At 66.7% G+C, this 54,321-nt stretch carries 59 protein-coding genes and 1 tRNA gene (2 of these 60 running past the window's edge); 29 read left to right on the top strand and 31 right to left on the bottom strand.

All coding sequences use genetic code 11. From position 1 onward, the window contains the following. Positions 1-546 carry the start of a Na+/H+ antiporter NhaA gene (gene nhaA / locus ACRC20_RS13750; protein WP_438686949.1) on the bottom strand. Its footprint begins 708 nt before the window's first position, so only the first 546 of its 1,254 coding nucleotides appear in the window; its start codon is at positions 544-546; its stop codon lies beyond the left edge, outside the window. A 113-nt stretch (positions 547-659) separates the two neighbouring features. Between nhaA and ACRC20_RS13745 the strand changes: the two genes are divergently transcribed. Next, entirely contained in the window at positions 660-794 is a 135-nt protein-coding gene (locus ACRC20_RS13745; protein ID WP_438686948.1) for a hypothetical protein, read from the top strand. 41 nt (positions 795-835) lie between these two features. Next, a complete protein-coding gene (locus ACRC20_RS13740; protein ID WP_438686947.1) occupies positions 836-2,500 on the top strand; it encodes an alpha-keto acid decarboxylase family protein in 1,665 nt (554 codons plus the stop codon). Between the two features lie 12 nt (positions 2,501-2,512). Here ACRC20_RS13740 and ACRC20_RS13735 read toward each other — a convergent pair whose 3' ends face one another. Then, positions 2,513-2,914: a hypothetical protein gene (locus tag ACRC20_RS13735; RefSeq protein WP_438686946.1), complete on the bottom strand. Its 402-nt coding sequence runs from the start codon at positions 2,912-2,914 to the stop codon at positions 2,513-2,515. Between the two features lie 48 nt (positions 2,915-2,962). Continuing rightward, positions 2,963-3,424, bottom strand: coding sequence for a hypothetical protein (locus tag ACRC20_RS13730; RefSeq protein WP_438686945.1), 462 nt, complete (start codon positions 3,422-3,424; stop codon positions 2,963-2,965). 136 nt (positions 3,425-3,560) lie between these two features. Between ACRC20_RS13730 and ACRC20_RS13725 the strand changes: the two genes are divergently transcribed. Then, positions 3,561-4,421 (top strand): SAM-dependent methyltransferase, encoded by an 861-nt coding sequence (locus tag ACRC20_RS13725; protein WP_438686944.1) that lies wholly within the window; start codon positions 3,561-3,563, stop codon positions 4,419-4,421. A 21-nt stretch (positions 4,422-4,442) separates the two neighbouring features. On the opposite strand, the gene ACRC20_RS13720 is transcribed toward ACRC20_RS13725, so the two are convergent. Further along, positions 4,443-5,006, bottom strand: coding sequence for a TetR/AcrR family transcriptional regulator (locus tag ACRC20_RS13720; RefSeq protein WP_438686943.1), 564 nt, complete (start codon positions 5,004-5,006; stop codon positions 4,443-4,445). 88 nt (positions 5,007-5,094) lie between these two features. On the opposite strand from ACRC20_RS13720, the gene ACRC20_RS13715 reads away from it, so the two are divergent. Beyond that, positions 5,095-5,256 (top strand): hypothetical protein, encoded by a 162-nt coding sequence (locus tag ACRC20_RS13715; RefSeq protein WP_438686942.1) that lies wholly within the window; start codon positions 5,095-5,097, stop codon positions 5,254-5,256. Here ACRC20_RS13715 and ACRC20_RS13710 read toward each other — a convergent pair. Further along, positions 5,235-6,221: an acyl-ACP desaturase gene (locus ACRC20_RS13710; RefSeq protein ID WP_438686941.1), complete on the bottom strand. Its 987-nt coding sequence runs from the start codon at positions 6,219-6,221 to the stop codon at positions 5,235-5,237. The two genes, ACRC20_RS13715 and ACRC20_RS13710, sit on opposite strands and share 22 nt — an antisense overlap. A 223-nt stretch (positions 6,222-6,444) precedes the next feature. On the opposite strand from ACRC20_RS13710, the gene ACRC20_RS13705 reads away from it, so the two are divergent. Together ACRC20_RS13705 and ACRC20_RS13700 are read left to right on the top strand one after the other, a co-directional pair. Further along, on the top strand, positions 6,445-6,831 hold the full coding sequence (locus ACRC20_RS13705; protein WP_438686940.1) for a nitroreductase family deazaflavin-dependent oxidoreductase: 387 nt from the start codon (positions 6,445-6,447) through the stop codon (positions 6,829-6,831). A gap of 130 nt (positions 6,832-6,961) precedes the next feature. Beyond that, positions 6,962-7,609: a class I SAM-dependent methyltransferase gene (locus ACRC20_RS13700; RefSeq protein WP_438686939.1), complete on the top strand. Its 648-nt coding sequence runs from the start codon at positions 6,962-6,964 to the stop codon at positions 7,607-7,609. An 8-nt stretch (positions 7,610-7,617) separates the two neighbouring features. Here the strand turns inward: ACRC20_RS13700 and ACRC20_RS13695 are convergent, their stop codons facing one another. Next, complete coding sequence (locus tag ACRC20_RS13695) at positions 7,618-8,445, bottom strand: helix-turn-helix domain-containing protein (RefSeq protein WP_438686938.1); 828 nt, start codon at positions 8,443-8,445, stop codon at positions 7,618-7,620. Between the two features lie 148 nt (positions 8,446-8,593). Between ACRC20_RS13695 and ACRC20_RS13690 the strand changes: the two genes are divergently transcribed. Genes ACRC20_RS13690 through ACRC20_RS13670 form a run of 5 tightly spaced genes read left to right on the top strand, consistent with a single transcriptional unit; the run spans position 8,594 to position 14,329 of the window. Further along, the gene (locus tag ACRC20_RS13690; protein WP_438686937.1) at positions 8,594-9,757 is read left to right on the top strand and encodes an LLM class flavin-dependent oxidoreductase; all 1,164 of its coding nucleotides are present in this window, start codon (positions 8,594-8,596) and stop codon (positions 9,755-9,757) included. Position 9,758: 1 nt separating this feature from the next. After that, positions 9,759-10,421, top strand: a complete 663-nt coding sequence (locus ACRC20_RS13685; RefSeq protein ID WP_438686936.1) for a CE1759 family FMN reductase — start codon at positions 9,759-9,761, stop codon at positions 10,419-10,421. Between the two features lie 5 nt (positions 10,422-10,426). Beyond that, positions 10,427-12,055, top strand: coding sequence for a glutamate synthase-related protein (locus ACRC20_RS13680; protein ID WP_438686935.1), 1,629 nt, complete (start codon positions 10,427-10,429; stop codon positions 12,053-12,055). Then, the gene (locus ACRC20_RS13675; protein WP_438686934.1) at positions 12,052-14,022 is read left to right on the top strand and encodes a thiamine pyrophosphate-dependent enzyme; all 1,971 of its coding nucleotides are present in this window, start codon (positions 12,052-12,054) and stop codon (positions 14,020-14,022) included. Before ACRC20_RS13680 ends, ACRC20_RS13675 begins: the two co-directional genes overlap by 4 nt. Before the next feature lie 37 nt (positions 14,023-14,059). Continuing rightward, positions 14,060-14,329, top strand: a complete 270-nt coding sequence (locus ACRC20_RS13670; RefSeq protein WP_438686933.1) for a hypothetical protein — start codon at positions 14,060-14,062, stop codon at positions 14,327-14,329. An 11-nt stretch (positions 14,330-14,340) separates the two neighbouring features. Here ACRC20_RS13670 and ACRC20_RS13665 read toward each other — a convergent pair whose 3' ends face one another. Both ACRC20_RS13665 and ACRC20_RS13660 read right to left on the bottom strand, forming a co-directional pair. After that, positions 14,341-15,297 carry a threonine ammonia-lyase gene (locus tag ACRC20_RS13665; RefSeq protein ID WP_438686932.1) on the bottom strand — a complete coding sequence of 319 codons (957 nt, stop codon included), beginning with the start codon at positions 15,295-15,297 and terminating at the stop codon, positions 14,341-14,343. 43 nt (positions 15,298-15,340) lie between these two features. Then, the gene (locus ACRC20_RS13660) at positions 15,341-16,003 is read right to left on the bottom strand and encodes a JAB domain-containing protein (protein ID WP_438686931.1); all 663 of its coding nucleotides are present in this window, start codon (positions 16,001-16,003) and stop codon (positions 15,341-15,343) included. 68 nt (positions 16,004-16,071) lie between these two features. On the opposite strand from ACRC20_RS13660, the gene ACRC20_RS13655 reads away from it, so the two are divergent. From ACRC20_RS13655 to ACRC20_RS13645, 3 genes are read left to right on the top strand one after another with little or no spacing between them, the layout of a single operon-like run. After that, positions 16,072-16,329: a type II toxin-antitoxin system Phd/YefM family antitoxin gene (locus ACRC20_RS13655; protein WP_438686930.1), complete on the top strand. Its 258-nt coding sequence runs from the start codon at positions 16,072-16,074 to the stop codon at positions 16,327-16,329. Continuing rightward, entirely contained in the window at positions 16,326-16,766 is a 441-nt protein-coding gene (locus tag ACRC20_RS13650) for a type II toxin-antitoxin system VapC family toxin (protein WP_438686929.1), read from the top strand. The genes ACRC20_RS13655 and ACRC20_RS13650 overlap by 4 nt, the downstream gene beginning before the upstream one ends. A 4-nt stretch (positions 16,767-16,770) precedes the next feature. Beyond that, the gene (locus ACRC20_RS13645; protein WP_438686928.1) at positions 16,771-18,534 is read left to right on the top strand and encodes an ABC-F family ATP-binding cassette domain-containing protein; all 1,764 of its coding nucleotides are present in this window, start codon (positions 16,771-16,773) and stop codon (positions 18,532-18,534) included. A gap of 8 nt (positions 18,535-18,542) precedes the next feature. Here the strand turns inward: ACRC20_RS13645 and ACRC20_RS13640 are convergent, their stop codons facing one another. The 7 genes from ACRC20_RS13640 to leuS all read right to left on the bottom strand — a co-directional run bounded on the left by ACRC20_RS13640 (position 18,543) and on the right by leuS (position 26,506). After that, positions 18,543-18,986, bottom strand: a complete 444-nt coding sequence (locus tag ACRC20_RS13640; protein ID WP_438686927.1) for an META domain-containing protein — start codon at positions 18,984-18,986, stop codon at positions 18,543-18,545. 57 nt (positions 18,987-19,043) lie between these two features. Then, positions 19,044-19,487: a PPOX class F420-dependent oxidoreductase gene (locus tag ACRC20_RS13635; RefSeq protein WP_438686926.1), complete on the bottom strand. Its 444-nt coding sequence runs from the start codon at positions 19,485-19,487 to the stop codon at positions 19,044-19,046. Between the two features lie 169 nt (positions 19,488-19,656). Further along, complete coding sequence (locus ACRC20_RS13630; RefSeq protein ID WP_438686925.1) at positions 19,657-20,823, bottom strand: HNH endonuclease family protein; 1,167 nt, start codon at positions 20,821-20,823, stop codon at positions 19,657-19,659. Continuing rightward, the gene (locus tag ACRC20_RS13625; protein WP_438686924.1) at positions 20,820-22,037 is read right to left on the bottom strand and encodes an adenine-specific methyltransferase EcoRI family protein; all 1,218 of its coding nucleotides are present in this window, start codon (positions 22,035-22,037) and stop codon (positions 20,820-20,822) included. The genes ACRC20_RS13630 and ACRC20_RS13625 overlap by 4 nt, the downstream gene beginning before the upstream one ends. A gap of 625 nt (positions 22,038-22,662) precedes the next feature. Further along, a complete protein-coding gene (locus ACRC20_RS13620; protein ID WP_438686923.1) occupies positions 22,663-23,115 on the bottom strand; it encodes a nitroreductase/quinone reductase family protein in 453 nt (150 codons plus the stop codon). 54 nt (positions 23,116-23,169) lie between these two features. Continuing rightward, complete coding sequence (locus ACRC20_RS13615) at positions 23,170-23,616, bottom strand: DUF6841 family protein (protein WP_438686922.1); 447 nt, start codon at positions 23,614-23,616, stop codon at positions 23,170-23,172. A 28-nt stretch (positions 23,617-23,644) separates the two neighbouring features. Then, a complete protein-coding gene (leuS, locus tag ACRC20_RS13610; RefSeq protein ID WP_438686921.1) occupies positions 23,645-26,506 on the bottom strand; it encodes a leucine--tRNA ligase in 2,862 nt (953 codons plus the stop codon). A 98-nt stretch (positions 26,507-26,604) separates the two neighbouring features. Between leuS and ACRC20_RS13605 the strand changes: the two genes are divergently transcribed. Further along, positions 26,605-27,045, top strand: a complete 441-nt coding sequence (locus ACRC20_RS13605; RefSeq protein WP_438686920.1) for an SdpI family protein — start codon at positions 26,605-26,607, stop codon at positions 27,043-27,045. Here the strand turns inward: ACRC20_RS13605 and ACRC20_RS13600 are convergent. From ACRC20_RS13600 to ACRC20_RS13590, 3 genes are read right to left on the bottom strand one after another with little or no spacing between them, the layout of a single operon-like run. Next, the gene (locus ACRC20_RS13600) at positions 26,982-27,419 is read right to left on the bottom strand and encodes a VOC family protein (protein ID WP_438686919.1); all 438 of its coding nucleotides are present in this window, start codon (positions 27,417-27,419) and stop codon (positions 26,982-26,984) included. The two genes, ACRC20_RS13605 and ACRC20_RS13600, sit on opposite strands and share 64 nt — an antisense overlap. Beyond that, complete coding sequence (locus ACRC20_RS13595) at positions 27,416-28,564, bottom strand: NAD(P)/FAD-dependent oxidoreductase (protein WP_438686918.1); 1,149 nt, start codon at positions 28,562-28,564, stop codon at positions 27,416-27,418. Before ACRC20_RS13595 ends, ACRC20_RS13600 begins: the two co-directional genes overlap by 4 nt. Further along, positions 28,548-29,525, bottom strand: a complete 978-nt coding sequence (locus ACRC20_RS13590) for a cation diffusion facilitator family transporter (protein WP_438686917.1) — start codon at positions 29,523-29,525, stop codon at positions 28,548-28,550. The genes ACRC20_RS13595 and ACRC20_RS13590 overlap by 17 nt, the downstream gene beginning before the upstream one ends. A gap of 126 nt (positions 29,526-29,651) precedes the next feature. On the opposite strand from ACRC20_RS13590, the gene ACRC20_RS13585 reads away from it, so the two are divergent. Further along, a complete protein-coding gene (locus ACRC20_RS13585; protein WP_438686916.1) occupies positions 29,652-30,521 on the top strand; it encodes a phosphoribosylaminoimidazolesuccinocarboxamide synthase in 870 nt (289 codons plus the stop codon). Then, entirely contained in the window at positions 30,518-31,444 is a 927-nt protein-coding gene (locus tag ACRC20_RS13580; RefSeq protein WP_438686915.1) for a hypothetical protein, read from the top strand. Before ACRC20_RS13585 ends, ACRC20_RS13580 begins: the two co-directional genes overlap by 4 nt. On the opposite strand, the gene ACRC20_RS13575 is transcribed toward ACRC20_RS13580, so the two are convergent. Then, entirely contained in the window at positions 31,441-32,229 is a 789-nt protein-coding gene (locus ACRC20_RS13575; protein WP_438686914.1) for a hypothetical protein, read from the bottom strand. The two genes, ACRC20_RS13580 and ACRC20_RS13575, sit on opposite strands and share 4 nt — an antisense overlap. 139 nt (positions 32,230-32,368) lie before the next feature. Here ACRC20_RS13575 and ACRC20_RS13570 point away from each other — a divergent pair, with 139 nt between their 5' ends. The 3 genes from ACRC20_RS13570 (at position 32,369) to ACRC20_RS13560 (ending at position 35,084) form a co-directional block, all read left to right on the top strand. Then, positions 32,369-32,878: a MarR family winged helix-turn-helix transcriptional regulator gene (locus tag ACRC20_RS13570; RefSeq protein WP_438686913.1), complete on the top strand. Its 510-nt coding sequence runs from the start codon at positions 32,369-32,371 to the stop codon at positions 32,876-32,878. 11 nt (positions 32,879-32,889) lie between these two features. After that, positions 32,890-33,993: a threonine aldolase family protein gene (locus ACRC20_RS13565; RefSeq protein ID WP_438686912.1), complete on the top strand. Its 1,104-nt coding sequence runs from the start codon at positions 32,890-32,892 to the stop codon at positions 33,991-33,993. A gap of 662 nt (positions 33,994-34,655) precedes the next feature. Continuing rightward, complete coding sequence (locus ACRC20_RS13560; protein ID WP_438686911.1) at positions 34,656-35,084, top strand: hypothetical protein; 429 nt, start codon at positions 34,656-34,658, stop codon at positions 35,082-35,084. Positions 35,085-35,937: 853 nt separating this feature from the next. Here the strand turns inward: ACRC20_RS13560 and ACRC20_RS13555 are convergent. From ACRC20_RS13555 to ACRC20_RS13525, 7 genes are all read right to left on the bottom strand, one after another. Beyond that, positions 35,938-36,363, bottom strand: coding sequence for a YbaB/EbfC family nucleoid-associated protein (locus ACRC20_RS13555; RefSeq protein WP_438686910.1), 426 nt, complete (start codon positions 36,361-36,363; stop codon positions 35,938-35,940). Then, positions 36,363-37,001 carry a hypothetical protein gene (locus ACRC20_RS13550; RefSeq protein ID WP_438686909.1) on the bottom strand — a complete coding sequence of 213 codons (639 nt, stop codon included), beginning with the start codon at positions 36,999-37,001 and terminating at the stop codon, positions 36,363-36,365. The genes ACRC20_RS13555 and ACRC20_RS13550 overlap by 1 nt, the downstream gene beginning before the upstream one ends. Then, positions 36,998-38,368: a hypothetical protein gene (locus ACRC20_RS13545; RefSeq protein ID WP_438686908.1), complete on the bottom strand. Its 1,371-nt coding sequence runs from the start codon at positions 38,366-38,368 to the stop codon at positions 36,998-37,000. Before ACRC20_RS13545 ends, ACRC20_RS13550 begins: the two co-directional genes overlap by 4 nt. A 3-nt stretch (positions 38,369-38,371) precedes the next feature. Next, complete coding sequence (locus tag ACRC20_RS13540) at positions 38,372-38,665, bottom strand: WXG100 family type VII secretion target (RefSeq protein ID WP_438686907.1); 294 nt, start codon at positions 38,663-38,665, stop codon at positions 38,372-38,374. Between the two features lie 3 nt (positions 38,666-38,668). Further along, on the bottom strand, positions 38,669-39,001 hold the full coding sequence (locus ACRC20_RS13535; RefSeq protein ID WP_438686906.1) for a WXG100 family type VII secretion target: 333 nt from the start codon (positions 38,999-39,001) through the stop codon (positions 38,669-38,671). 387 nt (positions 39,002-39,388) lie between these two features. Further along, positions 39,389-39,715, bottom strand: coding sequence for a DUF732 domain-containing protein (locus ACRC20_RS13530; RefSeq protein WP_438686905.1), 327 nt, complete (start codon positions 39,713-39,715; stop codon positions 39,389-39,391). Between the two features lie 17 nt (positions 39,716-39,732). Next, positions 39,733-40,341, bottom strand: coding sequence for a DUF4352 domain-containing protein (locus tag ACRC20_RS13525; RefSeq protein WP_438686904.1), 609 nt, complete (start codon positions 40,339-40,341; stop codon positions 39,733-39,735). Positions 40,342-40,473: 132 nt separating this feature from the next. Between ACRC20_RS13525 and ACRC20_RS13520 the strand changes: the two genes are divergently transcribed. Next, positions 40,474-40,929 carry a helix-turn-helix domain-containing protein gene (locus ACRC20_RS13520; protein WP_438686903.1) on the top strand — a complete coding sequence of 152 codons (456 nt, stop codon included), beginning with the start codon at positions 40,474-40,476 and terminating at the stop codon, positions 40,927-40,929. A gap of 381 nt (positions 40,930-41,310) precedes the next feature. Here ACRC20_RS13520 and ACRC20_RS13515 read toward each other — a convergent pair whose 3' ends face one another. The 3 genes from ACRC20_RS13515 to ACRC20_RS13505 form a co-directional block, all read right to left on the bottom strand. Beyond that, the gene (locus ACRC20_RS13515) at positions 41,311-42,780 is read right to left on the bottom strand and encodes a DNA primase family protein (RefSeq protein ID WP_438686902.1); all 1,470 of its coding nucleotides are present in this window, start codon (positions 42,778-42,780) and stop codon (positions 41,311-41,313) included. Continuing rightward, entirely contained in the window at positions 42,777-43,919 is a 1,143-nt protein-coding gene (locus tag ACRC20_RS13510) for a bifunctional DNA primase/polymerase (RefSeq protein ID WP_438686901.1), read from the bottom strand. The genes ACRC20_RS13515 and ACRC20_RS13510 overlap by 4 nt, the downstream gene beginning before the upstream one ends. A gap of 110 nt (positions 43,920-44,029) precedes the next feature. Beyond that, a complete protein-coding gene (locus ACRC20_RS13505) occupies positions 44,030-44,263 on the bottom strand; it encodes a helix-turn-helix transcriptional regulator (RefSeq protein ID WP_438686900.1) in 234 nt (77 codons plus the stop codon). Positions 44,264-45,170: 907 nt separating this feature from the next. Between ACRC20_RS13505 and ACRC20_RS13500 the strand changes: the two genes are divergently transcribed. Then, entirely contained in the window at positions 45,171-46,217 is a 1,047-nt protein-coding gene (locus ACRC20_RS13500) for a site-specific integrase (RefSeq protein WP_438686899.1), read from the top strand. Between the two features lie 65 nt (positions 46,218-46,282). Here the strand turns inward: ACRC20_RS13500 and ACRC20_RS13495 are convergent. After that, a tRNA-Thr gene (locus ACRC20_RS13495) sits at positions 46,283-46,358 on the bottom strand. Between the two features lie 258 nt (positions 46,359-46,616). After that, positions 46,617-47,780, bottom strand: a complete 1,164-nt coding sequence (locus ACRC20_RS13490; RefSeq protein WP_438686898.1) for a DNA polymerase III subunit delta' — start codon at positions 47,778-47,780, stop codon at positions 46,617-46,619. Between the two features lie 184 nt (positions 47,781-47,964). Here ACRC20_RS13490 and ACRC20_RS13485 point away from each other — a divergent pair, with 184 nt between their 5' ends. The 7 genes in view from ACRC20_RS13485 to ACRC20_RS13455 are tightly spaced (at most 44 nt apart) and all read left to right on the top strand, a layout consistent with a single transcriptional unit that may run on beyond the window. Beyond that, complete coding sequence (locus ACRC20_RS13485; RefSeq protein ID WP_438686897.1) at positions 47,965-49,026, top strand: tat pathway signal sequence; 1,062 nt, start codon at positions 47,965-47,967, stop codon at positions 49,024-49,026. A gap of 44 nt (positions 49,027-49,070) precedes the next feature. Continuing rightward, complete coding sequence (locus tag ACRC20_RS13480) at positions 49,071-50,036, top strand: AAA family ATPase (protein ID WP_438686992.1); 966 nt, start codon at positions 49,071-49,073, stop codon at positions 50,034-50,036. 19 nt (positions 50,037-50,055) lie between these two features. After that, on the top strand, positions 50,056-50,991 hold the full coding sequence (locus ACRC20_RS13475) for a DUF58 domain-containing protein (protein ID WP_438686896.1): 936 nt from the start codon (positions 50,056-50,058) through the stop codon (positions 50,989-50,991). After that, positions 50,981-51,463 carry a hypothetical protein gene (locus tag ACRC20_RS13470; RefSeq protein ID WP_438686895.1) on the top strand — a complete coding sequence of 161 codons (483 nt, stop codon included), beginning with the start codon at positions 50,981-50,983 and terminating at the stop codon, positions 51,461-51,463. The genes ACRC20_RS13475 and ACRC20_RS13470 overlap by 11 nt, the downstream gene beginning before the upstream one ends. Beyond that, the gene (locus ACRC20_RS13465; RefSeq protein WP_438686894.1) at positions 51,454-52,521 is read left to right on the top strand and encodes a hypothetical protein; all 1,068 of its coding nucleotides are present in this window, start codon (positions 51,454-51,456) and stop codon (positions 52,519-52,521) included. The genes ACRC20_RS13470 and ACRC20_RS13465 overlap by 10 nt, the downstream gene beginning before the upstream one ends. Continuing rightward, positions 52,518-53,549 (top strand): VWA domain-containing protein, encoded by a 1,032-nt coding sequence (locus ACRC20_RS13460; RefSeq protein WP_438686893.1) that lies wholly within the window; start codon positions 52,518-52,520, stop codon positions 53,547-53,549. The genes ACRC20_RS13465 and ACRC20_RS13460 overlap by 4 nt, the downstream gene beginning before the upstream one ends. Beyond that, a protein-coding gene (locus tag ACRC20_RS13455) for a hypothetical protein (RefSeq protein ID WP_438686892.1) crosses the window boundary here: on the top strand, positions 53,546-54,321 show its 5' portion. The gene runs 256 nt beyond the window's last position; 776 of the gene's 1,032 nt are visible here — the first part of the coding sequence; its start codon is at positions 53,546-53,548; the stop codon falls past the right edge of the window. The genes ACRC20_RS13460 and ACRC20_RS13455 overlap by 4 nt, the downstream gene beginning before the upstream one ends.

Genomic DNA, 54,321 nt, shown 5'->3' with positions numbered 1-54,321 from the left:
CGAGACCAGGTCGTCCACCACCGCGAGGGCGAGGAGGAAGGTGCGCAGCGCGGACGGCAAGTGAGTGTTGATCACCGCGAGCACGGCCAGCGCGAACGCGATGTCCGTGGCCGTGGGGATCGCCCAGCCCCGCCCGGCAGAGCCCCAGTTCGCCAGCGTGTACAGCAACGCCGGGGTGGACATCCCGCCGAGGACCGCGCACACCGGCAGGGCCGCGCGGCGCGGGTCGCTGAGGTCCCCGGCGACGAACTCGCGCTTGAGCTCGAGCCCCGCGACGAAGAAGAACACCGCGAGCAGGGCGTCCGCGCACCAGTCCGAGGCCGACAGCCGCAGGCCGAGGGAGGTCGGGCCGAAGGCGAAGTCGTGCAGCCGCTGGTAGCCGTCGCCCCACCGGCTGTTGCTCCAGAGCAGCGCGAGGAACGCGGCGACGAGCAGGAGCGCCCCGGAGGTGGTCTCCTCGCGCAAGAGCCGCGCGATGCGGCGGCTCTCCCAGAAGGAGCCCCGGCGCAGCAAGGCGTCCTGGGAACGGAAGGGGAAGGGGGGCATCGCGGCTCCTTGCGGGGTCGGTTCGGTCAAGCCGACCAGACTTCCCGGCGCACCACGTACTCCCCCAGTCTACCGGGCAGCGTCAAGATCGCGTCAAAATTCCCGCGCGGGCCGTGAAGAGCGCGTTGCCGCGCCGGGAATCGGGGGCGCGGGGGGAGCATCCTCGCCCTGTGACCGATCTCGTCCTCGTCCTCGCCCTCGCGGGCTCCTGGCTCGCCGCCATGCTCGCCCTCCGGCGCATCGGCTAGCTCCCCCGGCGGATCGGCCCGCGATCCGGCAGAATCGAGGCATGGCCAAGTCGTACACCATCGGGCATTACCTCGTCGACCGGCTCGCGGAGCTCGGGGTGCGGCATGTCTTCGGCGTGCCGGGGGACTTCAACCTCGCGTTCCTCGACCGCATCGTGGAGCATCCCGACCTGGCCTGGGTCGGCAACGTCAACGAGCTCAACGCGGGCTACGCGGCCGACGGCTACGCGCGCCTGAACGGGATCGCGGCCCTGGTCACCACCTTCGGGGTCGGCGAGCTCTCAGCGGTGAACGCCACGGCGGGCAGCTACGCGGAGCACGTCCCGGTGCTGCATATCTGCGGCGGCCCCACCGTGGACGCGCAGCGCGCCCGGCGCAGCCTGCACCATTCCCTCGGCGACGGCGACTTCGAGCATTTCCTGCGGATCCAGCGGGAGATCACCTGCGCGCAGGCGAGCCTCACCCCGGCCAACGCCACCCGCGAGATCGACCGGGTGCTGCGCGAGGTCCTCGAACAGCGCCGCCCCGGCTACCTCTTGCTGCCCGCCGACGTGGCGCAGGTGCCGAGCTATCCGCCCGCCGCGCCCATCCCGAGCTCGAACGACGCGTCGAGCCCCGGCGCGCTCGCCGCGTTCCGCGAGGCGGCAGCGGCCCTCCTGGACGGCAAACGCCCGACCGTGCTCGCCGACCTGCTCGTGCACCGGTTCGGGGCCACGGACGCGCTCGCGAAGCTGCTCGACGCGGGCGCGCTGCCGCACGCGACCCTCTTGTGGGGCAAGAGCATCGTGGACGAGCTCGACCCGAACTTCCTCGGCATCTATATCGGGGCCAACAGCGAGCCGCGCGTGCGCGAGGGCGTGGAGGAGGCCGAGGCGCTCATCCTCGCCGGGGTCCAGTTCACCGATCTGATCAGCGGTTTCTTCACGCACCGCGTCGACCCCGCCAAGACGGTGGACATCGCCCCGCACGAGTCGACCGTCGCGGGCGAGCTGTTCGCCCCGCTGGAGATGCGCGACGCGCTCGGCGCGCTCGCCGAGCTCATCGCGGACCGGGAGCGCCCGCCCGCCCCGCAGGCCCGGCCCGCCGCCAAGCCCCCCGAGCCTGCCGACGCGGAGCCGCTGGCCCAGGCCTCGATGTGGGACCTTCTGGCCCACGCGGTCACCCCCGGCAACATCGTCATCGCCGAGGCGGGCACCTCGTTCTTCGGCCTCGCCACCCATCCGCTGCCCGCCGGGGTCACGTTCATCGGCCAGCCGCTGTGGGCCTCCATCGGCTACACCCTGCCCGCCGCGCTCGGCGCGGGGCTCGCCTGCCCGGACCGGCGGGTCGTGCTGCTCATCGGCGACGGCTCCGCGCAGCTCACCGCGCAGGAGCTGTCGGTCGTCCTCCGCCACGGCCTCAACCCGGTCGTCGTGGTGGTGGACAACGACGGGTACACCGTCGAGCGCGCGATCCACGGCGCCGAGCAGCACTACAACGACATCGACCACTGGGACTACGCGAAACTGCTCAGCGCCTTCGAGCCCACGACCGACCCGCTGGCCCTCCGGGTCGACACCGTCGGCGGCCTGCGCGCCGCCATCGAGAAGGCCGGGGCGGCGCAGGACCGGCTCGTGCTCATCGAGGCCGTGGTGGCCAAGATGGACATGCCGCCGCTGCTCAAGAAGGTCGGCGAGCACATCTCCGAGGCCAACGCGAGGAAGTGAGCGCGGGCCCGCTCAGTCCGCGAGCGCGGCGACGGCGGCCTTCCACTCCTCTTCTTCGGGCGTGCCCGGCTCCGGCAGGACGAGGCCTGCCTCGATCGCCCATTTCGCGGGGACTTTGGCGAGGGACACCACGACCTCGCCCCTCGGCACGCCCGCGGCCTCCGCGATGTCGGCGCGCAGGCGCTCCTCCAGCCGCCGCGTCAGCTCGTCCGTGCGCCGCGCGCCGCCCCGGATGGTCCCCGAGACGTCGATGCGCTCCCCGGCCCGGAGGCGGTAGCCGTGCTGGAAGAGCACGTTCACCAGGACGCGCGGGCCCCCGGTCAGCTCCGCGTGGGCCGTCGTGACGGCCCCCGCGACCCTCTCGGCGACTGCGGGGGCCAACGGGCTTCGCGTCGCGACTGCGTAGAGCGGCATGCGGTTCCTTTCCTCGTCTGTCGTCTTCTCGGGCCTGCTGTTCCCAGGTCAGTAGTTCGCCGGAATGGCGAGCGGCAGGCGCCGCAGGGCCGAGGCCGCGAGGGAGGCGGCGATCCTCGCGAAGAACCACGCGCCCCACGGCCCTCGGAAACGGCCTCGCTCCCGCGCCTGCTGCCGGGCGAGCGCCGACGAGTCCACGATGGCGAGGAGGAGGTGGCGCTCCCCTGTGCCGGTGACGGCGGCCCAGTCGCCGCTGATCGCGCGCAGCGCCTCCTCGCGCCGGGCCTGGTCGAACCCGTCGTCCGCCTCGACCACGACGACCGAGCCCGCCGCCGGGCGCCCGTCCGCGAACATCTGGCCCGAAGGGACCGTCCGCCACAGGACGGCCGTCCATCCGTCCGCCCCGAAGAACTCCCGCGAGCGCCTGCGCACAACGGCCTCCAGCTCGCGGCGGACTCCGTCCGACAACCGCCCCTCCGGGACCGTGCACACAATTCTTCGGACCAACACCGCGCTTCGTCCTTCCGCGAGAGCCGCACGAAATTTTATACGTTCTAGTATAGAGATTAGCCGGGGGCTCCGCGACGCGGCCCCACGGCCTTGGTCCGCTCGCGCACAATAGCGCGCTCGTAGTAATCTAGGACACATGGTTATCGACAAAGCTGTCTACAACGCGGCGATCGTCAAATACTTCAATCTCAACGGGTTCGACTACCGGCTGATCTGGTCGGGCGGGCGCAGCCGCGCGCTGCACATGGGCTACTGGGACGCCGACACCAAGTCGCACGACGAGTCACTGGTGAACATGGACCGCGAGCTCGCGGTCCCGCTCGACCTGCGGCCGGGCCGGCGGGTGCTGGACGCGGGCTGCGGGATCGGCGGGTCCTCGCTCTGGCTCGCCGAGACGTTCGGCGTGGAGGTGCTCGGGGTGACCCTCGTCCCCGGCCAGGCCCGCTCCGCGACCCGCGCCGCCCGCAGGCGCGGGCTCTCCCACCTCGTCCGCTTCGAGGTCGCCGACTACTGCGACACCGGCCTCGAAGCCGAGTCCTTCGACGTGGTCTGGGCGCAGGAGAGCGCCTGCTACGCGCTGGACAAGCGGGACTTCTGCCGCGAGGCCGCGCGCGTGCTGCGCCCCGGGGGGAAAATCGCGGTCGCGGACGGGTTCCGCACGGGCCGGGACTTCTCCGCAGATGTGGAGCAGTTCGTCCGCTACGCCGCGAACTGCATGGCCGTCGACGATTTCTGCACCCCCGAGGAGCTGGAGTCCGCCGCGCGGGAATGCGGCCTCACGGACGTGGTCTACCGCGACGTGACCAAGGAGTCGCTGCCCTCGGCGCGACGGCTGCGCCGCATCGCCTCCTGGTTCCGCGTCCCCGACCTCATCGGCCACAAAATCGGGCTGCGCCCGGACGCGGTGCACCAGAACGTCGAGATCGGCCTGAACATGATCACGACCCTGGAGCAGGGGTATTGCGCGATGGGCCTGCTGCACGCGACGAAGCCGTAGCCGCCCCGCCCGGCGGGGCTCCTACACGGTGAGCCTGGCGAGCTCGGCGACGAGCGCGTCGTCCAGCGGCTCGTCGAGGAGCAGCCGGTACCACATCGCCCCGTAGATCGCGAGGACCAGCGCCTCCCTGCGCACCTTCGGCACGCCCGCGCGCTCCAAACAGCGGCGCAGCGCCGCGCGGCGCGGCTCGATGAGCCGGGCCTTGACGGCCTCCCCGAGCGCCTCGTCCGACTGGGCCGCCGCGATGAGCGATTTGAGCGCGAGGCGCACGCCGCAGGCGCCGACGAACACGCGGGCCAGGAAGGCCGCGACCGAGGCCGTCTCCAACGTGTCGATCTCCGTCTTGGCCCGCTCCTCCAGCGCGTCGAGGACCAATTCCGCCTTGCTCGGCCACCAGCGGTAGATCGTCTGCTTGCCCACCGAGGCGCGCGCGGCGATGTCGTCCACGGTCACCTGCGCCATGCCGTGGTCGACCACGAGGTCGTAGGCGGCGGCGAGGATCGCGGCCTTGGCGGTCTCGCTGCGCGGCCTTCCCCGCCGGGCGCGCGGCGACAGCACGGCCGAGTCGGAGTCGGAGGACGGCATGCCAGGAGTATAGTCGGACCATATCGAGACTATTAGTCTCCAATCCTGGAGCAGAGTGTCCCAAAGCGCCCCCGCCGATTGGAGCAGAATGTCCCAAACCACCCCTGACCAGCATCGGGCCTGGCGGCTGCACGGGCATGGCGATCTGCGCCTCGAAGCCGCGCCGAGCCCCGTGCCCGCCGCCGGCGGCGTGGTCGTCGAGGCCGCGCGCCGGGCGGGCGGCCCGGCTCAGACCGTGCTCACCGCCTGAGCCCGGTCGATCCCGCGCGCCCGGTCCCTGGCCAGCGAGCGGTCCCGGTGCTCCTCGAACCTCGGGATCTGGACCAATTCCAGGTCCTCCAAGTACGCGGCCAGTCGGTCGCGGGCTATCTCGCCCCGCGCGGAGAGGTCGTCGCGGTCGAAGACATGCCATTTGCGCACGACCGGCATGAGCACGTCCTCGTAGTGCTGGCGCAAGTCGTAGATCCCGTACTTCGCCATGAGCACGCCATTGCGCCGGAAGTTCGGCATGCCGACGCCCGGCATCTGGAAATTGGTCACCACGTTCGCGATCGCCTCCATCGTCTGGTCCGGGTCGATGTCGAGGGCCGCCCCGCAGATGTTGCGGTAGAAGATCATGTGCAGGTTCTCGTCGAGGGCGAGGCGCTGCATGATCGCCTCGGCGACCGGGTCCCCGCATATCGCGCCGGTGTTGCGGTGGCTGATCCGGGTCGCGAGCTCCTGGAACGAGACGTACGCGATGGTGTGCAAAAACCCCGCACCCGTGTCGGGCGAGAACCGAACGAGCGGCTGGAACCCGTGCGTCATATGGGTCATCCGGTCGCACTCCAAGGCCACCGGGTCAACGCCCCGCGTGACGACCAGGTAGTCGCGCATCACCGTGGAGTGCCGCGCCTCCTCCGCCGTCCACCGCCCGACCCAGGTGCCCCACGCCCCCTCCGGGGACAAGTCGCCCGCGATGCGGTTGTGGTAGGAGGGCAGGTTGTCCTCGGTCAAGAGGTTCGTGACGAGCGCGGCCTTCGCCACGTCGGAGAGCTTGGACTGCGCCGGGTCCCAATCCACGCCGCCCATCGCCGCGAAGTTGCGCCCGTCCTCCCATGGCACGTAGTCGTGCGGATGCCAGTCCTTCGACATCGCCAGATGGCGGTTCACCTCCCGCTCCGCGACCTCCTCCAACTCGAACAACAACGCCGCCTGGTTCAAATACACAGCCAAGACGTTTCTCCTTTCACTCGGCCTTGCTTCCAGCTCAGCAGCGCCGAGCGCGGGTTCCAAGGGTCGAAAGTCATGCGGGTCCAGGACAGAAGGCACCGAACGGGCGGCGCGGGCCGGGGACGGGCAGGGGTCCGGCGGAACAGCAGACCGGGCCGCCCGTCCCGCCCGATGTCGGGCATACTGTGACAGACAGCATGTTCCACGCCGAAAACGAGGAGGCCCCGTGGCCGAAGGCGCTTACATCTTCCCCAAATGGTTCGACCGCCTGCAGGTGAAGTTCATGAACCCGCTCACGGTCAAAGCCGCCCCCTACCTGCCCGGTTTCGCGCAGATCACGCACAAGGGCCGCAAGTCCGGCAAGACCTTCCGCACCCCGGTCAACCCGCTGCAGACCAAGGGCCGTTTCGTCGTGACGCTCGGCCACGGCACCTACACCGACTGGGTCCGCAACATCATCGCCGCAGGCGAGGCCGAGGTCCGCATCCTCGGCAAGGCCCACCGGATCAGCAACATCAAGATCGTCCCGCCCGGCGACCCCGGAATCGGCCTGCCCTTCCTCGCGAGGGAGTCGCTCAAGCGGATAGCTGTCCTCACCGCCGACATCGACTAACCCTCGGATTCAGGCAGCGACCTGCTTCGTTGCTCCTCGCCTCGTGTACCCATACCGCCTCCGTACACCACGGCTCGGTGCGCCTCGCATCTCATCTGCCTGATCTCCGAGACAACCTAAGGAGACCCCCATGACCGACCCCCAACGCCGCGCGCTCAACGACCAAGTGACCCGGTTCTGGGGATCGGTCGCCAAGGCATACGACTGGGGCCCCCTCCAGCGCAATGCCTACCAGCAGCCGCACGACGAGATGCTGGCGCTGCTGCGCGAGCGCGGCGCGCAGAAGATCCTCGACGTCGCCTGCGGCACCGGCATCCTCGCCGACCGGATCCAGCGCGAGCTCGACCCCGACGAGATCGACGGCGTGGACATGTCCGAGGGGATGCTCGCGCGGGCCAAAGCGCTGTCGGACAAGGTCCGTTGGCAGATCGCCCCCGCCGAGCAGCTGCCGTTCGAGGACGGCGGCCTCGACGCGGTGGTCACCACTTCCGCGTTCCACTTCTTCAACCAAGCTGCGGCGCTGCGGGAGTTCCACCGGGTGCTGCGCCCCGGGGGCATCGCGGCGGTCACCACGATCAGCCCCCGCCAGCCGGTCACCCCGCTGCTGAACCGTCTCGTCCCGCAGCAATGGTCCGCCACCCAGTTCCTGCCCCCGGACCAGATCCGCGCGCTGTTCGAGGACGCGGGCTTCACCATCGCCGAGCAGCGCCGGGTGCGCCGCCCGGCCTGGAGCAAAGCGTTCGCCGCCGACCTCTTCACCGTGGGCGTCAAAGGCTGAGCCGCAGTTCAGCCGCCCAGGAGTTTGAGACGGTCCGCCGTGGGGGACCCCGGCTCGGCCACGAGCACGAAGAGCGTGAGCCCCGCGTCCGACGGCAGCTGCAGCCGCTCGTAGACGAGGTCGAGCCTGCCCGCGACCGGGTGCTGCAAGCCCTTGGCCCCGTCGAGCTGGAGCCGCACGTCGTGCGCCTGCCACCGGGCGCGGAAGTCGTCGCTCCCAGCGCGAAGCTCGGCGACGAGCGCGGCGAGCTTCTCGTCGCCCCGGTGCCTGCCCGTCGCGGCGCACAAGCTGGCGGCGGCGTTGTCGGCGTGCTGGCCCCAGTCGAGGAAGAAGTCCCGCGACCTCGGGTCGAGGAACACGAACCGCGCGAGGTTCGGCTCCCGGCCCTGCTCGGCGAACGCGTCTTGATAGAGGGCGGCGCACAGGGCGTTCGCGGCGAGCACGTCGAGCCGCTCGTCGCTGATCCAGGCAGGCGCCCCGGCCAGCGCATCCAGGACATGGCGGAGCGCCGGGCGTAGCGGCGACGCGGCCCTCCGCCTGCCCGCGCCGCCGGAGGCGGAGCCTCGGGCGAGGTCGAACAGATGGGCTCGCTCTGATTCGTCGAGGCGGAGCACGGCGGCCACCGAGTTCAGGACGGTGTCGGACACGCCGCGCAAATTGCCGCGCTCGAGCCGCGTGTAGTAGTCCACGCTGACCCCGGCGAGCAGGGCGACCTCCTCGCGGCGCAGGCCGGGGACGCGGCGCTTGCCCCCGTACACCGGGACCTGCGCCTCCTCCGGGGTGATCTTCGCCCGGCGCGAGGCCAGGAAGTCGCGGATGTCTTTGCGGTGCTCCATCCTCCCACCATAAGGGCCGAGCGCCCCTCCGACAGAGGGTCTGCCAGTCCCTGGGAACAGCCCGCCCTTGTTGCCAGACGGGCTGATGTGTTCAATCGTGCAGGAGGGCCAGGATCCGGCCCTGCGTATACAACAGGGATGAATATCTATGCAGTTCGGCATTTTCAGCGTCGGCGATGTGACGAAGGACCCGACGACCGGCAGGCGGCCCAGCGAGCACGAGCGCCTCGAGGCGATGCTGTCGTACGCGCTCAAGTCGGAGGAGGTCGGGCTCGACGTCTTCGCCACCGGCGAGCACCACAACCCCCCGTTCGTGCCGTCCTCGCCGACCACGATGCTGGGCTGGATCGCGGCGCGGACCAGCACGCTGCTGCTGTCCACCGCGACCACGCTGATCACCACGAACGACCCGGTGAAGATCGCCGAGGACTACGCGATGCTGCAGCACCTCTCCGACGGCCGGGTCGACCTCATCATGGGCCGGGGGAACACCGGTCCGGTGTACCCATGGTTCGGCAAAGACATCCGCCAAGGGATCAACCTCGCGGTCGAGAACTACCACCTGCTGCGCAGGCTGTGGCGCGAGCCCGTCGTGGACTGGAACGGCCAGTTCCGCACCCCGTTGCACGGCTTCACCTCGACCCCGGCGCCGCTGGACGGCGTGCCGCCGTTCGTGTGGCACGGCTCGATCCGCTCCACAGAGATCGCCGAGCAGGCCGCGTTCTACGGCGACGGCTTCTTCCACAACAATATCTTTTGGGACCTTGAGCACACCTCGCAGATGGTGCGGCTGTACCGGCAGCGGTTCGAGCACTACGGGCACGGCTGCGCCGACCAGGCCGTCGTCGGCTTGGGCGGGCAGGCGTTCATCGCCGAGACCGAGGCAGAGGCGAAGCGGTTCTTCCGCCCGTACTTCGACAACGCCCCGGTCTACGGCCACGGGCCCTCGCTCGAAGACTTCACCCGCGACACCCCCCTGACCGTCGGCACGGTCGAGCAGGTCGTGGAGCGCACGCTCGGTTTCGCCGACGCGGTGGGCGACTACCAGCGCCAGCTGTTCCTCGTCGACCACGCGGGGCTGCCGCGCGAGGTCGTGCTCGAGCAGATCGAGATCCTCGGCAAGGAAGTGGTCCCCGTGCTGCGCAAGGAGTTCGAGCTGCGCCGCCCCGCGCATGTGCCGAGCGAGCCGCCGACCCACCAGTCCCTGCTGGCGCAGGGCGAGCAGTCCAAGCACCGCCGGGTCATCACCGCAGACGTCGAGGACGCCGCGCAGCGCGACCCGGCAAAGGGCACGACGAGAAGGGCGCACTGACATGGCGCGACGCATCGCAGTCGTCTCCGGAGGGCTCGGCGAGCCCTCCACGACCAGGCTGCTCGCCGACCGGATCGCGGCGGCGGTCACGACGCAGATCACCGCGCGCGGCGAGGGCGCGGAGGTCGAGTTCGTCGAATTGCGGCCGCTCGCGCAGGACCTGGCCACCACGGTCGCCACCGGCGGGCTGCCGACGCTCGCGATCGCCGAGGCCCGGGAGAAAATCGCGGCGGCGGAGGGGCTCGTCGCGGTGACCCCCGTGTTCAGCGCGAGCTACTCGGGGCTGTTCAAACTGTTCTTCGACGTCCTCGACACGGCCTCCCTGGTCGGGACGCCGGTCCTGATCGCCGCGACGGCGGGCTCCGAGCGGCATTCCCTCGTGCTCGACCACGCGCTGCGCCCCCTGTTCTCCTACCTGCGCGCCGTGGTCGTCCCGACCGGAGTCTTCGCCGCGACCAGCGACTTCGGGGCCGGTTCCGGAGGCGTGGAGCTGTCGGCCCGGATCCGCCGCGCCGCCTCCGAGCTCGCCTGCCAGGTCGTGGCCGAGCGCGTGCCCCTGCCTGGTTTCGCCCAGCGGGAAGAGGACCAGGCCAGGACCTCCGGCAACAACGTCGACACGCGCGTCACGCCGTTCGCGGACCTTCTCAAAGGGCACGAGGGCTGACGCGCATGACCACAGCACAGACCCCCACCCTCCGCGTGGCCTCGCTCGCCGAATTGCCCGAAAGCTCCCCGCACGCCGTGGTCGCGCACGGGGTGGACCTCGTCCTCGTCCGACGCGGCGAGCAGGTCCACGCCCTGCACGGGCGCTGCGCGCATCGCGGGGCGCTGATGGCGGACGGGCGGGTCGAAGGCGGGCTCCTCGTCTGCGGGGTGCACGGGTGGCGCTACGAGCTCGACACCGGCGTCTCCCCGGTCAACCCGGCGGTCTCCCTGGGCTCTTTCCCCGCTTGGGTGTCGGAGGGCTCGGTGTACGTCGACGGCGCGGCGGTCGCCGCACACGCCAAGGCCGACCCGAGGGATTACTCGGACGACGGGTACCAAGGCCGATGGATCAAGCCCTCGGACACCGCCGAGGAGCCCTTCGTCACGCAGATCCACGAATTCGCCGCGCGCGGCCTGCGCGGATCCGGCGCGCACGGCCCGACCGCCGCGATGGGGGTGCCGCGCGGGCAGCTCCCCTCCTGGGACTCGATCCAGATCCTGACCGCGCAGCTCGCGCGCCTGCCCTTGCTCGACGACGAGCCGGTCGGGACGGCGACCGTGATCGGGCCGAACGCCCGAAAGCCGTTGACGCTCGACATCCCCCTGTTCGTGAGCGACATGAGCTTCGGCGCGCTGTCGCAGGAGGCGAAAACGGCGCTCGCGATGGGGGCCGAGCTCTCCGGCACCGGTATTTGCTCCGGCGAGGGCGGCATGCTGCCCGAGGAGCAGCAGGAGAACTCGAAGTACTTCTACGAGCTCGCGTCCGGACGTTTCGGATGGAGCATCGAGCACGTCCGGAAAGTCCAGGCGTTCCATTTCAAAGGCGGGCAAGGCGCGAAGACCGGCACCGGCGGGCACCTGCCGGGGGCGAAGGTGGTCGGGAAGATCGCCGAGGTCCGGGGGCTGCCGCCCGGCACGGCGGCTGTCTCCCCGGCCCGGTTCCCGGACTGGACGTCGCTCAGCCAGTTCGCGGACTTCGCGCAACAGGTGCGGGAGGAGTCCGGCGGCATCCCCGTCGGATACAAGATGAGCGCGCAGCACATCGAGCGGGACATCGACGCGGCGCTGGAGATCGGGGTCGACTACATCATCCTCGACGGCAGGGGCGGCGGGACGGGGTCCGCCCCGTTGGTCTTCCGCGACAACATCTCCGTGCCCACCATCCCGGCGTTGGCGCGGGCGCGGCGGCATCTGGACCGCTCCCGCGCCGACGGCGTGACCCTGGCCGTCACCGGCGGCCTGCGTACTGCGGCGGACATGGCCAAAGCCCTGGCGCTCGGCGCGGACGCCATCGGCCTCTCCAACGCCGCGATCCAGGCCGTCGGCTGCGTCGGCATGCGGGCCTGCGACACGAACGCCTGCCCCGCTGGCATCGCCACCCAAGACCCCCGGCTGCGCGCCCGGCTGCCCGTGCGGTCCGCCGCAGAGCGGTTGGACAGGTTCCTGCGCGCCAGCGTGGACCTGATGGCCGTGCTCGCCAGGGCGTGCGGCCATCGGCGGCTCGCGGACTTCGAGCTGGACGACCTCGTGACTTTCGACCGCGACTTCGCGTATCTCAGCGGAGTCCCCTACGCAGGAGCGACACCCCTATGAGCGGCGGCTTCGACAGCCAACCAGCCCACGAAGACGCCACGGTCTGGCACAAAGTCGCCGCCCGCGACGAGCTCGAAGACGGGCAGGTCGTCTCGTGTCCCGCAGGGCAGAAGACCGTCGCGCTGACCAAGCTGCGCGGCGCGTACGGCGCGGTCGACAACCGCTGCCCGCACCAAGGCGGCCCGTTGGGGCAAGGCACCCTGGAGAACGACAAGATCCGCTGCCCCTGGCACGGATTCGACTTCGACCCGTTCACCGGCGAGGCGGCGGGCGGACCGGACTTCGACGTCCGCGTCTACCCCGTCGAAGAACGCGAGGACGGCGTGTACGTCGGGACGCCCGCGCCCGCCCCCGCGCCGAGGACGGTCAGCGACGTGCTCGTCGAGACGATGACGAACTGGGGGGTCGACACCGTTTTCGGCATGGTCGGCCACTCCAATCTCGGGCTGGCCGAGGCTCTGCACCGGGCCGAGTCCGACGGGAGGCTGCGCTACTTCGGCGTCCGGCACGAGGGGGCGGCGGCTTTCGCGGCCTCCGCGTACGGCAAGCTCGTCGGGCGGCCCGCAGCCTGCTTCGGCATCGCCGGGCCGGGCTCGACGAACCTGCTCACCGGGCTCTACGACGCGAAAGCCGACCGCTCCCCCGTGCTCGCGCTCTCCGGCAACGTGGACTCCTCCGTGGCGGGCAAGGGCGCCTTCCAGGACATCGACCTGCTCGCCGCGTTCGCCGACGTGGCTGTGTACTCGGCGATGGTGCGCTCCGGATCGGACCACGCCGAGCTGATGACGACGGCGCTCAAACGCGCCGTGCTCGAACGAGGCGTCGGCCATCTCGTCCTGCCCGACGAAGTGCAAGTGCTGCCGGCCGCAGGCGCGCGGGCTTCCGGCCCGGCCGGGCGGATGCCGGACCTCCGCGTGGCGCCTCCCCCCTCGGCCCTGCGGGCCGCGCTGGACAGGATCGCGGCCGCCCGCAGGCCGCTGGTCGTCGTCGGAGCCGGGGCCAAATTCGACATGCCCGCTGTCGAGGCGCTCGCCGAGCGCCTCGGCGCCCCCGTGCTGACCACGTTCAAAGCGAAGGGGCAGATCTCTGACCAGCACCCGCTCGCCTGCGGCGTGCTCGGACGCTCGGGCACGCCGGTGGCCTCGTGGATGATGAACAAGGCCGACCTGCTGCTCGTGTTCGGCGCCTCCTTCTCGAACCACACCGGCATCTCCCCGTACAAGACGACCGTCCAAGTCGACACCGACCCGCTCGCCCTTGGCCGGTTCCGCCCGGTCGACGTCCCGGTGCTCGGCGATATCGGCCTCACGGCGGCAGCCCTGTTGGACGAGTGCCGCGCCGGCCAGGACCTCGTCGACCAACGGGCCGAGATCGCCGAGCGCTGGGCGGTCTGGCGGGCCGAGAAAGCCCGGCGAGCCGCAGAGCGCCCCCCGGGCCGGGTGGCCGCCGCGACGGTCTTCCACGAGCTCAACGCGCTGCTCCCGTCCGACGCGGTGCTGGCCGTCGACGTCGGCAACCACGCCTACTCCTTCGGGCGGTACTTCGAGGCGACAGAGCAGTCGGTCCTCATGTCCGGCTACCTCGGCTCCATCGGCTTCGGATTCCCCGCCGCCATGGGGGCCTGGGCGGCGGCTCCAGAGCGCCCCGTCGTCGCCATCACCGGGGACGGCGGCTTCGGCCAGTACCTCGCCGAGCTCACCACTGCCGTGAAGTACGGGATGAACATCACGCACATCCTGCTCAACAACGCCGAACTGGCCAAGATCAGCGACGAGCAGCGCAGCAGCGAGTACGAGGTCTGGCACACCTCGCTGCACAACCCCGACTTCGCCGCCTTCGCCCAGAACTGCGGGGCATACGGCAAGCGCGTCGACGACCCCTCGGCGTTGCGGGGCGCAGTCGCCGAAGCCCTCGCCCATCCCGGACCAGCCCTCGTCGAGATCCTCACCGACCCTCGCTCGCATTGAAACCCGCCGCCAACCCCTCAATTGATTGGAGCACACCATGAAAAAGACACTCTCCGCCATGTTCCTCGCCCTTGCGCTGGGCGGAGCCGCAGGCACGACCGCGCTGCCCGCGGCTCTTGCGTTCGCCGACGACGGCGACGGGCACGGCCACAACGACGACAACGGCGCGGGCGACATCCCCAACCCGGTCCAGGACCAGGGGGAGAACTTCGGGACGGGCGCGCTGATCGGCCCCGAGATGGCCGCCGGGGGCTTAGGCCCGCAGGCTCAGATCCCGCCCGCGAAACCGCCGGTCAAAAAGAGGTAGCCGCGAGGCGCTCAGCTCGCGGCGATCATGCTCGCGTAGAGCGCCGGGTCCACGTTGCCGCCGCTCACGACGGCCGCCGTCAGGCCTTCCGGTGTTTTCCCGGAGAGGAACGCCGCCGTCGTCACCGCGCCGGACGGCTCCGCGACGATGCGCGCCTCGCGCGCGAGCCAGCGGACCGACGCTTCGATCTCCTCCTCGGTGACGGTGACGATGTCGTCCACCAACTCCCTGACGTGCGCCAGCGTGAGCTCGGAAAGCTGCGTGCGCAGACCGTCGGCGATGGTCCGGCTCCGGAGCTCGACCGGCCACGAGACGACCGATCCGGCTTCCCTGCTCTCCTTGGCGTCGGCGGCCAGCTCCGGCTCGACGCCGATCACCCTCGCCCCGGTGGGCAGCAGCGCCTTGATCGCCGCCGCGACGCCGGAGAGCAGCCCGCCGCCGCCCACCGGCACGAGCACGTTCTCGACCTTCGGCAAGTCCTCCGCGATCTCCAAGCCGACGGTGCCCTGGCCCGCGATGATGTCCGGGTGGTCGTAGGGCGGGATCACCACGAGGCCGCGCTCCTGCGCGAGCCGCAGCATCGCGGGCTCGCGCTCGGCGGGCTCGACCAACACCACCTCCGCGCCGTGCGCCTCGCACGCCTCGATCTTGACGGCGGGCGCGTTCTTCGGGATCACCACCACGACTGACACGCCTTCCAGCTTTCCCGCGTACGCCAAGGCCTGGCCGTGGTTGCCGCTGGAATGCGTCACCACGCCAGCCGAGCGCTGCTCGGCGTTCAGCTTGCGCACCGCGTTCAAAGCCCCGCGCAGTTTGAACGCCCCGGTGGGCTGCAGATTCTCCGGTTTGAGCCACAACGAACGCGCCGGGCCCGAGGCGCGCAGCACCGGGACCAGCGGCGTGCGCACCACGTCGGGCGCGATCCGCGAACGGGCGGCCTTGATATCGGCGAGGGACACGAGCTCCATAGGCATCAGCATGGCACAAACTCCCGACACCGCCCCGTCGAGTTCAGAACGCCGTGCTGCGCCAGTCGTTCCCCGCGACGACGATATGGTCGAGAAACCGCAGACCCGTCGCCCAGGCCGCGTTGTGCAGCGTGTCGGTCAACGCCCGGTCGGCGGCGCTCGGCGTCGGGTCCCCGCTCGGATGGTTGTGGGCGACCGCGAACGCGACGCCGTCATGCCGGAGCACGGTGGCGAGGATTTCGCGCACCGGCATCGGGCAGGCTGTCGCCGAGCCCATCGCCACGATCTCCGTGCGGCGCAGCCGCAGCCTGCCGTCTGCGACCAGCACGGCGACTTGCTCCGTCCGAGACGTTCCAAGAACACGGCTCGCGACGCGTGCGATGTCTGCCGATTGCACGAGCTGCACCGAGTCGTCCGATGCGCCGACTCGTCCTGCGATGGCGAACGCGGCGGCCAACCGCGCGGCCTTCGCAGGGCCGACGCCGGGGGTCCGCGCGAGCTCTTCCGGGCGCGCTCGGGCGAGCCCGCGCACCCCGCCCCACGTCGTCAGCAGGGTGCGGGCCACGTCGAGGGCGCTCGCCCGGGCGTGCCCGGAGCCGAGATGGACCGCGACGAGCTCGGCTTCGCTCAATGCCGCGCTCCCGTGCCGCAAGAGCCGCTCTCGCGGGCGGTCGTGCGCCGGGATGTCCCGCATCGGTGTGGTCATGAATCAAGTATGAGCCGGGTCACTGACACCGAACAGCGAGACTGTCTCACGCGTGATACACTTCTGTCGTGGAAACCGTCAGCGTCCGAGACTTGCGCAACCACGGCGGCGAAGTGCTCGACCGCGTGCAGCGGGGCGAGACGCTGCTCGTGACCAAGAATGGCGAACCGGTGGCCGAGCTGCGGCCCACCCGACGGCGCAATCCCACCAGAGACGAGCTCATCTCGGCCTTTCAGAATTTGCCGCCGATGGACTACGAGTCCTTCCGACGTGACGTCGACTCGGCCACCGGCAGCTGGTACACCATCTGGGACCGAGAGGCGTGAGCCACGGCCCGACACCTGCCGTGAGCATTCGCCGAGGCCTCTTGGACACCTCCGCCGTGATCCATCTTGAGCGGATCGCAGATCCGCAGAGCCTCCCCGATGAAGCAACGATCAGCGCGATCACCCTCGCCGAGCTCTCGGTCGGGCCGCTTGTCGCGCTCACCCTCGAAGAACGAGCCGTTCGACAAGCCCGTCTCCAACGAGTGGAAGCACGGTTCGACCCGATTCCGTTCGACACGGCGGCAGCGCAAGCTTTCGGCCGAGTCTCGGCGGAACTGCGGGCCGCGGGGCGCAAGCCTGCTGCTCGCGGGTTCGACATGCTCATCGCCTCTGTCGCCATCGCGAATGGGCTGCCGCTCTACACCTGCAATCCGAAGGACTTCGCCGGGATCAATGGATTAGATCTCGTAGCCGTCCCCCACCCCGACAAGAAATGACCACATGGCGCACCTGCTCGGCGCGGAGTCGATCCGCCGCGAATTCCCAACGAAAGTCGTCCTCGACTCGGTGACGCTCGGCGTCTCCGAAGGCGACCGCATCGGCCTGGTCGGGCGCAACGGCGACGGCAAGTCCACGCTCATGCGCCTGCTCGCGGGCCTCGACAAACCGGACGCCGGGCGGGTGACTACGCGCAGCGGCGTCCATGTCGGGGTGCTCGGCCAATCCGACAACCTCGACCCCGAGGCCACCGTGCGCCACGCCGTCGTCGGCGATGTGCCCGAGCATGCGTGGGCCTCGGACCCCAAGATCCGCGACGTGTTCGCCGGGCTGTTGCCCGACCAGGCGCTGTGGGAGACTCCGGTCCGGGCGCTGTCGGGCGGGCAACGCCGCCGGGTCGGCCTCGCGGCCCTGCTCGCGGGCGACTGGGACGTCCTCATGCTGGACGAGCCGACGAACCACTTGGACCTCGAAGGCGTCACCTGGCTCGCCGAGCATATGAAAAACCGTTGGTCCCGCAATGCGGGCGGCTTGTTGGTCGTCACCCACGACCGCTGGTTCCTCGACGAGGTCTGCACCACCACCTGGGAGGTGCACGACCGGGTCGTCGAGCCGTTCGACGGCGGGTACGCGGCGTATGTGCTCGCCAGGGTCGAGCGGGACCGGATGGCGGCCGCGAGCGAGTCCAAACGCCAGAACCTTATGCGCAAGGAGCTCGCGTGGCTGCGGCGCGGAGCCCCCGCGCGGACCAGCAAGCCGAAGTTCCGCATCGAGGCCGCGAACCAGCTCATCGCGAACGAGCCCCCGCCGCGCAACACCGTCGCGCTCAAGTCCACCGCCATCTCGCGGCTCGGCAAAACCGTGGTCGACCTGGTCGACGTCGGGGTCTCCTACGGCGACAAACAGGTGTTGCAGGGCATCGAATGGCGCATCGCCCCCGGCGAGCGCACCGGGATCCTCGGGGTGAACGGAGCCGGGAAGTCCACGCTCCTCGGCCTGGTCACCGGCGAAGTCGCGGCCACCGAGGGCCGGGTCGTCCGGGGCAAGACCGTCAAGATCGCGACGCTCAGCCAGAACCTCGTCGAGCTCGCCGACCACGAGTCGGCGCGGGTGCGCGAGGTGCTCGCGGACAAGCGCAGCTCCTACGTGATCGACGGCAAGGAGCAAAGCCCCTCGCAGCTCTTGGAGCGGCTCGGGTTCTCCAGCGCCCAGCTGTCCACGCCGATCCGCGACCTCTCCGGCGGGCAGAAACGCAGGCTCCAGCTCTTGCTCATCCTGCTGGACGAGCCCAACGTGCTCATCCTGGACGAGCCGACCAACGACCTCGACACCGACATGTTGGTCGCGCTCGAAGACCTCCTGGACAACTGGCCGGGGACGCTGCTCGTCGTCTCGCACGACCGCTACCTGCTCGAACGCGTCACCGACCAGCAGTACGCGGTCCTCGGCGGGAAGATGCGGCACCTGCCCGGCGGCGTCGAGGAGTACCTGACGCTGCGGCGCACAGTCGAAGCCCCCTCGGGCGGGCAGGCCAAAGCCAGCGCGTCGGGCTCGGAGCTGCGCGCGGCGCAGAAAGAGCTCGCGGCCGTCGAACGCCGCGTCCAAAAGCTCGTCGCGCAGATCGAAGCCGCGCAGCACAAACTCGCAGCGCACGACCAAGACGACTTCAAGGGGCTCGCCGCGCAGGCGGACGCGCTCCGCGCGCTCGAACGCGAGCAAACCGAGCTCGAAGACCGCTGGCTGGACCTGTCCGAACAGCTGGAGTGACGGCGGCCCTAGTCCACTGGACCGTCGCCGGGGCCGGTCGCGCGTTCGAGGACCAGGACACGGCCGCCGTTCACGATCCGCACGACCCCGTCCTCGACTGAATAGTCGGCGGAGCCGTGGAAGACATCGGCGACGAACTGGTCCGAAGCCATCCGGTCCCCCGGGCAGGCCATCCGGGTCGAGGCGAGGCCCGGCCCGAACTCGATCTGCGAATCCCCCGCCTCGGCAGGCCCGAAGAGCGCGTTGCAGGCGCCCGAAACGCGCACCTGCCCCTCGGCGAAGGCGATCTTCTGCGGCTTGGCGGCGTTGAGGGCTTCGGAGCCGGGGCCGGAGGCCGACCGCACCAGCCATCCGCCGCTCAAACCAGCTGGGTCCGCCATCGCGCTCGCGCCTCCAAAAGCCAATCCGGCCAGCGCCGCGAGCGCCGCTCGGGGGAAACATCGTGATCGCATGGCCGGAGCCTAGCCCCCGAAACTGTGGGACAGGACTGGATTCACTGGGAACTCTGCTTATGAAGAACTCGGCGCCGTCACATCGAGCGCGGCCACCACTTTCACCGGCCGCAGCCGGACGGCGAGCTCGCCGGGGACCCCGTTGCGGGCCCCGAACTCCTCGGCCCGCTCGGCCCCCATGTAGCGCCCGCCCGCGAGGGTCGCCACCCGGCGGACCTCGACGAGGTCGTCGCTGAGCTCGACGACGCCACGGACCTGCACGAACGCGTACGGCGGCTCCGAGAGCTGCGCGGTGAGCGCGATGCGCGGGTCGCGCTGGAACGCCTTGCCCTTCGCCGAGGCGGCCACCGTGGTGAACAGCAGGTCGTCCCCCTCCACGACGAACCAGACCGGAGCCGCGAACGGCTGGCCGGTCGGCCCGGTCCAGGCCACGATCCCGGTGCGCGTGCCCTCGGCCAGGAAAGCGCGCACCTCGGGTGCCAACGTCACAGTCTCAGCCATGCCGCAAGTGTAGCCACGGCGGAGCTAGATCGAGTCGAAGCGGAAAGACGGCCAGTCGCCATCTACAACTGGGACACGTCGGCTTTGGTCTGCCGATGTGGGACATATGCACGGCATGGGCCGAACAAGCTCCACCCCACCGATCCTAGACAGAAGATGAAACCGAGTATTACTTGTTGCCTTTGGCGCGATTATGCGTCACACAGAGCATTTCGCAGTTGGTCAGATCAGTCTTACCGCCCTTTGACCAGGCTGCGACATGGTCGGCATCCATCTCATTGTCCTTGTAGATGCGGGTCTTATTGGGATTATTTCCTACGGCGCACAGCGGGCAGTTCGAGATACCGGCAACTTTAGCCTTGCCAGTCTGTTGATCGTAAGCGAGTGCTTTTATTTTCTTGTCGAATAACCGGATCTCTAAAAGCTGCGTATCAGTCTCACCCCCGAGTAGAAACTCGTAGATATTTTTACGGTTGCCGATAAACGGATCCTTGCGCAGTTCTTCGACTCGATTTTCGATCATCGACTCACTGTAGGACTTCGAGTGGTAGACCTCATATAGCCGACCCCATTCAAGGCCGCGCATCTCTTTGTCAGGTGGTCGGGTGAAGACGCTGCTGACCCAGTCGATTACCGATGTAAAATAGGTCCTCAACTGCTTGATATTGCCATCCTGTCGATGCTGCGCCAGGTAGGCATCGATGCTCAATTTCTGCAACGAAGCTACCCATGCCAACGCCTCGGCGAGGATCTGCTGACGCCTGGGGTCGCCAGCAATGTAGGACTGCCATTTCTGCATGTTCGCGTTGTTTGAGTTGCTATATTCGACCTTGGCGGCAGTGACGAATGGTCCCGAGTAGATCGCGTTCAATAGCTCTTGTTTATTCAACGGTACGCCCGCTATATTAATTGTCTCGAACCACTGCTTAATCTCGGCCTCATCGCCTTCGCATTCATAGATATCGAGCTTGGTATCCAAGATCTTTTGCTGTTGATCTTTGGGCAGCGAGGAAAACGTCTGCTCTTTGCCGTCGACCTTGATGGCAAACTTTCCGGTCACGAAGCGACCAAAGCTTGTGATCCGTTGCTGGCCGTCCAGAACTTCGAGCATTTCACCTTCGACGTTGAAGTAAATCAGCCCGAGCGGATACCCCTTGAGCAGCGAATCTATTACCGCGACATCACGCTTGCCGTCGTTATAAATGTAGTTGCGCTGATACTCCGGCTGGATGACGAGCTTGCCGTCAAGACCGAAGAGACCCTTGCCCTCCATCTCGTTGTAGACGAAACCCGTGATGATTTCCCCGACGGTGTAGTGCTTGAGTTCGGTCTTCAAGAGGCGTCCTTCCGCCGGATGAGAATACGTTTGAAAACTGCCTGCTTGGTGCTCGCGATGCCTAGCTTAGTACGCCCCTGATTCCCTACGAAGTCGGGCCCAAGCGGGGTAACTCCCATTGCCGCCGCCAAACGCCCCTCGCCGTTACCAATGATCTCGAACTGATCCGGATTGTATCTGTCAAGGAACGTAATCGGCACACCCATCGCACCGACGAAGTCGGATGGGATCGCATCCGTGTACGGCACTTCGATCGCATCGAAGTTCTCGTAGCGCTGGTAGCTCTCTTCACCGTCGAGCTTCTTGATCAACCGCTTGTTGAACTTGAGGTTGTCAGCCATAGTCATGAGCTGCAACGGTTCGTGGCGTCGGCCGTGGTCGATGTTTGTGAACCAGCAGGAGTTGCCGAGCCGCGTGTAGTCCCGCTCGTCGTCTGACGGGTAACCGAGCTTCTCGGCCTTCAGCCGGTCCGCATCGGATACCTTTGCGCCCTTCGGGACTCCGAACACCATGTCGGTGCTGTTCGCAGTCGCACCCTTCCATAACCGATTTGACTTGATGTGCGGGAAAACCTCAGCGTAAGTGATCGCGTTGTTGCTACCGATCACTGCAAACTGCTTACCGCCCTCGATCAGCCAGGTCACGAACTCCCGGAAGAGGCTGAACGGCGGGTTGGTGATCACGATGTCCGCTTCGTCGCGGAGCTTAGTCACTTCTAAGCTGCGGAAGTCGCCATCGCCGTCAAGATACTCCCACTGCAGGTCATCGATGTTGACCATACCATCACCGTTGATATCCGTCGGCTCCAGCACAAACTTCTTACCGTTGAGTCGCGTCTTGGTCGCATCAAATTTGGGGTCGGCAGCCTCGAAATCCGTCGGGGTATAGAAATGACTGGCAGGCTTGCTGTCCGGGGCATACGATGTTGATATGAGTTTTTTGAGGCCAAGGGCGACGAAGTGCAAGGCGAAGAATTTAGCGAAATTACTCCATTCCGGATCATCGCATGGCAACAACACCACTTTGCCCCGGAACACATCCGGATCGTACTCGAGGTACGCATTGATCTCGCGCTCGATGTCAGCCCACTGCGTGTAAAACTCATCGTTCTTGGCTGCCCTGGCGGCGTTCAAATTAGTGGTCTTATTCTCGACTGGCATCATGCCTGCCCTACCTTGTTCAATGAGTTCCGCCGCGTCCCCTGGGGTGGGCACGCGTATGGAACATACTACCCATGAAGCGGACTATAGACCGGTAGACGCATCGACGAACCCTGGGGTCGGATAAGGCCATCCGGAGGCATCGCCAGCCGCGCAGGGACGATCCGACAGAGAGCCACCATACCTTAAGAGAGCCGAATGATGGCCGGATCGAGCTGCACTAACAGCGGAAAAACGACCAGTCAATTCCCGGCTGGCCGGACATCAAGTCCCGTCGCGTGCCAAAAGACCAAGACTCGATCTCCCATTCCGACTCGCACGCTCCGCCTCTATTTCCCCAAGGGCGCGTTGCAGGCATCCACACGAGCGCGCATCTCTTCCCGAAAATAGTTTCCGACTTCACGGCTTTGTCTGCATATGAGATTGACCCCTTGGCCCTCTACCGCCCAAATCAGCAAACTCTGCCATCACGCTCAAACCTCCAAATTCCTACCCCATCACCATTGCGCTCCGCTCGGCACATGGGAAACAGCACAAAACCAGGGCTGCGCACCCGAAGCTGCGCACTCGGACTGGTTTCGCTGGAGACTCGGCTCCGCCAAGCCAAGCACTGCTGCAACTTTCGTTGGCCGCAACCACACAGCAAACTCTCCGAAGACCCCAGCTATCCGCAGGGAGATCACAAAGAGTCGAAACGGAAGACGACGACAGAGCCCGCCAACGCCTCGAACTCCTCGGGCGTGCCGTTCTCGACCACGCCGCTGCGCTTCATGAACCCCACCCCGGTGGGGACTTGGGTCGGGAATTCGCGCAGCACCGGGCGCGCTTCGTCCGCGTCGACCTCGACAATGCCCACGTCCTGCGATTTCTTGCCCACCGAGAGCGTCCCGGCCTTCGCGGCGCGGGCGTTGCGCACCCAATCGGATTTCGCGTAGCCCGCGACGACGTAGCGGGCGCCGTTCAACGCCACGATCGACATCGGGGTGGACCTCGGCTCGCCGGAAGTCCGGCCGGGGACGGTCAGCACGTGGACCGGGCCCATCGTGACTCCGAGCGCGCGCTGCGCGAAGACCATGCCTTTGTTGACGAGCTTGAGCCACTTCGGCGGGGGTGTGATATCTATCTCAGCCATAGCTCCAGCATAGCACACAATGTCAATATTGTTGACATAGCATGCTCGGCGAGCCTACTGCCCCCACGCCTCCGCGAGCGACTCCGCCGCCGTCGGGGCGGTCTGCACGGAGAAGATCCGCCAGCCCCGCGCGTCCCTGCCCACCTCGTAGTGGGCCGCGAAACGCCCGATCTCCGAGCCGTCGGCACGACGGCGGGAGAAAACCAGCTCGACCCCCGCCGCGTCGGCGTGGTACCCGACGACCGCGCTGTCCAGCACGGCGGTGTCGGCGAACCCCTGGCTCTGCGCCTGGACGCGGTCGAAGTCCCGGTGGAAGCCGACGACCGCCTCGTCCGCGCGGAGCCACGCGGCGAACCCCGGCGCGCTGAGGCGCACCGGCACGTTCCAGTAGTCCAGGAGGAACTCGGGGCCGACGGCGAGCGAGCCGTTCAGCGAGCCGACGTAGGTTTGGAAATACTCCTCGAAGAACCACTGGGACACTTCTTCGGCCACGTTCGCCACAGCGGCGCCTCCTTCTCTCCGGCTCGGCTCAGAGCACGATGCTGACCATCTTCTTCGGCACGACGATGACTCGCTTGGGCTCCTTGCCCGCGAGCTGCTCCACGACCTTCGGGTCGGCGAGCGCGGCGGCGCGGACCACGTCCTCGGCGGCTTCCGCAGGCACGACGATGGTGGCCCGGACCTTGCCCCCGATCTGCACCGGGAGCCTCACCTCGTCGTCCACGAGGAATTTCGGGTCGACCGCCGGGAACGGGTGGCGGACCAGCAGCTCCTCGTGGCCCAGCGCGCGCCACAGCTCCTCGGCGAGGTGCGGGGCGAGCGGGGCGAGCATCACGACGAGCGGCTCCACCGCCGCGCGCGGGGCGCCGTCCGGGCCCTGCTGGTCGGAGAGATAGCGTTTCGTCAGGTGGTTGGTGTACTCGATGAGCTTGGCCACCGCGAGGTTGAACTTGAGCGCCGGGTAGTCCTCGCCGACCTGGGCGATGGTGCGGTGCAGGACGCGCAGCGTCTCGACGTCCGGCTCGGACTCGGCCACCCTCGCCTTGCCCGCGCCGTCCTCGTCGACAACGAGGCGCCACACGCGGGCGAGGAAGCGCTGCGCCCCGACGATGTCCTTGGTAGACCAGTCCTTCGACTGGTCCAAGGGGCCCATCGACATCTCGTAGACCCGCAACGTGTCCGCGCCGTACTCGGCGCAGATCTCGTCGGGGGTGACCGAGTTCTTCAGGCTCTTGCCCATCTTGCCGAACTCGCGCTTGACCGGCTGTGTCGTTCCATCAGAGTCTGTCCAGAAGAACTCGCCGCCCCGCTCCTCGACCTCGGCGGCGGGCACGTACGCGCCGCGGGAGTCGGTGTACGAGGCGGCCTGGATGTACCCCTGGTTGAACAAGCGCCGGAACGGCTCTGCCGAGGACACCTCGCCCAAGTCGTGGAGCACCTTGTGCCAGAACCGCGCGTACAACAGGTGCAGCACCGCGTGCTCGGTGCCGCCGACGTAGAGGTCGACGCCGCCGGGGTCCGCCGCTCCGCGCTTTTCAGGCTTCGGGCCGATCCAGTAGTGCTCGTTCGCCGGGTCGCAGAACGTCTCCTCGTTCTTCGGGTCCAAATAGCGCAGGTAGTACCAGCAGCTCCCCGCCCAGTTCGGCATCACGTCCGTCTCGCGGGTGTAGGGCTTGAGCCCGTCGCCGAAGTCGAACTCGGTCGTGAGCCACGCGCCCGCCTTCTTCAGCGGGGCGGACGGGCGGGAGTCCGCGTCGTCGGCTTCGAACACGATCGGGCGGAAGTCCTCGATCTCGGGCAACAGGACCGGCAGCTGCGCGTCGCCGAGCGGGAAGACCTGGTCCACGGAACTATCTGCCACCAGCGGGAACGGCTCGCCCCAGTAGCGTTGGCGGGCGAAGAGCCAATCGCGCAGCTTGTACTGCAGCTGCGCGCGGCCCACGCCGCGCCGCTCCAGGTCCTGCGCCGCGACCGCCTTGGCCTCGCTCGGCGAAAGCCCGTCCCAGGCCCCCGAGTTCACCAGTTTCCCGTCGCCGGTGTGCGCGCCGGTCTCGACGTCGCCGCCGGAGACGACCTCGGCGACCGGCAGGCCGAAGGTTTTCGCGAACTCCCAGTCCCGCTGGTCGTGCCCCGGCACGGCCATGACCACGCCGGTGCCGTACCCGACGAGGACGTAGTCCGCCACGAAGAGCGGGATGCGCTCCTCGGTGATCGGGTTGACCGCGAACGCGCCGGTGAAGACGCCCGTCTTGGTCTTCTCCTCTTGCCGCTCGCGCTCGCCCCGGTTCGCGACCTTGGCCCGGTAGGCGGCCACTGCCTCCGCCGGGGTCGCCGCCCCGCCGGTCCACTCGGGGCTCGTGCCCTCGGGCCACTGGTCCGGCACGAGGGCGTCGACCAGCTCGGACTCGGGCGCGGCCACCATGAAGGTGACGCCGTACAGCGTGTCCGGCCTGGTCGTGAACACTTCCAACGCGCCAAGGCGGCGATCACCGGCTATCTCGAACGCCACCACCGCGCCGGTCGAGCGGCCGATCCAGTTGCGCTGCATGGACTTGACCTTGTCCGGCCAGTCCAGGCGGTCGAGGTCGTCGACGAGCCGGTCGGCGTACTCGGTGATCCGCATCGTCCACTGGCGCAGGTTCTTGCGGAACACGGGGAAGTTGCCGCGCTCGGAGCGCCCCTCGTCGGTGACCTCCTCGTTCGACAGCACCGTGCCGAGGCCGGGGCACCAGTTCACCACCGACTCGTGCCGCCCGACCAGCCGGTACGAGTCGACCAGCGCGCGCTGCTCGCCCTTCGTGAGATCGCCCCAGGCTCGTCCGTCCGACGTCGCCCGCGCTCCGGAGGCGAACTCGGCCTCCAGCTCGCCCACCGGCCTCGCGCGCTTCTGGCCCTGGTCGTACCAGGCGTTGTAGATCTTGAGGAAGATCCACTGCGTCCAGCGGTAGTAGTCGGGGTCGGAGGTGTTGAACCGGCGGCGCTCGTCGTGGCCCAGGCCGAGGCGGCGGATCTGCTGCAAGAACCGCGCCACGTTCGTGTCCGTCACTTTCGCCGGGTGGATCCCGGTCTGCACCGCGTAGATCTCGGTCGGCAGGCCGAACGAGTCGAAGCCCATGGTGTGCAGGACGTTCTTCCCCGCCATCCGCTGGAAGCGGGCGAGCACGTCCGTGGCGATGAAGCCGAGCGGGTGCCCGACGTGCAGGCCGTCCCCCGACGGATACGGGAACATGTCCATGATGAAGAACGGCTCCAGCCCCGCGCCCGCGCCCGCGAGGCCGCCGACCGGGTTGTCCGCGTGGAACGCCCCGGCGCGCTCCCATTCGGCTTGCCAGAACGCCTCGATCCGCCCGGCGGCCGTGTTGTCGTAGCGGGTCGAAGCAGGTTCGGTCATGGGCGTAGAGCTTACTGCGCTGTGCAAACCAGATCGTCGGCGCGAGCCTGCTGCATTGGTTTTGTGTCCGCGCGGCCTTGGAGGATTACACTCGTCGCATGCCCTCCTTCTCGGTCATCGCCGTCGCGGTCGTCTTCGCCCTCGCAGGCTGCGCGCTGCTCGCGGTCGCGTGGGCCTCGTGGACGCAGAAACTGTCGGCGAACCGGTTCGCGGGCGTGCGCACCCCCGCCACCATGCGCTCGGACGAGGCGTTCAAGCTCGCCAACAAGATCGCCGCCCCGGGCGTCGCCGCAGGCGGAGCCGTCATGGTCCTCACCGCGATCGGCGCGCTCGCCCTGCCCGCGCCATTGGGCTTCGCCGTCGCGGTCCTGCTGGGCGCGCTCGTCTCGCTCCTCCCGATCGGCTACGGGGCCTATGTGGGGAACAAAGCCGCAGACCGGCTGCCCGTCTCGGCAGCAAGCGCTCCGACGTGCCCTTACTCCGCCGAGGCCTGCGCGAGCGGCAGCGGCTGCGGGTCAGCCAAACTCTGCGGGCACTGAGCGGCGAACAACCACAGCACGCCCTCGGGGTCGGCGACCTGGAAGCGGCGCGCCCTGCCCTTCCTTTCCGGGCCTTCCCCGTCGTGCGGCGCGAGGACGCTGCGCGCCCCGGCCGCGACAGCGCGCTCGTACAGCGCGTCGGCCTCCTGCGGCGAATCGACGGCGAGCGACACCGAGCCCGCTCCCTCCCCTGCCGCCTCCGACGCGGCCTCGACCACGGCCACGCCCCGGCCCTGCCACACCAGCTCCGCGCGGAGCACGAGGTCGCCTGAGCCGACCAGCATCCCCGGAGTGAAGCCGAACGCCCTCGCGAAGAACACGACCGCCGCCTTCGCGTCGGCGTAGACGAGCGTCGGCCACTCCGGAGCGCTCATCGCAGCCTCGACGGGCTCAGCGCCTCGGCGGTGACGTGGTGCGCGGCGATATGCGCCGGGATCTGCTCGCCGAGGACCAGCGCGGCGGTCGCCTCGCCCATCGCGGGCGAGGTCTGGATGCCGTAGCCGCCTTGCGCGGCGACCCAGAAGAAGCCCTCCGCATCGGGCGCGTACCCGCCGACCAGCCCCTCGTCCGCGACGAAGGAGCGCAGCCCCGCCCAGGTCCGCGCCGGGCGGCCCACGGTGAGCGTGGTGGCGGCCTCGATCCGGTAGATCGCGAGGGCGATGTCGAGGTCCGGGGGTTTCACGTCCTGGGGCGGGACCGGGTCGGCGTTCGCCGGGGAGCCGAGGAGCATGCCCGCGTCCGGTTTGACGTAGAAGTTCATCCGCAGGTCTTTGACCATTGGCAGGGCATGCACGTCCAGCCCTTCGGGCGGGTGGAAGACGAACGCGGAGCGGCGTTTGGGGACCAGCCCGATCTGCCCGGCCCCGGCGAGCTGGGCGACCACGTCGGCCCAGGCCCCGGCCGCGTTGACCACCACGGGCGCCCGGTAGACCTCGTCGCCCGACTTCGCTTCCCAATGCGATCCGACGCGCTGGAGCGAGGCGACCTTGCGCCCGCAGCGCACTTCGCCGCCGTGCGCCCGGATCCCCTTGAGGAAGCCGAGGTGCAGCTCGCCGACGTCGACGTCTTCGGCGTGCGTGTCGTGCACGCCGCCCAGCACGAGCTCCTCGCGCAGCACCGGGAGGAGCTCGAGCACCTCCTCTTTCCCGAGGAGCTTCGCCCCCGGCACGTCGAGCAGGTCGGCGATCAGAGCCTCGTCGGACTCGGGCGAGTCGGACTCGAACTCCTCTCCCGAGAGCCGCGCGATCACCACGCCCCTCGGGGCGAGCAGCGGATGCTCGGCGAACCCCTTGGGCGGGGCGTCGAAGAAAGCCCTGCTCGCCGCCGTCAGCGTGCGGACCTGCGCATTGCCGTACGCGGGCTCGTACATCGCGGCCGAGCGCCCCGTGGTGTGGTAGCCCGGAGCATCCTCCTGCTCGAGGACGACGACTTTGCCGTGCGGCGCGAGAAAATACCCCGTCGAAGCCCCGGCTATCCCCGCGCCGACGACGAGGAAGTCGGCCTCAGTGGTGGTGCTCATGCCTACTAGTCTGCTCCACCGGCCCGACTTCGTCTCGTTCAGACCGATGGACGCGGCCATGTGCCTGCTCGCAGTGCTCTTCGCCTTCGGCGAAATGGTCCACCTGGATCGTCGTGTGCTCGACGCCGTGCTCGTCGCGCAAGAGCCGCTCCATCGCGACCCGGCGCTCGTGGCAGTCCGCCGCGCCCGTGACCAACACGTGGGCGGAGAGGGCGGCCTGGCCCGACGAGATCTCCCAAATATGCAGGTCGTGCACCTCGACGACGTCGTCGAGCGCGACAAGCTGCGCGCCGATGGCGTCGGGCGAGAATCCGGCGGGAGCGGCTTCGAGGAGGATCCGAGAAGCCGCGCGCACAAGGCCCCAGCCCGATTTGAGCATCAGCGCGGCGACGACGAGCGCGGCGAGCGCGTCCGCCCTGGCGAACCCGGTCAGCCAGATCACCAATCCGGCGACGACCGTGGCGATGAAGGCGTAGAGGTCCGTGAGGATGTGCTGGAAAGCCCCCTCGACGTTGAGGCTGGCGCGGTTCGCCTTGCCGACGCACACCGTCGCGGCGATGTTCACCGCGACGCCGACGAGCGCGACGACGAGCACCAGCCCGCCCTCGACCTGCGGCGGATGCAGCAGCCTTGTGATCCCCTCGTACACGAACCAACCGCCGAGCACGAGGAGGGTGGCCCCGTTGAGCTGGGCGGAAAGGATCTCGGCGCGGCGCAGGCCGTAGGTCATGGAGCCCTCGGCCGGGCGGGCGGCGAGCTTCATCGCCACGAGCGCGAGGACGAGCGAGGCCACGTCGGTGAGCATGTGCGCGGCGTCGGACAAAAGCGCCAGGGAGCCTGCGGCGAGGCCTGCCGCCACCTCGCCCGCCATGAACACGAGCAACAGCGCCAACGCCGCGAACAGCCACCTTCGATCGCTGCTCGTGTCAAGCCCGTGCCCGTGGTCGTGGTCGTGCGCCATTCAGGTCTCCTCTGTCATATGCGCGAATCCTTATATGCGTGAATGCTAATATGAGACGGGCAAAGGCGCAACACCGCAGCACGACGGCCCAGCGGGCCTGTGGGTGGCCAGGTACGCTCATGACCCATGCGCCCATCGCTCGCCGAGTACCCGCACGTGCACTCCGGAAAAGTCCGCGACCTCTACGAGGTGGACGACGAGCACCTGCTGTTCGTCGCCAGCGACCGCCTCTCCGCGTACGACCACGTGCTCGCCACCCCCATCCCGGACAAGGGCCGGGTGCTCACCGCGCTCTCCGTCTTCTTCTTCGAGAGGCTCGCCGTCCGGAACCACCTCGCGGGCCCGCCGGACGACGGGCGCATCCCCGAGGAAGTCCTCGGCAGGGCGCTCGTGGTGCGCAAACTGCGCATGGTCCCGGTGGAGTGCATCGCCCGGGGCTATCTCACCGGCTCCGGCTGGTCCGACTACCAGGCGGACGGGTCCGTCTCCGGCGTGGCGCTGCCGCCGGGCCTGGCCGAGAACGCCCGGCTGGCGCCCGCGATCTTCACCCCCACCACGAAAGCCGACGTCGGCGAGCACGACGAGAGCATCAGCTTCGACGGCGTCGCCGAGCAGGTGGGCGCCGAGCTCGCCGAGCAGCTCCGCGACGCGACCCTGGAGATCTTCGACGCGGCCTCGCGGCTCGTCGCGGACCGGGGCCTGACCCTCGTGGACACGAAATTCGAGTTCGGCCTGGACTCGGACGGGCAGCTCGTGCTCGCCGACGAGGCGCTCACGCCGGACTCGTCGCGCTACTGGCCCGCCGAGAGCCCCGGGACGAGCCTCGACAAGCAATACGTCCGCAACTGGCTGACGAGCCCTGAATCAGGTTGGTCGAAATCGGGGGGCGCAGCCCCGCCCCCGCTGCCCGCCGAGGTCGCCGACGCGACGCGCGAGCGCTACATCCAGCTCTACGAGCAGGTCACCGGGCTGTCGTTCGGAGCCTGGTTGGCATGAGGCGGGCGTACCGGGCGTACATCAAGCCTGAGCCGGAGACTCCGGCAGGCTTACGCCGCCCGGTGGTCGTCTCGCTGATCGCCGTCGCCGCAGTGGCCGCCGTCCTGTCCGTCTCGGGCGCCGTTTGGCTCGCCGCTCGCGGCGCCGCGGGCGGCCCCAGCCCCGGCGCGGCGCCGACGAGAGCCGCGCCCCCGCCCCTCACCGCGACCGGGCCGCCCGCCCGCGTGCTCAAGCTCCGCGACCACCCGTTGCTCAACGACCGGGGGCTCGCACTGCACGGGACGACCTGCAGGCTGCCCGGCTGGAAGCCGACCGCAGCCGACGAGCAAGCCTTCATGAAGGCCGCCGTCGGCTGCATGAACGCCACCTGGCGGCCAGTCCTCGAAGCGGCCAACCTGCCGTTCGCCGACGCGAGCCTCGCCGTCCACTACGGCGCGGGCTACGGCACGGCCTGCGTGCCCGAGCTCTCCTCGGCCTCGCTCTGCGACGACTCGATCCACATCCTGTACGCGCAACCGGGCTCCCCCGCCCTCAACCCCGATCCCGGATCCTCCCTCGGGCTCGTCTCGGGCTGGTACGGCGAGTACGTGCAGGCCCTCTCGGGCATCACGGCCGCGTACCGGAACGCCAGGGCCAACGTGCCGGAGAACTCGCCGCAGCGCGGCGAGTTCGGGCGCAGGCACACGCTGCAATGGCAGTGCTTCAGCGGCTCGTTCATCGCCGCCGAGCTCGGGCTCGGCTCCATCACGACCGACATGTTCGACCAGGCCCTCGCGAGCACCTCGTCCTACGGGGACGACGCGGGAGGGTCCAGTATCAACGCGTCGACGGAGAGCCACCGCCGCTGGTTCCGGCGCGGAGCCGACGCGAAAAGCCTGGTCGACTGCAACACCTGGGCCGCCTCGGCGCCGGAAGTCGCTTAACGCGCGGATCTCGCCTCGTTGAACGCCTTCGCGCCCGCCAGCACCGCGTCGCCGTAGCGGGAGTCGAGAAGGTACTCGACCACGGCCTGGTCCACGTCCAAGGCCCCTGCGCCCGCCACGACCTCGTCCCATGGCAGCAGGAGCCCGGTCTCCGGGTCCGTGAAAGGCCGCAGGTTCGCCTCGGTGAGCCCTGGCAACGAGGCCCCGGACAACTCCTCCAACGCGATGAGCAGCTGATGCTCGACCCTGCGGTCCTCCGGAGTCCACAACGCCCGGTAATCATGCGGCCCCGTGTACGCGGACAGGATCATCGGCGCAGGTCCGAGGATAGAGCTGCGCAACGCTTGCGCCGAACGGACAGTCACCGCCTTGGCCCTGCGCCGCTCGTCGCCGTCCTGTCTCCGCCTCGGCAACGCGGCCCGCAGCGCCGTCGCGGCCTGGCAGCGGAGCCTCCGGCGGACGGGCGCCCGTTGCGGCCGGGGCTCCGAGACGAGCAGGTCGTCCAGGATCAGCCCTTTGCGGCGGTACGCCTCTTGCGCGGCGAGGAAGTCGTCGCCGAACTGGTCGAGCGCGGCGTCGTACAACCCGCCCTCGACCGCCGCCGTGACCGTTCCCGCGCGGCGCATCGCCATGGTCCGCGCTTTCGCGGGGTTCTCGACCATGCTCTTGACGTAGTAGAGCTGGAATCCGAGCGCCGCCCCGTACGCCACCGCGTTCACGACCCGCGCGGCGTCTGGCGAAGCCGCGAGTGTCGAAAAGAAGCGCCGGGCGCGCGTGGGTCCCATCGCTCTAGTGTGGCTGGTCTCCGGACGGTTCGGCAACCGCACGAGAACACGCGCGACGATTTCCGCCATAGTTGATTGCCACATTGCAACAATCTGCGATACACTACCCCCCAATTCAGCCCAGAGCACAGGAAAGAACATGAGCGCAGAGCGCGGAGTCGAATCGCAATCCGGACTTGCCGCCGAGACGAAAGCCGTGTTCGACCAGGCGGGGCTCGGAGCCGCCGCCGACGTGTACTACTTGCTCTTGCGCATCCTGCGCGGCATGCGTCGGGCCGGAGAGATGACCCCGCTCACCGCCAGCGGGCTCTCCGCGTTGTTCGTCATCGCCCAGCACGGGCCGTTGCGCCTCGGCGACCTCGCCAACCGCGAACGAGTCACCGCCCCGACCATGTCCCGGGTCGTCACGATCTTGGAGCAGTCCGAGCTGGTGCAGCGCGAACCCGATCCGGCCGACGGCCGCGCCACCTTGCTGTCGGTGACCCCGGCGGGGCGCGAGTACGTCGTCGGCGCCGCGTCGGCGCGCGTGCAGACCGTCTCGGAAGCGCTCGCGGTGCTCAGCACCGAGGAGCAGGTGCAGATCGTGCGCTGGCTGCGCACGCTGGAGTCCGCGGTGCTGAAGTCCTTCCCCGACGAAGAGCTCTGCTGACCGAGCCTCCTATGCAGAAGCCGGACGGAGTGGCCCGCCGCCACGACCCCTCCCAGAAGAGTTTCGCGAGCGACAACTGGGCGGGCGCGCACCCGCAGGTGTTGGCGGCCCTGGCGACCGCCAACGGCGGACACCAGCCCGCGTACGGCGACGACGTGTACACCGAGCGGCTGCAGGAAGTGTTCCGTGAGCATTTCGGCCCGCGCGCCGCAGCTTTCCCCGTGTTCAACGGCACTGGCGCGAACGTCGTGGCGCTCGAGGCGGTCGTGCCCCGGTGGGGCGCGGTGATCGCGGCGGGCACCGCCCACATCAACGGCGACGAGTGCGGCGCCCCCGAGAAGCTCGCCGGGGCCAAGATCCTCGCCACCCCGACTCCGGACGGCAAACTCACCCCCGAGCTGGTCGACACGCATCTGCACAACTTCGACGGCGTGCACCACGCGCAGCCCTCGGCGGTGTCGATCACCCAGAGCACCGAGCTCGGCACCGTCTACACCCCCGACGAGATCGCCGTGGTCTGCGAGCGCGCCCACCGCCTCGGCATGCTCGTCCACCTCGACGGATCACGCCTCGCCAACGCCGCGGCCTCGCTCGACGTCCCGCTCCGGGCGATCACCACAGACGTTGGGGTCGACGTCGTGTCGTTCGGCGGCACGAAGAACGGGCTCCTTTTCGGCGAGGCAATCGTCGTGCTCAACCCGGAAGCCGTCCACGACCTCGGATATCTTCGCAAGATGACCGCGCAGCTCGCCTCGAAGATGCGGTTCGTCTCGGTGCAGTTCGAAGCGCTCCTCGCAGACGGCCTCTGGCTGCGCGGCGCTCAGCAGGCCAACGCCATGGCGCGCCGCCTGGCCGCACAAGTCGCCGGGATCGACGGGGTGCGCGTCGCGCGTCCCGTGCAGGCGAACGCCGTCTTCGCCGTGCTCCCCCGCCCGGCGGCAGAAGGGCTTCGGCAGCGCCATTCGTTCTACGACTGGGACCACAGCGCCGGGGAGGTCCGGTGGATGTGCTCGTTCGACACGACTCCGGAGGACGTCGACGCCTTCGCCGCCGACGTCGAGCATGAGATGCAGCGGCTGCGCCAGCCGCGCCGACAAGACGCGGGCCCCGCCTGATCAACGTGTTCCGACCTGCGCCGTGTCTCGTGGGGCCGCTGAGCGGAATCGAACCGCCGGCCTCTTCATCACGAGGGTAAAAACCTGGGCGAACACCCGCCCGCCCCCACCCGGGCTTTTGCCCGGATTCCGTGTTCGAGCACTATTTTTCCGCCCTCCGCCAGCAACGGGCGCGTCCTACTCCTGTGTCCGAACGTGTCCACGAAGCCGTCATCAACTAACCCACTCCAGCCGCGCATGCGCGTGCCCGTCCCGCTCGTGAACGCCAGCTCGTCCGGGGCGGGAGCCCGACATCTGCCGGGCTGGAAATTTTCCAGCCGCCCGATCCGCCGGAATCTCCCGACGCCCGGCACAACTCAGGCGCAGGAGTCATCGCCAGCCGTCGGCAGCCGACGCCACCCGCGTGGAGAATCCGCAGCGTAAAGCCAACATCGCAGCATCCTCGATGGCGATACCCCGTCGAGATCCCGTCTCATAACACTCCGAGAAGAAGAATTGCAATAGTCCACAATAATCAAAATCGCAATAATCCATTTGTGGCGAACTGTTGACAATACCCCCACTCCCCACAAAGGTTGTATTTGGTGATTTTCCCATTGGAAAATTACTAAATACAACTCCCAAATAATTTATCTTTATCCTCAAGGAAATATGGAGTTCCTATGTCTCAAGATAACCTGAAAGCTCGTTTCGATACGATCGGCGAGAAGGCTAAGAGCATTTCTGATCAGCTGGAATCTTCCGTCAAGAAGAAGGGCGATGAGCTGCAGGCCGACGTGGCCGAAGCGCACAAGAAGGCTGAGGCAACGGCGGCCGAGCTTGCCAAGAAGGCCGAGTCGGCAGAGAACGCGGCGAACGCGGCCTGGGAAGAAGCCCGCGTGAAGTGGCATGCCCATGTGGCAAAAACCAAAGCCAACATCGAGTCGAAGAAAGAGGCGCACGAGGCGCACGAGGCGGAAAAGAACGCCGAACAGGCAGAGACATACTCGATTGACGCCATCGCGTTCGCGCTTGCGGCCATCGACGAGGCATACTCCGCCGTGCTCGACGCCGTAGCAGCACGAGCGCACGCGGACGCAATAGCCGTCTGACCCAAACGTGGCATGGACCGGCTTCGGCCAGGGAAGGCATCTCCTGGACCGACCCGGCAATTGGCCACGAGCCGGCGGAAAACAAGAATTCCCGCCCCATCATCGGGGCGGGAATTCTTGTTTTCTGCCGGCTCGTTCGGAAATCTTCTGGTTTTCTGCGGTCAAGCCGTCTCGCCGACATCCATGCTCGGCCCAGGGCCGACACAGCCCTCGCTGCACTCTGCGCTGGGCCGACCTCTTCGAACGATCGCAGCGCCGTCCACCCTCCCTTGCGACTCGCGTTCCGGCAGCGCGCTCGTAGCCGCTCACAGACGGGACCTTCTCATCGACCCCGCCCCCGCGGCTAAAATCCCGAAACACACCGAGACGGCGCCCGCTCGTACACAGCGAACTCGGCCCCAGAAACGGGGCAGTCGTGGACGCAAGCCGTGTCCAAAATGTGTCCACGGCTGCCAACCGGGATGTTTTGTGATCTTGAATCATAGCCTTTGACCAGGCTTTTCGTGGAGCCGCTTAGCGGAATCGAACCGCTGACCTATTCATTAAGCGGTTCGGGGCGTTTGATCATGTAGGAACTCGACTGAAAACACCTATCAACTGGGCGTTATGCCGATAGTGAGCGTTGGTTCGGATTGGCCCGAGAGGGTTCCAAAGGGCTGTTTTCGTTGGGTAAGTGTTGGGAGTTCGAGGCTACTTGATAGTGAGCGGCGCAACTCTGGCGCGCTCCGTCCCGTCGAGCTGGAAGACGGGGCAATGCTGACCGCTCATACGACTTGTGCCGTTGCGCGCGTCGTGCCGTGCTACACGGCGTAACGTGCTTGTCGTGTAGGTTCCTACCGGCCCTTAAACGTCATCACAACCGCTGTAGCCACGTTTGCGGCGGCTCGTCGTACCCATCTTCGTGGGGGTCTGGTTGGGATGGCGCGCTGGGCTTCGCCCCCGGCAGTTCGGCATCCGGGTTCATCTTCCTGAGCACGTCCCGAATCTCAGGATCGGCGTACAGCTCGGCGGTGACCACGCTCGCTTGCTTCTGAGCGTCGGCACACGCGGCCTGGTACGCCCGGAGGATCGCGGATTGCAAGTTCTCGTGATGCAGGTCCGTCACTGGCGCATCGGTCGTGATGTTCAACAACTTGCCCGCCACATCGGCCTCAACAACCAAGTAACCGTTCACGGCGGTTCCTTTGCCGCGAATCTGCTTCAACTGTCCCTGAATACGCTCAGCTTTCGTGGCCCAAGTCGTTAAACGGTCTTCAAAGGGCGCATCAGGTCTGGTCATCAGATATTAACGCCTCTGGATCGAGCATCATTGTATAAGTTCTCTGCGATTGAAGCCAAGTATCTCCCATCGCCGGAAATCTGATTGTAAAACCCTGTGATGGCATCTTCTGTAAGATCCATGTTTTCCAAGGTTTCGATGATATCTGAGACTATTTGCCGAGACTGCACCACAATCGGCTCTTGCTCGATGCTCGGCAAGGGATCTTCGCGCCCGCTTGTGGATTGAGCTATGTAGTCGGCGGCTTCGACAAAATGAGAGAGGGGGAATCCGGGCTCTTCGTCTCCGATGATCACGCCGAGTGTGTAGTAAGTGCTGATTCCGGCGTTTTGCCAGATTGGAGTAGTCCACTTCCAGCCAGGGGCATCGTCGTCCGGTATCAACGAGTCAACAGTATCGCGGGCCTGAGCTGCCGTTTCGGATTGATCTTCACCACGAATGGCCTGCTGAATGATGTTCAGCGCCTGCCGATAAGCACCGAGCTTTTGTGAATCTTCATCTTCCGAAAGGGAAGCAAGGAGTGTGTAAAGAACTTCACTCAGCCCGGACTCAAAGAGGAGCTGCTTCTCGGTCGAAAGCGCGTCAACTTTCGCGTACACCTGTGAACCATAGTCCAGCAGGTCGAAACTGCCGCTCATGGCCAGGTCGCTCCCATTCTATCCGGTAGTACGGTTCCGCCGCTCTCTTCAATGGCGGTGCCGCAATTATCGCATATTGGACGTGAAACGGCAATCTGCGAAGGGGTTAATCCTGCGTCACGCGCCCCGTTGATCGCGGTGACTTCGGCGTGCGCGCCTGGTTGCATCGCTACAACGTCATTCGGTCCTGCTGCTGCTCTTTGCGCGGGGTTTAGATCCCTACCGCCACCAGCGAGAACGTCTTTGCCTTCTTTGGTGCTCATCGCCGCTGAGGTCCGACTGTTTTGCGCCCTGACATCCGGCTTGCCGGTCTTGGCGTTCACCAGGCGGCTATGCAGATCCCTCGCCCGAGCTGCCAGACGCGCTTGCTCTGCCTCGGCATCGGCAACTTTGCCGCCGTTTCGCCCTGTGATGCCTAGAAGCTTAGCAAACTTGGTTCCAAGTCTTCCGGCCACTTCTTTAACCGCAGCAAGCGCGGCCTTCACTGCGTTCTTGAACGCTTCGTAGAGTCTCTTTAGCTTGCTGATCAGGCTCGCGAGGCGTGCGACCACTGCGGCGTTCGCGGCAACTTCGGCTATGCCTGCGGTGAAGACGGAGAGGATCGCGCCGCCGACCTCCCACGCCGCCGTCTCGATGGCGAAATCCTCTATCGCATTGATGAGGGCGTTATGGGCGTTCTCAATGTTGGTGGCGTGCTCCCCGGCTGAGCCCCCCAAATCTCTTAGCCCGCTGGTAAGGTCCGAGAAATCGGTGCCGTCCTGGCCAAGCCTGTTGATCACGCTCGGCACTTCTGGCGCTGATTGCGCCGACACCAGGCCCTTCGCGCTGTCGATTCCGCCGCGTGCCCCGTCTATCGCGGACGCGGCTTGCTGGCACGCGGCTTGTACGGATCGGAGTTTGTCAGGATCGCCGTTGGGCCAGATGAAACCCACTTTGTCTTCAATCCATGACCAGATTTTGCCAGCCGTGCCGCCCATCGGCGCTTTGTTCGGCCCGCCGTCCGCTGAGGGGACTGAGGGCGCGGCGAACTCCGTCACGCTCGGCACGGGCGCGTAACTGGCATCGCCCCCGCCAATCGTGGATTCGGCATCAGCCTTCACATGGTTCAGGCCAGTCGCGTGCAAAAGCTCCGAGCGGTTCCCCGCGTTGTTGACCACATTCGCGCTCGCCTGCATCGCTGAACGCATCGCCTCATCGAAATGCTGCGACCACTCCCGACCGGCCTCGTCGGTGCCGCCAGCGCCGCCCAATGAGCCTTGCAGGCTCGACACGAGCGTGCTGATAGCGTTGCGAGCCCCTGTGTTGACATCGAGCAAATGCGTTGAGGACTGCGAGTACGCGGCAAACTCCACATCATTACGCGCCATCGTTCACCCTGCCCACATTGCCGTGTTCGCCGTGTTCGCGCCCTGATAGTTGGTGTGAGCTTGACGCATCACTGTTTTGAGCGATTCAAGCGCGGCCTTCGCGTCCTGCATGTCTTTCGTCCAGCGGTCGTGATCGGCCTTTTGCGCGCTGGCCGCATCACCTGACCAGGTGAGATGCAGTTTCGCTATCTCGTGGTCGATCTCATCGAGCCAGCTTTGGACTTGGTTCTCGAACGCTTCCATGCGCGAGACTGTCGAGTCCATCTGATCGAGGTCGGCCACGTACCGATCAGGCATGTCTCACGCCCTCCCTTGGATTTGGCTTCGTATCTGCTCGATATGCTGTTGGGGCTGTTGCAGCTGCTCTTTGTTCTCGTGTTCTTGGTGGGCGTAGTCGCGGCTGGCCTGCCCTAGTCGCTCGGATGTGGACTGCAACGCCTTCCCGATGTCGAGCATGGCGCTCTTCCACTCATCGAACGGCGGTTTGAAAGCGTCCGACGCTTGGCCCTGCCAACCGGAGCCGCAAAACTCATCGACCTCGTTTGAGAAGCTGTTCACGCCGCTTGCTATCTCCTCGGCCTTGGAGGCCGCGAACTGCGCCGTGGCCGCGATCTGCTCAGACGAGGCTTTCATAGGCCTGTTCATAACCGCCGCCTCAGTGTCGCCATGCTCGCCCTTCCTCTGATGTCAAGACCGCTCGATGCTAGCATCCCCCCGCGTTTCCAGCAATTACGGGACGAGTGGACAAAAACAGTTCTCATCTGCGTATTCTCCGCTCAATTATGGATCAGTAAGGCTTTCCGCCGCGATCCGGCGTGTAGTGGCCGTTTGGTCCCCAAGTGCCGGGGTCGCCGTTCTGTGGGGAGTGGTAAGGGTCGCGGTACTGTCCGTTGGGGCTTGTCGAGCACGCCCCGTACGAAGTCGGATCACGGTACGGGCAAGGGTCGTAGGGGTCCGCGTAAGACGCCGAGGGGAAAGGCAGCGACAGCCATCCCGCCAGGAGCAGTGTTTTCATCGTGCTCATTTGTCGAACACCTTTGGGCAATAGGTTGTTTCGGATATGGCGATGAACAGAGTTGCCTTCTGCGTCTGCCACCCTTTTTCTTGGAGCGTTGCGGCGAGTTGCAAAGGGCTCTTGGCCCGGCTTCGCAGGATGTCGCACACGGCTTTGCCCGCGTTCACGGCCAAGATCGGATCGCTTCCAGGGGCGAACAGGTCGTTGTTCGCGAGCGAATAAATGAATCTCTGGTCTTGCGCTTCCAGATCATCCGTCACGAGCGGGTCCGCTGCCGCTGTGCCCATCGGCGCGAAGCACAAGACCAGCGCGACACTCAAAATCTTTTTCATGGTTCGGATTCCCCTTGTCATGAGAGCGCGGCTTTCACGCCGTGCGAGAAACGGGAGTCGTGCAGCTCGATCAACTGCGGTTCGGTGTTCTGCGGGATGTCGTAGGCGATCTTGACCGTGACCGTGTTGCCGGGGTTGATGTTGTCGCCCATCAGTCCGTTCCAGTCTCCCGGCTCGGTCTTGAACGCGGTGTCGGCCTTGAAGGTCTTGCCGTCGTGGTCGATGAGCTTCTGATCGAGGGGGTTGAACCATTCGGGCTTGTCGCCGGTGTTGCTCACGGTCACGGTGACGACGACGAACTTGCCCTGCGGTTTCTTGCTCGCGCGGGGGTTGCTGCCGATGGTCGCAGAGCCAGGGCTTATCTCGGTGACGGTGAACTCGAACTTCCCGTCGCGCACGGGCGACCCCAACGCCGCCGTTTGTGCGGCCTCATGGCCAGCCGATCCGCCTGTGCCGTCGTGCGAGCCCGAACGGTACAGGATGTAGGAGCAGGGGCCACAGCACAGGACCAGCGCGACACAGGCCGTGATCCACGGCCACTTACGCGGCCTCTTCTCCGGTAGATGCACATGGACCCCGCCAAGGGGGTAGTGACCGGCTGGCGGCTGGTGGGGGTCGTAGGTCATGGGGCTCTCTCTCGTGGCGCGGCAATATTCACTTGATCGTACTTTATTCGCGTTATATGTTCGCGCTGAGTATGACCTAGCGGATTCACGCTCCGAGCATGGCTGTATGAGCGTGAACACCCGGAGAGCCGAGTGAGCCGCCGCGTCATGCGGGGCTTCGACCATCACGAGTTCAAACGGCTGCGGCTCTCTTGGCGTGGCACGGGGATCAGCGTCCAAGACCTATCGCGGCTCTCGAACGTGAGCGCGTCAACCCTCGGGACGTGGGACAATGGCACGCGCACGCCGAACATCGACAAACTTGCCCCGGTTCTCGCAGTGCTCGAAGCCCCAGTAAGCGCCGTTGTGCGCATCCCTCCGGGCGAACGCTTCCTCTCTGACCTGCGAAACCTCGCCAGCCACACACAGCCACAGCTCGCTAAAGCCGCTGGCATGAGCACGCAGAACCTCTCCAAACTCGAACGCGGCGAAATCCCCATGACCGATGCTCGGGCGCAAGCCTTGGCCCCGTTGCTCGGCGTGAGCGAGGCGGAAGCGTGGGCCGCGTGGCAACGTGCGAAAGACCGACCGCCCGGCACACCGGCCTGACTCTGCCCAGTGGCTATTACGGGATTCGTCGCCGTTTCCGCTGTTCACGGTCGGTTAGGGCTGCTCAAGAGGTATCGCTAACCGTTTCTAACCGATGGGGCCTGCTCTAAAAATATCAGTTAGGGCTGGTCGGACATTGTTTCTAACCAGTCTATCTAATAAATCACATAAAATAGCATGTGTGAAAAATAGATAGATTATCAAATAGCATTACACGCAGTATAAAGGTTGGGGATAAATCAGATAGACGGGTTAGGGCAGGTCGGGCGAATCATTAGGCGCGCAAATTGGTTAGATTGACAGATAGAATCGCCCGCCCCTTTCGGATTAATGAAAGAGGCGGGCGATTCGCCATAATTACTAAATCTGAAATTCCAAGGTTCAGGCGATCCGTAAGCCGATGTAGCATCTTTGGTTGCTATCCCCGGATATCCATTTCTGCTCTGACACAAATCCCATCGAGCGCATTTTCTTGCTGAATCCGTTCTTGCTCAAGATGTCTCGATCCTGCTTGCGGTTATCGTAAAACCAGTTGGCGTAATGGTCGTACGCGTCGGCAAAAGTCACATACGCGAGCGGGTCGGTCTCGAAGCTCTCGTGGAAGAACTTGTAGAATTCGGAAATATCACCAATGAACTTGTGTTTGGAGTCCAGGAGTTTTTCGGGAATCACGATGCCGCCGCGCTCGCAATAAAGCCGCCAGCCTTCCACGCACCATGACAGGACGGACTCTTTGAACTCTCGCGAGGTACGCATCATAACGCCGAGTTCTGGATCTTCCTCGATCTTGCTGCCGAAATCGAGTTTGACAATCCGGCGGATCACCGCTTGATCCGCATTAGGGATGCTCGGCACATCCGTAGGGTTGAGCAACACCCACGGCGTGAAGGCGGGAACACGCCTGAAAATCGCGTTCGAGTATTTCAGCTCAGCCGCCAAGGGCTCGTTACCCGTGATGCGCTTGAACACGTCCGCGTGCAAAACTGCCTTTGAGCTGGCCTCGGAGGCGACCACAAGACGTTTCGTCATCGCGTCCACAAGAGCAGGATTGAGCTGGCGGTCACCACGGAAGACGGACAGGTCAATTGGCCCCGCGTAATCGCCCAAAGCCGCCATGATGGCGTTGAGGAATGTAGATTTTCCCGTGCTGGTCTCACCCACGACGAACACACAGATTCTTTCCCGGTTGTCTCCGAGCAGAGAATAGCCGACCAGGCTTTGCGCGAAGGCCCTGATTTCTTCGTCTGGTAGCCATTCCTCTAAAGCGGAAACCCATATAGAGGCTTCTTTGCTGTTCTCGATGCTCCCCCAGGGGAAATAAGAAGTGCCGGTGTTCATTGTGATCATTTTTTCTTTCATCTTGCCTTTAAGCGCGGAAGTACTATTCTCTTTGTCCAGCGACACAAAACCGTTTGCGACACCAAGGAGAAAAGAATTATTGTCAAGCTCGGCGTCATGCTTCTCTTTGTAGAGAGACGCTGTTTTAAGCGCGGACTCACGAGGTCCCACGAGCCCGGAGCGATCCGCCCATTTCTGCGCCTCACGTTGCAGTGCCCACGCTTTCTTCAAAAGTGCTGCGTCGGCGTTCGCGCGCTGCAACTGCTCTGCCTGAGCTTTCAAAGCGTCCGCATGGGCCTGTTGTTTGGCTTTCACATTCTTATAGGACTGATGGGCCGCGTTCGAGTCGAAAACCCATCTCTCTACAAGCCAGACGAGCCACTTCGTGCGCTCGGGCACCCACCACACATGATCGCCGTAGAGGTCGAGCCAGTGCTCCGCGTTGCCGTCGTCGTCGCGACTGTACTCCTCTGGCGGCTTGCCGTCGCCGCTCTGCGGAATGAGGCCCGTCATTTCTCCGACCCGTTCTGCTGCCCCGGCTTGCCGAACTTGGCATTGAACCGATCCAAAGCCGCCGCGTCCTCAGCGCAAGAGCAACCGTGGACGAGAGGGCGTACGCCGTTGTCCATGCTGGCTTTGATTTTCCTCAGAGCGTTGACCCGTGACCTCATAACCTCTCCGCGAACCTCTCTAAGGTTTCTTTTACGGCGTTTCAGCACGGAGCCGATATAGACCCGCTCGACTTCCGCAACCGCCACGGCGTAGGAGTAGTGGCCTTCGCTCGCGAGGCAGGCAAGTTGCCAGTGAGCGGCGGTGATCTTGTCGTGAGAAGACTCCTCTGACCACATGCTTTTGACGACAGCCTCTACGGCTCGAATCATCGTATGGCACACGTCGTCATCGTCCGATTTCGCGCCAGGGAACACAGAGAGCGCCCATTGCTCAATCTCTGAGACGGTGCTCTCAGTGTCCATATCGTCTTCCGACCACAGAGTGTGGCCGTTGGTCAAGTACTCGAACCACAAAGCCGTGGCCGGATCGTCTGGCGAAATGATCGGCAGATCATCGACATAAGGAATCTCGCACGGGTTGCCGTCCGGGTCATACCACTGGTACTGCGAATTTGATTTAGGATTCCATGAAGGCCAGACCACCGCGTAACGGTGGCCTTTTTGGATGACCTCGATAGAGTTTGAGAGCTTGCCTCGGAATGAATATCCCACCGGAACCCGATAGAAGCGGATAGCAGAAGGGAAAGCCCTAGCGGTCGAATAATATGTTTTGTACAGAGGGCCTAACTTCGCCTCTAACGCATCATACTCTTCGGCTCCGGTTTTCGCGTCGTAGTCGTCCACGTCAATGCCGATGATCTGATAGATGATTTTGCCATCCGGCCCCGGGGGGCATTCCGCCAAACGTTGCCCTATGTTGGCGAGCTTGTATCCTATTTCTTTCGTCCAAGCCTCACACTGCTCGTCGCTCGGATGCACAGCGGCCTTTCCAGTCCATCCGGTGGGAGGCGGGTGCTTCTCTCTGGCGGGCAAGGGCACTGTGCCTCGCCATCCGCGCTCTCGATATTTTTTGTGCGCCCTCGCGAAGGGGCCTTCGTCGTTCCCGCTGGCGGGGTTGTGATTTTCGGGGGTTGATGTCATGATGAGGGTGCTAGCGCTTTCTGTTGATTGCTGGTTTGTGCTGGTGGGCCGCTCTCCGCTCGGTGCGTCAACACCGAGAGACCGGGGGGCGGTTCTTAAATCATGTGGCTTCATGAGATGTCGTGCCCGCCTCGCGCGGTCGCCGCCTCTTGGGCCTCCAACCAGGCCACGAGGTCGGAACGGCGGTATTTCACCAACCTTCCGCAAATAAACGATTTCGGGCCTTTGCCCAAATGGCGATAAAAACGTAAAGTGCCCGATGCCAGTCCAAGGAAACGCGCCGCCTCGTCTGTGGACAGCAAGTCTGCCGTGGGGGGATTCGCCTGAGTTGAAAGTGTGTCCATAGCCTCTCCTCGATAGAGATGAATTCCATAGCTCCGCCCGATCCGGGTAGCGCTGTTTACTGTTCTGCTTCGGCGCTCCAACAGCTACCGACATTTCTATTGACGCATAAACCCGATGCAATTGCAAACCTTGTCCGCGCAAGTTCATCGTGTCGGAAGTGGCGGCATTCTTCGACCTGGACACACCCCGCTTCATCTTCGGTCAAAAATCGCTTCTACCAGCGAGTATGCGTAGTTTATGTTTCATTTTTTGGACAGGAATGGCAGTTTTGCATTTTGGTGAAACTTTCCAGAAAATAGCGCCGCATCGCAGATTTTAGCCCTCGCCACAGTTTAGTATTTTACGAGCTTTCGACGCTTCTTTGTGTTGCGCGACAAAAATCTGAACCGTGCGGCTTTTATGATCTTCGAAGAACACCATCAACGTTTGGCGCGTTCTGGATTCGATCAAACCGTGTAGACTCTCAAAAACATTTTTGCTCCCTCTGCGGCCAAAACTTGCCCACGGTGTCATTTCTCGAAAAACTCACAGCGAGCAGGTGCCGGATCGCGCGTTGACGGCACACGCGAGCCAACGTGTTTCAGACTTGATAAACACGAGAATTGCGCTATCATTGCTTTATCGTTCGTTCCGGTCGGAACAAACTCTCAGCTTACGCAGTCTTTAACCTTACAGGAGGCCCCTTTGCCTAGACCCGCAACCCCTCTCGGTTCCTACGGCAAAATCACGCTCATACAAATCGGGCCTAAACATTGGGTCGCCAAGACGAGATTTCGCGACTGGGACGGCGTTAGCCGCCTTGTCGAAGCCAGTGGCACAAGCAAGGCCAATGCCGAGAACAACCTCAAAGAGAAGCTGACCAAGCGCACGCCGCCGTCAAACGGGCCGATCACTAAGGAGACCCGATTGGCCGAGCTTTGGGAAAGCCGTCGCGGCGCGCTGGTTCGGGAAGGCGCTCCGCTGAGCACCATCGATGCCTACGATTGCGCGGCCAAACGGATAAAACAGGCGCTCGGCGGCGTGCGACTGGGCGAATGCAACTCGCTCATGCTCTACAACTTCCTGACGACGCTCAATCCTGGCACGGCGCACCACGCCCGCTCGGTTCTCTCGGGCATGTTCCAACACGCCATCACAAGCGGGGCCATAGAGCGAAACGTCATCAAGGACGTTCCGAGCACCGCGAAAGCGGCTCGGAAGAAACTGCTCAAAAGCAGGCCCGCCAAACGCCCCCGCGCGCTCGGCTCGGACGAGGCGGAAGGACTCATCCGGCAACTGAGAGCATCCGAGCTGCCGTGCCCGCCTGAGAAGAACGGCAAGCAGCAGCCGGTCAAGGGCTACTGCCCAACCGTCCACGCGTACGCGGCGAGCGCCGATCTGGTCGATATCGCGGTCATGCTCAATGGCACCGGGCTCAGGATCGGTGAATTGCTCGGACTGCTCTGGTCAGACATCGACTTCAAAGCGAAGACCCTCACCCTGAGCGGGAAGATCACCCGTGGGACCGGGCGGGGGCTGGTTCGGGAGGACTTCACGAAATCCGGCTCAGCCGGTCTGACCATCGGGCTGTCGCCCAAGATCATCGCCATGCTGGCCGAACGCAAGAAGGCACAGGCCCTCGGCACGCGCCACGGTTTCGTCTCGGCCACCAAGATCGAGAAGGGCGCAGAGCTGCTGCCGCTCGTCTTCCCCGCCAAGAACGGGTCATTGCGCGACCCCAACAACACGCATCGGCAGTGGCGCAGGGTCCGTGTCGCGCTCGGTCTGGATTGGGTCGTGCCGCACACGTTCCGAAAGACCGTCGCCACGTCGCTTGAGAAGCAAGGCTTCACAGCGCGCGAAATCGCGGACCAACTCGGCCACGCCCATGTCAGCACCACGCAGAACCATTACTTCGGGAGGGGCGAGGTCCGCCACGACATCGCTGCCGCGCTGGACAAAAACATTGGGTAAACGTTGGATAGTCCTATTTCCAGCGAAACCGCAGACCGGAAACACTACGCCTGACCTGCGAATATTGGAGCCGCTTAGCGGAATCGAACCGCTGACCTATTCATTACGAGTGAATCGCTCTACCGACTGAGCTAAAGCGGCCTGCTGCTGGAACGTCGTGACGCTCCAGCAGCAGAGGATCTTACCGAAGATCCATGGCTCCGGCAAAATCAGTGCTGGCAAGTCCCGCAAGCGCACGTCGAGCTGGTGCAAGCGCAGCTCGGGCCGCACTGGCAGTTCTCGCACTGGCAATTCGGGTTGTTGGAGTTTCCAGACATGTTCGTCTCCTTATATGTTCGCGTGGACATGTGTCCTCAGCCCAGCGTACCATACCCCCTTGGGGTATGACTACGGCGCCGATCAGGCCAGCGAGGACACCAGGGCGGTGAGCGCCACCTTCGGCTTCACGTTCGCCGCGATCGCCTCGCGCGCGGCGAGGATCGCCTCCATCGCCGAGAGCAGCTCCCGGTCCGCCCGCTGCTCCGCGAGCTCGCGGACCTGCTCTGCGACATCGGGGCACAACGCGGGCTCTTGGACTCCCCACCGCTGCGCGAGCGCGTCGCGGTAATAGGCCAAGAGGTCGACGAGCACCCCGTCCAACGCGTCCCGCTCCATCCGGGTGGCGCGCAGTTTCTGTTTGCGCTCGAGGTCTTTGATCGCGCCCTGCGCGGCCCGGGCGGCTTTGCCGGGGCCGTCCACCCCCAGCTGCTCTTTGAGCTCCACAAGCTCCTGCGCGTCCAGCTCGGCGCAGCGGGCCGAGGCCTCCGCAGAGGCCTGGGCCGCGAGCCGCACCGCCGCGTCGTAGCGCTGACGGACGTCGAGCATGGCCAGCGGCAGCGCCAATGTGGCGGCCCGCCGGTCCCGCGCCCCTTCGTCCCGCGCCAGCCGCCGCGCGCGTCCGACGTGGCCCGCGCTCACCGACGCGGCCCACTGCGCCATCTGCTCCTCCACCCCGTCCCGTTCCACCAGGACCTTCGCGACCTGCTGCGGGCTGGGCGCGCCGAGCGCGACGAGCCTGCACCGCGAGCGCAGTGTCACCGCGATGTCCTGCGGGTCGACCGACGGCGCGCACAGCAAGAACACGGCGCGCGACGCGGGCTCCTCCACGGCCTTGAGCAGGGCATTCGCCGCAGATTCGGTGAGCCGGTCGGAGTCCTCCACCACCAGGATCCGCCAACTGGCCGCAGGCAGCCGCGCCGCCCAGCCGATGGCCTCGCGGATCTCGGCGACCGAGATGGACAGGCCCTGCGGATTGAGCCTGCGCACGTCCGGGTGCGCCCCGGAGAGGACCAAGCGGCATGCTCGGCACGCCCCGCACCCCGGCTCGGGCGCCTCGCACTGCAAGGACGCGGCGAACGCGATCGCGGCCACGGAGCGACCGGATCCGGGAGGGCCGACGAACAGCCACGACTGCGCGAACCCCGAAGCCCCGCCGCCCTCCGTCCGGCCCCTGCTCGCCGAAGCCGCCGAGCCCAACTCTCCCACGACGCGGTCGGAGGCCAGCGCATGCTCGTAGACGTTCATACAGCTAGTCTATGGAAAGCGCCGACAACGAAACGCCGCAAAGCCTGTCGGGGGCTCCCAACGCTGACGCACGCGGGACAAAGCCCAGTTGCGAGCTGCGCGGCTTCGGCGGGATTGGCACAGCCAGCCTTCGTGTACGATCGAAACACACTGGAGCCAGGACGCGTAAGGAGTAAGCGGAGCATTGTTCGACTCCTCATTCCCGCACTCCGAACCATTCGCCCAATTCTCGCCAGAGCCGCCCCCGGAGCGGAGCAGAAGGGCGCTTGTCCTCGCGCTCGCGGCGGCAGGGGCGATCGTCCTGATCATCGCGGCGGTGTGGGCGGTGAGCGTTTTCGCCGTCGGGCCGAGCTCGCAGAAACCCCCCCAGACCGGCGGGAAGACTCCGGAAGAGGCCGTGCGGCTGTATTTCGACGCGCTGGCGCAGGACAACCCGGAGAAGGCCCTCGCGCTCGGCCTCGACCATCCCGTGAGCAAAGAATTCCTCACCGCCGACGTCCTCAAACGCCAACAAGACCTCGCGAAGGTCTCCGGAACCCGGATCACGGGCACGACCCCTGGCAACCAGCCCGACGTCGTGAACGTCTCGGTGTCCGTCGCCTTCGGCGACGCCGTCTCCGAGGACGTCCTCGTCGTCCGCAAGACCCCGGAGGGCTGGAAACTGGCGCACTCCACCGTCACGCTGCAGCCGAGCGCCCCCACCGGCGGCGGGCGCGCCCTCGAGTTCCTGACCCTGTTCGGCAAGCCCGCGGGCAATGTCAAAGCCATCGATGTCTTCCCAGGGACGCTCGAAGTCGGCTCGATCAACAAGAACATCGAGCTCGTGCCGGAGCGGGACAAGGAGCTGCTCGGCCAGCTCTACCAAGGGTCGGACCCGAACTGGCTGATCAACGGCCAGATCTCGCAAATCGGGCACGACGCGGTCGTCCAAGCCATGCAGGCCAAGCTCGAAGCCTGCGAGCAGTCGTCCGACCTCGCGGGCCAAGGCTGCCCGAACAAGCTCAACAACGCGCAGGCCTCGCCGGGCACCGCCCGGTGGACCGAGACCGAGAACTACGCCGACCAAGACCCCGACATCGCCGTAGACTTCGCGACGATGACTGCGAAAGTGACTGTGACGCTGCACTGGACCTTCGCCGTGCAACTCGTCGGCGGCGGGAACGGCAACGGCCAGTTCCCGACCGAGCCCCGTGACTTCACCGGCTCCGCCGACCTTGCCCGAGACCCCTTGGAAGTCGTCTTTTGAGCGCGCCGCCGTACTACCAGCACACCGGTCCCACACCCGGCGAGGTGGAGAGCAGCCTGCACGTCGTCAGCTCGCTGGCCAGCGCGTTCGCCACGAAGGTGGTGGGCCAGGAGAGCCTTCGCGAGACATTGCTCCTCGGCTTGATCACCGGCGGGCACATCTTGTTGGAGAGCGTGCCGGGTTTGGCGAAGACGACGGCGGCGAAGACGCTGGCGCAGTCGGTGAAGGCGCACTTCCAGCGGATCCAGTGCACGCCGGACTTGCTGCCGTCGGACATCATCGGCACGCAGCTCTACGACGGCTCGAAGGGGCAGTTCCACACCGTCCTCGGCCCGGTGCACGCGAACATCGTGCTGCTCGACGAGGTCAACCGGGCTTCCGCCAAGACGCAGTCGGCGATGTTGGAGGCGATGGAGGAGCGGCAGAGCACCATCGCGGGCAAGGTCTACAAGATCCCCGAGCCGTTCCTCGTCCTCGCCACCCAGAACCCGGTCGACCAGGAGGGCACCTACCCCCTGCCCGAGGCGCAGATGGACCGCTTCATGCTCAAAGAGGTCCTGGAGTACCCCACGCCGCAGGAGGAGGCCGAGGTCATCTTCCGGATCGAGGCGGGGGTGTACGAGGAGACCTCCCCGGTGCGCCAAGTCGCGGCCTTGGAGGACATCCTCGGCGTGCAGGCCGTGGTGAAGAAGATCCACATCGACCCGGTGGTCGTCCAATACGTCACACATATTGTCGCCGCGACGCGCAACCCGTGCCAATTCCTCCCGCCGCAGCTCGCCCGCCTGATCGAGGTCGGGGCGAGCCCGAGGGCCACTATCGCCCTCTGCCGCGCGGCGCGGGCGTTCGCGCTGCTCAACCACCGCGACCACGTCCTGCCCGACGACATCAAGGCCCTCGCGCACCGGGTGCTGCGCCACCGGCTCATGCTGGGCTTCGAGGCGGCCGCGGAACAAGTCACCCCCGAACTCGTCATCGACGCCATCCTCGGCGCGGTGCGCACGCCATGAGCGGGCCGGGAGGGCGCTGATGGGGGCACTGCTGCAGCGGGTCCGCGCGCAGGTGCTGGCGGGGCAGAAACTGGTCGGCCCCACGGGGAAGGCCAGGGGCCTCCTCGACGGCGGGCACCTCTCCCTGTTCCACGGCCGCAGCCAGGAGTTCGACGACCTTCGCCCGTACGTGCCGGGCGACGACGTCCGCGACATCGACTGGAAGGCCACCGCCCGAAGCGCTCCCCCGCAAGCGGGAGGCCCCCCCAACCTGCTCGTGAAGCGTTTCATCTCGCTGCGCCAGCACAAAGTCCTCCTCGTCGTGGACGTGAGCCGGTCCATGGCCGCCCTCGCCCCGTCCGGCGAGACCAAACGCGACGTCGCGGTGAACGCCATGGGCATGATGGGCCTGGTCAGCATCGCGAAGGGCGACGAGATCGGCCTCGTCTACGGGGACGCCCGCGGCTCGGCGAGGATGCCGCCGGGGCGGGGCGAGGCGCATGTCGAGCACATCCTCTCCCGCGTGGCCGGGCACGACCTCGACCACGCCGCGAAGGGCAGCCTCGCCGTGCAGCTCGCGTATGTGGAGCGCAACTTCCGCAAACGCTACGTCGTCGTCCTCGTCTCCGGCGAGCCGAGCTTCGGCGGGGACTGCCCCGCGCAGGAGCAGCTCGTCGCGCAGCTGCGCGGGATCGCGGCCCGGCACGACCTGTACTGGGTCGTCATCCGCGACGCCCCGGTCCTCTCCCCCGGCGCGGGCGACGGGTACGACGTGGAGACCGGGCGGGCGCTTTTGCGCCAAGAGGCGCTCGGCCGCAAAGTGCTCGCCGCGTACCGCCGCGCGGAGGAGCGGCGGGAGGCGCAGCTCGCCGATTTCCTCGCCGCCTGCGCCGTGCGGGCCGTCCGCGTGGACAGCACGGCCCACCTGCGCAAAGAGCTCACCGCCTTGCTGCGCCGGAGCGGCCATGGGAGCTGAGGACGTCGAACGGCTGCGGCTGGTGCTGCCGCCGGTGCCGTACTCCGCGCTGTGGCTGGCGCTGGCCGTGGTGCTCGCCGCCCTTGCCGTCGGCTGGGTCGCCGGGCTGTACGTGTGGACGCTGCCGGTCGAGCGGCTGCGCCGCGCGCCAATGCTGCGCGGATTCACGCTGCGGCTGCTCAAGCGCACATTCGCCCGGTCTATCGACGACACCGTCGCGCGCCACCAGCGGGGGCAGCTCTCCAGCCGGGCCGCCCACGGCGAGATCAGCCGCGCCCTGCGCCTGTTCTTGCAGCTCTGGACCGGGGAGCCCGCTTCCCGGATGGTGCTCGCCGAGTTCTCCGAGAGCAACATCGCCGAGGCCGCCGCCGCCGTCAAAACCCTCTACTCCGGACAGTTCGCCCCGGGCGAGCAGCCGGACGTGGCAGGCGCCGCCACCACGGCGAAGGAGGTGCTCGCCCGATGGCAGTGAGATGGGAGCTGGTCCTGCAGATCGGCGGGGCGCTGCTCCTCGCAGTCGTGCTGGCCGCCGCGCTGCTCCCGCCGCGCCGCGCCGCCAGTGCCGCGCTGCGCCCGTTGGCGCACGTGGAGCGGCTCACCGAGCTGCCCGAGTACGTGAGCGCAGTCCGGATCCAGCGGGCGCTGCTCGTCGCGACCGCGCTGGCCGTGCTCGCCCTGCTGGGCTGCGCCCTGCACGCGGCGGCCCGCCCGATCTCGGCGGAGCGGGCGAGCGGCCCCGACCGAGACCACCCGGACGACGTGATGCTGTGCGTCGGGCTCCCCGCCACCAGCCCGGCGGCGGGGGCCTTCCTGTCGTACTACCAGACGCAATCGGCGGGGTTTGTCGACCAGCGCATCGGGCTGACCTCGCTCACGCTGCGGGCCATACCGCTGACGGCGGACCACGCCTTCGTGAACGGCAGGCTCCGCGGCTTCGCAAGCCTCGCGAAGCTCTCCGCCGAAGCGGCGGCGGGCAGGCAGCTCACCGAGCAGGAGACCAAGTCCTTCGCGGACTTGCAGGACGCGTTCTCCCGAGGCGTGCGCTACACCGACTACCGCGCCAATTTCATCGACGCCCTGGCAAGCTGCGTGCTCGGGTTCCCCGACCACGCCAGCCCCTCCGGGCGGCGGCGCTCGGTGGTCTACCTCGGCCCGACCAACGAGAGCCCCGGCCCCGGAGCCCGCACCGCCTATTCCTCCGGCGCGCTCGCCCAGCTCGTGCAAGAGGCGAAAGCCCAGATCAACGTCATCGACGTGGAACCGGGCGCAGACCCCGACAACCAGCCGCACGGCGTCGCGCAAACCGAGACCGAGGTTTCCGGAGGGAAGTTCTTCGCGTTCGCCGAGTCCGCCAGCCCGAGCGCGCTGGCGGGCGCGCTCGACCAGATCCGCGCCAACCTCCCCGACCTGCCCGCAGGCGCCGAGCCTGTGGCGCAGGAGCGCGAAGCGGACGACCCGTCGCTGGTCCTCGGGCTCGCCGTCGGCTTCGCCATCCTCCTCTCGCTGTGTTTGGCGGTGGTCCGGCGATGAGCGCGGGCCTCGTGGCAGCCGCCGCCCTCGTGGTGCTCGCGCTGCGGGTGTTCACCCTCTACCACCTCTTGGTCCACAAATCCGGCGGACGGCTCACGGGCGTGCTGCTGCGCTGGGGAGCGCTCACCCTCGCGATCCTGTGCGTCTTCGTCGCGGCGCTGCGCCCCGGCTCGCACCACACCCGCCAGGAGCTGTCGAAACCGCCCCCGGTCGCCGCGCCGTCGGACGACCCGCAGCTCAACATCTTCCTCGTGGTGGACCGCTCGCCCAACTCGTGGGTCGACGACTTCGGCCCCAAGCACGACTACCGCATGGTCGGCATCCGCGCGGACCTCAAAGCCATCGTGCACCAGTTCCCGCACGCGAACTTCAGCGTCATCGCGTTCAGCGCCGCCGCGCGGGTGGACTGGCCGCTCTCCGCCGACACCTGGAGCCTTGAGGCGTTCCTCGAGAACTACTCCGCGTTCCAAGTCGTCCAAGGGGCCATCGACCGCGTCGACCCGACCGCCGCGAGCGGCCTGCTCAACCAGGGGCTCCAGGTCGCACAGCAGCAGTACCCCCGGTCGCACAGCCTGGTCTTCTACCTCGGCGAGGGGCGGCGCGGGCAAGCCGTCCCCCAGGGGGCGTTCGCCCCAGGGCCGGGGCTGGTCTCGGGCGGAGCCGTCCTCGGCTACGGCAGCGCCGCAGGCGGGCAAGTGCCCGACCGCTGGGGGGAAGACAGGCAGATGGTCCACCTCCAAGGCCCGGACGGGCCGCTCGTCGCCACGCCCGACGAGGGCGTGCTGCGCCAAATCGCCGCGCAGCTGTCCGTGCCGTACTCGCACCGCAGCCCCGGCGACCCCATCGCCGCAGTCGTCCCGGTCCCGCCCGAGCACTCCCCCGCCAGATCCGACCAGGCCATGGACGAGCAGACAGCTCGCGCCGAGTACTACTGGGTGTTCGCCATGATCGCCGCCGCCCTCCTCGCCGTCGAGGCGTTCCTCCTGATCCGCGAGATCCGCCGGGACCAGCTGCGGGGGGCCGCGTGATCCGGCAGGGCGCCCTGCGCGTGCGCGCGTACTTCACCAAAGCCCCGCGCCGCTCCCTCGCGCGCAGGCGGTTGCTCGCGCTCTCCTCGCCGCTGGTGGCGCTCGCGCTCATGGCCTCGGGCTACTTGTTCTGGGCCTACACCAGCGGGCGGGACGCGGCGGAGCGCTTCGACCGCCAAGACGTGCCGGGCCTGCACGACAAGGCCAGGAGCCTCCTTGGCTTCAACGAGATCGAGCCGTGGAAAGCCCACCTCGCCGAGGGCGACGCCTACGTCCTCGAAGGGCGCCTGCCCGACGCGGAGCGGGAATTCGACCAAGCCACCGCCCTCGCCGACCCGGAAGAAGGCTGCACCGCGCGGATCAACCTCGTGGTCGTGCTGGAGAACATCGCGGACGAGCTGGCCAAGGCGGGCAGCCTCGCCGAGGCCCGAGCGAAGATCGCGAAAGCGCAGAGGACCATGCGCGAGGCGCCCGGGGGCTGCTTCGTCCCGAAGCCGCATCCCGGCGTGAGCGACGAAGACCTGCGGCTCTTCGCCGAGGCCACAGCCCGGCTCGGACTGAAGGCCGAGCAGCTCGCGCACGGCGACCTGCACTACGACCCGCAGGACTCCACGTACCGGTACAGTTCAGGCACGAGCACCGGCAAGCTGGCGGCCTCGCCCGGCCCGGGGCCCTGCCCGCAGACGAACGACCCCGAGCAGACCGCCTGCATCCGGAACAAGGACCAACCTCCCCCTCCGCCGCCATCGGCCGCCCCTGACGACCAGGACCC

Source organism: Segniliparus sp. (genome assembly GCF_051660745.1).
GTDB lineage: Bacteria > Actinomycetota > Actinomycetes > Mycobacteriales > Mycobacteriaceae > Segniliparus.
This window is presented reverse-complemented; position numbering and strand designations above follow the sequence as displayed.

Bases quoted from the DNA above. Each gene is read 5' to 3' on its own strand.
- ACRC20_RS13740 (WP_438686947.1), top strand. From the start codon at position 836: ATGGCCAAGTCGTACACCATCGGGCATTACCTCGTCGACCGGCTCGCG.
- ACRC20_RS13735 (WP_438686946.1), bottom strand. From the start codon at position 2,914: ATGCCGCTCTACGCAGTCGCGACGCGAAGCCCGTTGGCCCCCGCAGTC.
- ACRC20_RS13725 (WP_438686944.1), top strand. From the start codon at position 3,561: ATGGTTATCGACAAAGCTGTCTACAACGCGGCGATCGTCAAATACTTC.
- ACRC20_RS13720 (WP_438686943.1), bottom strand. From the start codon at position 5,006: ATGCCGTCCTCCGACTCCGACTCGGCCGTGCTGTCGCCGCGCGCCCGG.
- ACRC20_RS13715 (WP_438686942.1), top strand. From the start codon at position 5,095: ATGTCCCAAACCACCCCTGACCAGCATCGGGCCTGGCGGCTGCACGGG.
- ACRC20_RS13700 (WP_438686939.1), top strand. From the start codon at position 6,962: ATGACCGACCCCCAACGCCGCGCGCTCAACGACCAAGTGACCCGGTTC.
- ACRC20_RS13695 (WP_438686938.1), bottom strand. From the start codon at position 8,445: ATGGAGCACCGCAAAGACATCCGCGACTTCCTGGCCTCGCGCCGGGCG.
- ACRC20_RS13690 (WP_438686937.1), top strand. From the start codon at position 8,594: ATGCAGTTCGGCATTTTCAGCGTCGGCGATGTGACGAAGGACCCGACG.
- ACRC20_RS13685 (WP_438686936.1), top strand. From the start codon at position 9,759: ATGGCGCGACGCATCGCAGTCGTCTCCGGAGGGCTCGGCGAGCCCTCC.
- ACRC20_RS13680 (WP_438686935.1), top strand. From the start codon at position 10,427: ATGACCACAGCACAGACCCCCACCCTCCGCGTGGCCTCGCTCGCCGAA.
- ACRC20_RS13675 (WP_438686934.1), top strand. From the start codon at position 12,052: ATGAGCGGCGGCTTCGACAGCCAACCAGCCCACGAAGACGCCACGGTC.
- ACRC20_RS13670 (WP_438686933.1), top strand. From the start codon at position 14,060: ATGAAAAAGACACTCTCCGCCATGTTCCTCGCCCTTGCGCTGGGCGGA.
- ACRC20_RS13665 (WP_438686932.1), bottom strand. From the start codon at position 15,297: ATGGAGCTCGTGTCCCTCGCCGATATCAAGGCCGCCCGTTCGCGGATC.
- ACRC20_RS13660 (WP_438686931.1), bottom strand. From the start codon at position 16,003: ATGACCACACCGATGCGGGACATCCCGGCGCACGACCGCCCGCGAGAG.
- ACRC20_RS13645 (WP_438686928.1), top strand. From the start codon at position 16,771: ATGGCGCACCTGCTCGGCGCGGAGTCGATCCGCCGCGAATTCCCAACG.
- ACRC20_RS13640 (WP_438686927.1), bottom strand. From the start codon at position 18,986: ATGCGATCACGATGTTTCCCCCGAGCGGCGCTCGCGGCGCTGGCCGGA.
- ACRC20_RS13635 (WP_438686926.1), bottom strand. From the start codon at position 19,487: ATGGCTGAGACTGTGACGTTGGCACCCGAGGTGCGCGCTTTCCTGGCC.
- ACRC20_RS13620 (WP_438686923.1), bottom strand. From the start codon at position 23,115: ATGGCTGAGATAGATATCACACCCCCGCCGAAGTGGCTCAAGCTCGTC.
- leuS (WP_438686921.1), bottom strand. From the start codon at position 26,506: ATGACCGAACCTGCTTCGACCCGCTACGACAACACGGCCGCCGGGCGG.
- ACRC20_RS13605 (WP_438686920.1), top strand. From the start codon at position 26,605: ATGCCCTCCTTCTCGGTCATCGCCGTCGCGGTCGTCTTCGCCCTCGCA.
- ACRC20_RS13600 (WP_438686919.1), bottom strand. From the start codon at position 27,419: ATGAGCGCTCCGGAGTGGCCGACGCTCGTCTACGCCGACGCGAAGGCG.
- ACRC20_RS13595 (WP_438686918.1), bottom strand. From the start codon at position 28,564: ATGAGCACCACCACTGAGGCCGACTTCCTCGTCGTCGGCGCGGGGATA.
- ACRC20_RS13590 (WP_438686917.1), bottom strand. From the start codon at position 29,525: ATGGCGCACGACCACGACCACGGGCACGGGCTTGACACGAGCAGCGAT.
- ACRC20_RS13585 (WP_438686916.1), top strand. From the start codon at position 29,652: ATGCGCCCATCGCTCGCCGAGTACCCGCACGTGCACTCCGGAAAAGTC.
- ACRC20_RS13580 (WP_438686915.1), top strand. From the start codon at position 30,518: ATGAGGCGGGCGTACCGGGCGTACATCAAGCCTGAGCCGGAGACTCCG.
- ACRC20_RS13575 (WP_438686914.1), bottom strand. From the start codon at position 32,229: ATGGGACCCACGCGCGCCCGGCGCTTCTTTTCGACACTCGCGGCTTCG.
- ACRC20_RS13570 (WP_438686913.1), top strand. From the start codon at position 32,369: ATGAGCGCAGAGCGCGGAGTCGAATCGCAATCCGGACTTGCCGCCGAG.
- ACRC20_RS13565 (WP_438686912.1), top strand. From the start codon at position 32,890: ATGCAGAAGCCGGACGGAGTGGCCCGCCGCCACGACCCCTCCCAGAAG.
- ACRC20_RS13560 (WP_438686911.1), top strand. From the start codon at position 34,656: ATGTCTCAAGATAACCTGAAAGCTCGTTTCGATACGATCGGCGAGAAG.
- ACRC20_RS13555 (WP_438686910.1), bottom strand. From the start codon at position 36,363: ATGACCAGACCTGATGCGCCCTTTGAAGACCGTTTAACGACTTGGGCC.
- ACRC20_RS13550 (WP_438686909.1), bottom strand. From the start codon at position 37,001: ATGAGCGGCAGTTTCGACCTGCTGGACTATGGTTCACAGGTGTACGCG.
- ACRC20_RS13545 (WP_438686908.1), bottom strand. From the start codon at position 38,368: ATGGCGCGTAATGATGTGGAGTTTGCCGCGTACTCGCAGTCCTCAACG.
- ACRC20_RS13540 (WP_438686907.1), bottom strand. From the start codon at position 38,665: ATGCCTGATCGGTACGTGGCCGACCTCGATCAGATGGACTCGACAGTC.
- ACRC20_RS13535 (WP_438686906.1), bottom strand. From the start codon at position 39,001: ATGAAAGCCTCGTCTGAGCAGATCGCGGCCACGGCGCAGTTCGCGGCC.
- ACRC20_RS13530 (WP_438686905.1), bottom strand. From the start codon at position 39,715: ATGAAAAAGATTTTGAGTGTCGCGCTGGTCTTGTGCTTCGCGCCGATG.
- ACRC20_RS13525 (WP_438686904.1), bottom strand. From the start codon at position 40,341: ATGACCTACGACCCCCACCAGCCGCCAGCCGGTCACTACCCCCTTGGC.
- ACRC20_RS13515 (WP_438686902.1), bottom strand. From the start codon at position 42,780: ATGACGGGCCTCATTCCGCAGAGCGGCGACGGCAAGCCGCCAGAGGAG.
- ACRC20_RS13510 (WP_438686901.1), bottom strand. From the start codon at position 43,919: ATGACATCAACCCCCGAAAATCACAACCCCGCCAGCGGGAACGACGAA.
- ACRC20_RS13505 (WP_438686900.1), bottom strand. From the start codon at position 44,263: ATGGACACACTTTCAACTCAGGCGAATCCCCCCACGGCAGACTTGCTG.
- ACRC20_RS13490 (WP_438686898.1), bottom strand. From the start codon at position 47,780: ATGAACGTCTACGAGCATGCGCTGGCCTCCGACCGCGTCGTGGGAGAG.
- ACRC20_RS13475 (WP_438686896.1), top strand. From the start codon at position 50,056: ATGGGGGCACTGCTGCAGCGGGTCCGCGCGCAGGTGCTGGCGGGGCAG.
- ACRC20_RS13470 (WP_438686895.1), top strand. From the start codon at position 50,981: ATGGGAGCTGAGGACGTCGAACGGCTGCGGCTGGTGCTGCCGCCGGTG.
- ACRC20_RS13465 (WP_438686894.1), top strand. From the start codon at position 51,454: ATGGCAGTGAGATGGGAGCTGGTCCTGCAGATCGGCGGGGCGCTGCTC.
- ACRC20_RS13460 (WP_438686893.1), top strand. From the start codon at position 52,518: ATGAGCGCGGGCCTCGTGGCAGCCGCCGCCCTCGTGGTGCTCGCGCTG.